General features: G+C 47.2%; 60 protein-coding genes and 1 pseudogene (2 of these 61 running past the window's edge). 12 read left to right on the top strand and 49 right to left on the bottom strand.

Annotated elements, in window-relative coordinates; genetic code table 11:
- From NSQ58_RS18100 to NSQ58_RS18050, 11 genes and pseudogenes are all read right to left on the bottom strand, one after another.
- Positions 1-588, bottom strand: partial view of a metal-dependent hydrolase family protein gene (locus NSQ58_RS18100; RefSeq protein ID WP_341057965.1) — the 5' end (the start) only. It extends 666 nt beyond the left edge of the window; only the first 588 of its 1,254 coding nucleotides appear in the window; its start codon is at positions 586-588; its stop codon lies off the left edge, out of view.
- Between the two features lie 205 nt (positions 589-793).
- Positions 794-1,381: a TetR/AcrR family transcriptional regulator gene (locus tag NSQ58_RS18095; RefSeq protein WP_235322368.1), complete on the bottom strand. Its 588-nt coding sequence runs from the start codon at positions 1,379-1,381 to the stop codon at positions 794-796.
- Between the two features lie 291 nt (positions 1,382-1,672).
- Positions 1,673-2,242 (bottom strand): SF0329 family protein, encoded by a 570-nt coding sequence (locus tag NSQ58_RS18090; RefSeq protein ID WP_023987097.1) that lies wholly within the window; start codon positions 2,240-2,242, stop codon positions 1,673-1,675.
- A 53-nt stretch (positions 2,243-2,295) separates the two neighbouring features.
- Positions 2,296-3,285, bottom strand: coding sequence for a tRNA dihydrouridine synthase (locus NSQ58_RS18085; RefSeq protein ID WP_023987096.1), 990 nt, complete (start codon positions 3,283-3,285; stop codon positions 2,296-2,298).
- A gap of 292 nt (positions 3,286-3,577) precedes the next feature.
- Positions 3,578-3,775 (bottom strand): annotated as a pseudogene (locus NSQ58_RS26805) (N-6 DNA methylase); the annotation flags it as partial.
- 385 nt (positions 3,776-4,160) lie between these two features.
- The gene (locus NSQ58_RS18075; protein ID WP_023987094.1) at positions 4,161-4,424 is read right to left on the bottom strand and encodes a hypothetical protein; all 264 of its coding nucleotides are present in this window, start codon (positions 4,422-4,424) and stop codon (positions 4,161-4,163) included.
- Positions 4,421-4,582, bottom strand: a complete 162-nt coding sequence (locus tag NSQ58_RS18070; protein ID WP_023987093.1) for a hypothetical protein — start codon at positions 4,580-4,582, stop codon at positions 4,421-4,423. The genes NSQ58_RS18075 and NSQ58_RS18070 overlap by 4 nt, the downstream gene beginning before the upstream one ends.
- Positions 4,583-4,732: 150 nt before the next feature.
- Positions 4,733-6,505, bottom strand: a complete 1,773-nt coding sequence (gene rlmD, locus NSQ58_RS18065; RefSeq protein WP_023987092.1) for a 23S rRNA (uracil(1939)-C(5))-methyltransferase RlmD — start codon at positions 6,503-6,505, stop codon at positions 4,733-4,735.
- 227 nt (positions 6,506-6,732) lie between these two features.
- Positions 6,733-7,614, bottom strand: coding sequence for a diacylglycerol kinase (locus tag NSQ58_RS18060; RefSeq protein WP_013308843.1), 882 nt, complete (start codon positions 7,612-7,614; stop codon positions 6,733-6,735).
- A 173-nt stretch (positions 7,615-7,787) separates the two neighbouring features.
- Positions 7,788-8,576, bottom strand: a complete 789-nt coding sequence (locus tag NSQ58_RS18055; protein ID WP_076317402.1) for a sirohydrochlorin chelatase — start codon at positions 8,574-8,576, stop codon at positions 7,788-7,790.
- Positions 8,576-8,866 carry a YerC/YecD family TrpR-related protein gene (locus NSQ58_RS18050; protein ID WP_007428885.1) on the bottom strand — a complete coding sequence of 97 codons (291 nt, stop codon included), beginning with the start codon at positions 8,864-8,866 and terminating at the stop codon, positions 8,576-8,578. The genes NSQ58_RS18055 and NSQ58_RS18050 overlap by 1 nt, the downstream gene beginning before the upstream one ends.
- A gap of 226 nt (positions 8,867-9,092) precedes the next feature.
- Here NSQ58_RS18050 and NSQ58_RS18045 point away from each other — a divergent pair, with 226 nt between their 5' ends.
- Complete coding sequence (locus NSQ58_RS18045; protein WP_023987090.1) at positions 9,093-9,608, top strand: hypothetical protein; 516 nt, start codon at positions 9,093-9,095, stop codon at positions 9,606-9,608.
- A 6-nt stretch (positions 9,609-9,614) separates the two neighbouring features.
- On the opposite strand, the gene corA is transcribed toward NSQ58_RS18045, so the two are convergent.
- The 7 genes from corA to NSQ58_RS18010 all read right to left on the bottom strand — a co-directional run bounded on the left by corA (position 9,615) and on the right by NSQ58_RS18010 (position 16,479).
- The gene (corA, locus tag NSQ58_RS18040) at positions 9,615-10,574 is read right to left on the bottom strand and encodes a magnesium/cobalt transporter CorA (RefSeq protein WP_023987089.1); all 960 of its coding nucleotides are present in this window, start codon (positions 10,572-10,574) and stop codon (positions 9,615-9,617) included.
- Positions 10,575-10,769: 195 nt separating this feature from the next.
- On the bottom strand, positions 10,770-10,925 hold the full coding sequence (locus NSQ58_RS18035) for a GNAT family N-acetyltransferase (protein WP_023987088.1): 156 nt from the start codon (positions 10,923-10,925) through the stop codon (positions 10,770-10,772).
- A gap of 242 nt (positions 10,926-11,167) precedes the next feature.
- Complete coding sequence (locus tag NSQ58_RS18030; protein WP_023987087.1) at positions 11,168-11,896, bottom strand: amino acid ABC transporter ATP-binding protein; 729 nt, start codon at positions 11,894-11,896, stop codon at positions 11,168-11,170.
- A complete protein-coding gene (locus NSQ58_RS18025) occupies positions 11,889-13,337 on the bottom strand; it encodes an amino acid ABC transporter substrate-binding protein/permease (protein WP_023987086.1) in 1,449 nt (482 codons plus the stop codon). Before NSQ58_RS18025 ends, NSQ58_RS18030 begins: the two co-directional genes overlap by 8 nt.
- A gap of 240 nt (positions 13,338-13,577) precedes the next feature.
- The gene (locus NSQ58_RS18020) at positions 13,578-14,567 is read right to left on the bottom strand and encodes an inorganic phosphate transporter (protein ID WP_023987085.1); all 990 of its coding nucleotides are present in this window, start codon (positions 14,565-14,567) and stop codon (positions 13,578-13,580) included.
- 14 nt (positions 14,568-14,581) lie between these two features.
- A complete protein-coding gene (locus tag NSQ58_RS18015) occupies positions 14,582-15,196 on the bottom strand; it encodes a DUF47 domain-containing protein (RefSeq protein WP_007428879.1) in 615 nt (204 codons plus the stop codon).
- A gap of 188 nt (positions 15,197-15,384) precedes the next feature.
- Positions 15,385-16,479 (bottom strand): DUF3048 domain-containing protein, encoded by a 1,095-nt coding sequence (locus tag NSQ58_RS18010; protein ID WP_023987084.1) that lies wholly within the window; start codon positions 16,477-16,479, stop codon positions 15,385-15,387.
- A 249-nt stretch (positions 16,480-16,728) separates the two neighbouring features.
- Between NSQ58_RS18010 and NSQ58_RS18005 the strand changes: the two genes are divergently transcribed.
- The gene (locus NSQ58_RS18005; RefSeq protein WP_023987083.1) at positions 16,729-17,247 is read left to right on the top strand and encodes a DoxX family membrane protein; all 519 of its coding nucleotides are present in this window, start codon (positions 16,729-16,731) and stop codon (positions 17,245-17,247) included.
- 215 nt (positions 17,248-17,462) lie between these two features.
- A complete protein-coding gene (locus NSQ58_RS18000; RefSeq protein WP_341057963.1) occupies positions 17,463-18,386 on the top strand; it encodes a hypothetical protein in 924 nt (307 codons plus the stop codon).
- A gap of 73 nt (positions 18,387-18,459) precedes the next feature.
- On the opposite strand, the gene NSQ58_RS17995 is transcribed toward NSQ58_RS18000, so the two are convergent.
- The 3 genes from NSQ58_RS17995 to NSQ58_RS17985 form a co-directional block, all read right to left on the bottom strand.
- The gene (locus NSQ58_RS17995) at positions 18,460-19,251 is read right to left on the bottom strand and encodes a dioxygenase family protein (RefSeq protein ID WP_023987081.1); all 792 of its coding nucleotides are present in this window, start codon (positions 19,249-19,251) and stop codon (positions 18,460-18,462) included.
- A gap of 92 nt (positions 19,252-19,343) precedes the next feature.
- On the bottom strand, positions 19,344-20,168 hold the full coding sequence (locus tag NSQ58_RS17990) for an alpha/beta hydrolase (protein WP_023987080.1): 825 nt from the start codon (positions 20,166-20,168) through the stop codon (positions 19,344-19,346).
- A 271-nt stretch (positions 20,169-20,439) separates the two neighbouring features.
- Positions 20,440-20,739, bottom strand: a complete 300-nt coding sequence (locus NSQ58_RS17985) for a hypothetical protein (RefSeq protein WP_023987079.1) — start codon at positions 20,737-20,739, stop codon at positions 20,440-20,442.
- Between the two features lie 197 nt (positions 20,740-20,936).
- Between NSQ58_RS17985 and NSQ58_RS17980 the strand changes: the two genes are divergently transcribed.
- The gene (locus tag NSQ58_RS17980; protein WP_013308831.1) at positions 20,937-21,368 is read left to right on the top strand and encodes a hypothetical protein; all 432 of its coding nucleotides are present in this window, start codon (positions 20,937-20,939) and stop codon (positions 21,366-21,368) included.
- A gap of 161 nt (positions 21,369-21,529) precedes the next feature.
- Here the strand turns inward: NSQ58_RS17980 and NSQ58_RS17975 are convergent, their stop codons facing one another.
- The 10 genes from NSQ58_RS17975 to NSQ58_RS17930 all read right to left on the bottom strand — a co-directional run bounded on the left by NSQ58_RS17975 (position 21,530) and on the right by NSQ58_RS17930 (position 32,003).
- Complete coding sequence (locus NSQ58_RS17975) at positions 21,530-22,477, bottom strand: ABC transporter substrate-binding protein (RefSeq protein WP_340981557.1); 948 nt, start codon at positions 22,475-22,477, stop codon at positions 21,530-21,532.
- Positions 22,478-22,606: 129 nt separating this feature from the next.
- A complete protein-coding gene (locus NSQ58_RS17970) occupies positions 22,607-23,632 on the bottom strand; it encodes a FecCD family ABC transporter permease (RefSeq protein ID WP_049828453.1) in 1,026 nt (341 codons plus the stop codon).
- Entirely contained in the window at positions 23,632-24,717 is a 1,086-nt protein-coding gene (locus tag NSQ58_RS17965) for a FecCD family ABC transporter permease (RefSeq protein ID WP_340981558.1), read from the bottom strand. Before NSQ58_RS17965 ends, NSQ58_RS17970 begins: the two co-directional genes overlap by 1 nt.
- A gap of 194 nt (positions 24,718-24,911) precedes the next feature.
- On the bottom strand, positions 24,912-25,886 hold the full coding sequence (locus NSQ58_RS17960) for a glycoside hydrolase family 43 protein (RefSeq protein WP_023987074.1): 975 nt from the start codon (positions 25,884-25,886) through the stop codon (positions 24,912-24,914).
- 220 nt (positions 25,887-26,106) lie between these two features.
- Positions 26,107-27,393: a threonine ammonia-lyase IlvA gene (ilvA, locus tag NSQ58_RS17955; protein WP_053326531.1), complete on the bottom strand. Its 1,287-nt coding sequence runs from the start codon at positions 27,391-27,393 to the stop codon at positions 26,107-26,109.
- 334 nt (positions 27,394-27,727) lie between these two features.
- Complete coding sequence (locus NSQ58_RS17950) at positions 27,728-28,567, bottom strand: carbohydrate ABC transporter permease (RefSeq protein WP_023987072.1); 840 nt, start codon at positions 28,565-28,567, stop codon at positions 27,728-27,730.
- Between the two features lie 3 nt (positions 28,568-28,570).
- Complete coding sequence (locus NSQ58_RS17945; RefSeq protein ID WP_023987071.1) at positions 28,571-29,533, bottom strand: carbohydrate ABC transporter permease; 963 nt, start codon at positions 29,531-29,533, stop codon at positions 28,571-28,573.
- A gap of 27 nt (positions 29,534-29,560) precedes the next feature.
- Positions 29,561-30,853 carry an ABC transporter substrate-binding protein gene (locus NSQ58_RS17940; protein WP_023987070.1) on the bottom strand — a complete coding sequence of 431 codons (1,293 nt, stop codon included), beginning with the start codon at positions 30,851-30,853 and terminating at the stop codon, positions 29,561-29,563.
- A 240-nt stretch (positions 30,854-31,093) separates the two neighbouring features.
- Positions 31,094-31,318: a small acid-soluble spore protein Tlp gene (gene tlp / locus NSQ58_RS17935; protein ID WP_013308822.1), complete on the bottom strand. Its 225-nt coding sequence runs from the start codon at positions 31,316-31,318 to the stop codon at positions 31,094-31,096.
- Between the two features lie 73 nt (positions 31,319-31,391).
- Complete coding sequence (locus NSQ58_RS17930) at positions 31,392-32,003, bottom strand: alpha/beta hydrolase (RefSeq protein WP_341057961.1); 612 nt, start codon at positions 32,001-32,003, stop codon at positions 31,392-31,394.
- A 216-nt stretch (positions 32,004-32,219) separates the two neighbouring features.
- On the opposite strand from NSQ58_RS17930, the gene NSQ58_RS17925 reads away from it, so the two are divergent.
- Both NSQ58_RS17925 and NSQ58_RS17920 read left to right on the top strand, forming a co-directional pair.
- The gene (locus tag NSQ58_RS17925) at positions 32,220-32,531 is read left to right on the top strand and encodes an autorepressor SdpR family transcription factor (protein ID WP_013308820.1); all 312 of its coding nucleotides are present in this window, start codon (positions 32,220-32,222) and stop codon (positions 32,529-32,531) included.
- The gene (locus NSQ58_RS17920; protein ID WP_341057960.1) at positions 32,528-33,181 is read left to right on the top strand and encodes an SdpI family protein; all 654 of its coding nucleotides are present in this window, start codon (positions 32,528-32,530) and stop codon (positions 33,179-33,181) included. Before NSQ58_RS17925 ends, NSQ58_RS17920 begins: the two co-directional genes overlap by 4 nt.
- 91 nt (positions 33,182-33,272) lie before the next feature.
- Here NSQ58_RS17920 and NSQ58_RS17915 read toward each other — a convergent pair whose 3' ends face one another.
- A complete protein-coding gene (locus NSQ58_RS17915; RefSeq protein WP_023987067.1) occupies positions 33,273-34,097 on the bottom strand; it encodes an aldo/keto reductase in 825 nt (274 codons plus the stop codon).
- Positions 34,098-34,141: 44 nt separating this feature from the next.
- Entirely contained in the window at positions 34,142-34,435 is a 294-nt protein-coding gene (locus NSQ58_RS17910) for a putative quinol monooxygenase (RefSeq protein ID WP_013308817.1), read from the bottom strand.
- Positions 34,436-34,596: 161 nt separating this feature from the next.
- Between NSQ58_RS17910 and NSQ58_RS17905 the strand changes: the two genes are divergently transcribed.
- The 5 genes from NSQ58_RS17905 (at position 34,597) to NSQ58_RS17885 (ending at position 40,148) form a co-directional block, all read left to right on the top strand.
- On the top strand, positions 34,597-36,270 hold the full coding sequence (locus NSQ58_RS17905) for a sensor histidine kinase (protein WP_341057958.1): 1,674 nt from the start codon (positions 34,597-34,599) through the stop codon (positions 36,268-36,270).
- Positions 36,263-36,991 carry a response regulator gene (locus NSQ58_RS17900; protein WP_023987065.1) on the top strand — a complete coding sequence of 243 codons (729 nt, stop codon included), beginning with the start codon at positions 36,263-36,265 and terminating at the stop codon, positions 36,989-36,991. The genes NSQ58_RS17905 and NSQ58_RS17900 overlap by 8 nt, the downstream gene beginning before the upstream one ends.
- A 201-nt stretch (positions 36,992-37,192) precedes the next feature.
- Entirely contained in the window at positions 37,193-38,173 is a 981-nt protein-coding gene (locus NSQ58_RS17895; protein ID WP_341057957.1) for an ABC transporter substrate-binding protein, read from the top strand.
- Positions 38,170-39,174, top strand: coding sequence for a FecCD family ABC transporter permease (locus tag NSQ58_RS17890; RefSeq protein WP_341057956.1), 1,005 nt, complete (start codon positions 38,170-38,172; stop codon positions 39,172-39,174). The genes NSQ58_RS17895 and NSQ58_RS17890 overlap by 4 nt, the downstream gene beginning before the upstream one ends.
- Entirely contained in the window at positions 39,171-40,148 is a 978-nt protein-coding gene (locus NSQ58_RS17885; RefSeq protein ID WP_053324655.1) for a FecCD family ABC transporter permease, read from the top strand. Before NSQ58_RS17890 ends, NSQ58_RS17885 begins: the two co-directional genes overlap by 4 nt.
- 40 nt (positions 40,149-40,188) lie before the next feature.
- Here the strand turns inward: NSQ58_RS17885 and NSQ58_RS17880 are convergent, their stop codons facing one another.
- The 10 genes from NSQ58_RS17880 to purM all read right to left on the bottom strand — a co-directional run bounded on the left by NSQ58_RS17880 (position 40,189) and on the right by purM (position 50,031).
- Positions 40,189-41,442: a serine hydrolase gene (locus tag NSQ58_RS17880; RefSeq protein ID WP_053324654.1), complete on the bottom strand. Its 1,254-nt coding sequence runs from the start codon at positions 41,440-41,442 to the stop codon at positions 40,189-40,191.
- Between the two features lie 183 nt (positions 41,443-41,625).
- Complete coding sequence (locus NSQ58_RS17875) at positions 41,626-42,051, bottom strand: OsmC family protein (protein WP_023987060.1); 426 nt, start codon at positions 42,049-42,051, stop codon at positions 41,626-41,628.
- 54 nt (positions 42,052-42,105) lie between these two features.
- Positions 42,106-42,855 carry an amino acid ABC transporter ATP-binding protein gene (locus NSQ58_RS17870; protein ID WP_316243319.1) on the bottom strand — a complete coding sequence of 250 codons (750 nt, stop codon included), beginning with the start codon at positions 42,853-42,855 and terminating at the stop codon, positions 42,106-42,108.
- A 14-nt stretch (positions 42,856-42,869) separates the two neighbouring features.
- On the bottom strand, positions 42,870-43,517 hold the full coding sequence (locus NSQ58_RS17865; RefSeq protein WP_013308808.1) for an amino acid ABC transporter permease: 648 nt from the start codon (positions 43,515-43,517) through the stop codon (positions 42,870-42,872).
- An 85-nt stretch (positions 43,518-43,602) separates the two neighbouring features.
- Complete coding sequence (locus NSQ58_RS17860; protein ID WP_341057954.1) at positions 43,603-44,460, bottom strand: substrate-binding periplasmic protein; 858 nt, start codon at positions 44,458-44,460, stop codon at positions 43,603-43,605.
- A gap of 99 nt (positions 44,461-44,559) precedes the next feature.
- Positions 44,560-45,237: a TetR/AcrR family transcriptional regulator gene (locus tag NSQ58_RS17855; protein ID WP_341057953.1), complete on the bottom strand. Its 678-nt coding sequence runs from the start codon at positions 45,235-45,237 to the stop codon at positions 44,560-44,562.
- Positions 45,238-45,362: 125 nt separating this feature from the next.
- Positions 45,363-46,628 carry a phosphoribosylamine--glycine ligase gene (gene purD, locus NSQ58_RS17850; protein WP_023987055.1) on the bottom strand — a complete coding sequence of 422 codons (1,266 nt, stop codon included), beginning with the start codon at positions 46,626-46,628 and terminating at the stop codon, positions 45,363-45,365.
- 70 nt (positions 46,629-46,698) lie between these two features.
- On the bottom strand, positions 46,699-48,246 hold the full coding sequence (gene purH / locus NSQ58_RS17845) for a bifunctional phosphoribosylaminoimidazolecarboxamide formyltransferase/IMP cyclohydrolase (RefSeq protein ID WP_013308804.1): 1,548 nt from the start codon (positions 48,244-48,246) through the stop codon (positions 46,699-46,701).
- 130 nt (positions 48,247-48,376) lie between these two features.
- Entirely contained in the window at positions 48,377-48,991 is a 615-nt protein-coding gene (gene purN, locus NSQ58_RS17840) for a phosphoribosylglycinamide formyltransferase (RefSeq protein ID WP_341057952.1), read from the bottom strand.
- A complete protein-coding gene (purM, locus tag NSQ58_RS17835) occupies positions 48,991-50,031 on the bottom strand; it encodes a phosphoribosylformylglycinamidine cyclo-ligase (RefSeq protein WP_076265185.1) in 1,041 nt (346 codons plus the stop codon). Before purM ends, purN begins: the two co-directional genes overlap by 1 nt.
- A 138-nt stretch (positions 50,032-50,169) precedes the next feature.
- Between purM and NSQ58_RS17830 the strand changes: the two genes are divergently transcribed.
- The gene (locus NSQ58_RS17830) at positions 50,170-50,313 is read left to right on the top strand and encodes a hypothetical protein (protein ID WP_341057951.1); all 144 of its coding nucleotides are present in this window, start codon (positions 50,170-50,172) and stop codon (positions 50,311-50,313) included.
- A gap of 446 nt (positions 50,314-50,759) precedes the next feature.
- Here the strand turns inward: NSQ58_RS17830 and purF are convergent, their stop codons facing one another.
- From purF to purB, 6 genes are all read right to left on the bottom strand, one after another.
- Complete coding sequence (gene purF, locus NSQ58_RS17825; RefSeq protein WP_316243315.1) at positions 50,760-52,241, bottom strand: amidophosphoribosyltransferase; 1,482 nt, start codon at positions 52,239-52,241, stop codon at positions 50,760-50,762.
- Positions 52,226-54,469 (bottom strand): phosphoribosylformylglycinamidine synthase subunit PurL, encoded by a 2,244-nt coding sequence (gene purL, locus NSQ58_RS17820; RefSeq protein ID WP_023987051.1) that lies wholly within the window; start codon positions 54,467-54,469, stop codon positions 52,226-52,228. The genes purF and purL overlap by 16 nt, the downstream gene beginning before the upstream one ends.
- Positions 54,447-55,136, bottom strand: a complete 690-nt coding sequence (gene purQ / locus NSQ58_RS17815; RefSeq protein ID WP_341057950.1) for a phosphoribosylformylglycinamidine synthase subunit PurQ — start codon at positions 55,134-55,136, stop codon at positions 54,447-54,449. Before purQ ends, purL begins: the two co-directional genes overlap by 23 nt.
- Before the next feature lie 4 nt (positions 55,137-55,140).
- Positions 55,141-55,386 carry a phosphoribosylformylglycinamidine synthase subunit PurS gene (purS, locus tag NSQ58_RS17810; RefSeq protein WP_013308797.1) on the bottom strand — a complete coding sequence of 82 codons (246 nt, stop codon included), beginning with the start codon at positions 55,384-55,386 and terminating at the stop codon, positions 55,141-55,143.
- Between the two features lie 58 nt (positions 55,387-55,444).
- Positions 55,445-56,326: a phosphoribosylaminoimidazolesuccinocarboxamide synthase gene (locus tag NSQ58_RS17805; RefSeq protein WP_053324650.1), complete on the bottom strand. Its 882-nt coding sequence runs from the start codon at positions 56,324-56,326 to the stop codon at positions 55,445-55,447.
- Between the two features lie 800 nt (positions 56,327-57,126).
- A protein-coding gene (purB, locus tag NSQ58_RS17800; protein WP_013308794.1) for an adenylosuccinate lyase crosses the window boundary here: on the bottom strand, positions 57,127-57,671 show its final stretch. 754 nt of this gene lie beyond the right edge of the window; 545 of the gene's 1,299 nt are visible here — the last part of the coding sequence; its start codon lies off the right edge, out of view — the gene reads right to left on this strand; its stop codon occupies positions 57,127-57,129.

Raw genomic sequence — 57,671 nt, 5'->3', positions numbered from 1 at the left:
CTCTTCCTCCGTCATTTGCAAGCGGCCTGCTTCACCGACCATGTTGGCATCGGTAACCCCGCCAGTCACGCATATTTTGATTATATCTACTCCGTTTTTCACATTGAGCCTTACATTTTTTCTCGCTTCCCATGGCGAATCGCCGATCAAAGCCAAATAGGGTGCCCCATGACCACCCGTTACGCTCAGGAAATACCCGGACACCAAAAGATTGGGGCCAACAAACCGGTTTGTATTAATTTCATCTCGAAGCTGTACATCAGTATAAAAAAACTCGCCGACGCTGCGCATCGTGGTTACACCGGAATGCAGTGCCGTCAGTGCATTTTTCTTCACCCGTTTTTTTAACACACTTCGGCCCAGCCTCGTATCCAAAATATGATGGAATGCAAAATTCAGCAGCCCTTCGCTTGCAGACAGCGTAAATGGCTTTCCATCTGCAAAAAGATGGACGTGCGCATTAATGAGGCCAGGCATCACATATTTCCCCGCTACATCAATCGTTTGATAATGGCTGGGGATAGACAAATCGCTTGTCTTCCCGATCTCCTGAATCAGCCCGTCTTCGTGAATTAAAATCGTCATCATTTTTTCAACGTCTTTTTTCGCGTCTCCATAAATCACATTGCAGTTCTTAAGTGCTTAACCTGTTCCCATCGTTTCTCCCTCCTGCTGCGCTCATGGTGTTTAATAATGAATTATCTATTCATTTTTGGGATAAAAAAATATAGGGACTGTCTTGATGCCAGAAAAATGATGGACCGTCCCGCAAATATCCGCCTACTTGTCGACATTATTCATTCAAGCTTTTTAGTCCATGCAGCCTGTATAGGCTAAGTGCCTCAAAAACCCGTTTCCGGCTATCGGCGCTCATATCCCTCTTCAATAAATCCAAAGTCATATGGATGACATTATTGGCAATGATGTTCAGCAAAATCATATTTTCATCAGTTCCGATTTCATATCTTTTATAATTTTTTTTCAAATAAGGCTTCTTGGTTTCGATCATCAGATCGATCAGTTCTTTTTTTGCATCGCTGTAAATCGTCCCTTTATTTTTTTCGAAAATAATGACGATCTGCATGCTATATTGAGTTAATAGGTTGATTTGTTCCTGAACAATGGCAGATTTTTTTTCGTTATTGGTTTCTTCAAAAAAAGTTTGGTTATCGATATGAATGCTTTCCACTAACACATTCTTCAAATATTCCACTAAAGACGGCGGAACAACCGAATAAAATAACTCCTTTTTATTTTTAAAATAAGTATAAATATTTCCGACTGAAATTTGGATTTCATCCGCAATATCGCTCATTTTGGCATCTACAAAGCCTTTTCGAAAAAACACCTTTAAAGCGGCTGATTCAATTTCTTTTTTCACTTCATCTTTTTTCGCCTGTATAATAAACACCCTCGATCAATAATGAATAAACCATTCATTTTTAGTGTAGTTCGGTGGTTTTAGTTTGTCAAACCCGAGCAAAACAACGACATTATTATTTTCAAAATATAGACGATATAAAAACAGGGAAAAGACATGATGAAAGCGGGCTTGTCCCGTTTTCCATTCAACCTATTCCCCGGTTTCTTTCAAATCTTCATTCATGTTTTCAGCACAAGTTTGTCACAAACCCTGACACGATGTGCCAACATCAATGAAAGTTATTTATTTTCATAGAGTGCTACGCCGTAGTTCATAAAAATACTGCACAATGGGATGCTTTAACTTCATCTTCCCGGTCATGTTTAAAATTCGCTTTTTTCCTACTCGTCTGTCCACTAAAGCTAGAATATTCAATAAGATATCATTACTCTCTAAGCTTTCCTCTATAGAAGTAGTTAAAAACTTATTAGCTACAACATTAAAATTAGACTTGCTTAATGAGGCCTGTGCTGACAAAAGCTCCTTTGCATGCTCTGATATTTTTCTACCTCTTGCAATTACTTGTAGACGAGCCTCCGGAACATTCCCATTAGTATCTTTTCTGACCGCTTCAATTTCTTCATTGCTGATAGGAACTTGGATATCTGGATCATTCTTAATTTCCTGCTCCGACTGATACCATTTGATTGGACTAATGATATCATTCATATTGAGTATGTTCTTCTTATCTACAGTTATATAACAAATTCCAGGTTTATCAAGCAAATAACGGTAACTGGTCGCTCGGTATTCGACCCTTCCGTCTAACGCAGGACAGCGGAAGCTCTCCAGTTGTTGCTTCAATTTACTCCAGGACATATATCCTCCTATGTTTTCAATGTCTACTAACAGCCCATCCCCAACTTGGTAATTTAATTTCCGCGTTCCTCTACCTCATCATGATCCTTGCTTCCAAACTCATCAAGCAATGTACGCACTTCACTTGTTGATTTGGCGTTCATTAAGCTGTTTCTGAGTTCACTTGCCCCTCGGAATCCACGGACATATATTTTGAAGAAGCGGGCGAGAGGGCTGAACGAACGTGGCTCCTGCGCTGAATAATGATCATGGAGATCTAGATGAAGCCGCAGCAGTTCAAGCAATTCCTCACTGCTGTGTTCCTTCGGCTCCTTCTCAAACGCAAATGGATTCTGGAAAATACCACGCCCAATCATAATGCCATCCACTCCATATTGCTCAGCGAGCTTCAAGCCGGTCTGACGGTCCGGAATATCTCCGTTAATGGTCAGCAGTGTGTCTGGTGCCACCTCATCACGAAGCTTCTTAATCTCCGGAATCAGTTCCCAGTGAGCGTCTACTTTGCTCATTTCCTCTCTTGTCCGCAGATGAATGGACAAATTCACAATGTCTTGTTTCAAAATATGGGTCAACCAGTCGCGCCATTCGTCTACGGCAGTGAAACCGAGCCTTGTTTTTACACTGACGGGCAGTCCCCCGGCTTTGGCGGCCTGAATGATATCCGCTGCGATTTCGGGACGGCAGATCAGGCCGCTTCCCTTCCCATTCTCGGCTACATTCGCTACGGGACAACCCATATTAATATCGATGCCTTTGAAGCCTTCTTTCGCCATACCGATGCTCATTTCACGAAAATATTCCGGCTTATCTCCCCAGATATGGGCCACCATGGGCTGTTCATCCGCTGTAAAAGTCAAACGCCCGCGTACACTTTTGTTCCCCTCCGGGTGACAATAACTCTCTGTATTCGCAAACTCCGTAAAAAACACATCCGGTCTGGCTGCTTCACTTACGACATGGCGAAACACAACATCCGTCACATCTTCCATCGGTGCCAGTATAAAAAAAGGTCGTGGCAACTCACGCCAAAAATTATTCGTCATATCAAAAACTCCTCTATAAATACCAGGACAAATCTTTGGTCCCAAAATGGTAAAGCTATCCTGTTCATGTCCTTGCTTCTTCTTCACATATAACATGTTTAAGCAACGTAGTTCAAACGGCAGTATATGTTAAGCATAGACATCTAAATGAGTATATCATACCCAATAGAGGAGCATACTCCCCAAAAGACTCGCAAAAAAGGAAGAGCGCCGCCCCTCCTTGCCATCTTCTATAACGTACTGCGCCGCAGTTCATAGAAATACTGCACGGCATAACTTCCCCCAGCTTACTCACTTCGGCAAGGTCAATGACTTGCTCTTCTTCTAACGTATCCACGTAGCGAGGAATATTTAAGTTAAACTCATTTGCTTTGATTTCTTCAAGTGATGCCACATGAGCATATTTATCAACGGGTACACGATTTCGGTGAGTTTCGATAATCTTATTAATGTTTTCATTAGTAGGTTTGTTTTGTTTGTGCTTTCCTTCCATTGCTCCGTGTTGAGTGGTATGCGCAATTTCTGCACTAACCACTTTTTCATCGAGCTCACCAGTCTCAAAAATATTTTTTAAATGACGAGAAATTGATGTTCTATCGACATCGAACAATTCTTCGATTGTTTTTTTTGGTTGCCCAGATCGTTTCATCTGGAAAAAGAACCTCCAATTTTCATCGGCATCATACATTAAAAATTGTATTTCTTTCATAATGCTCTCCCATCTACACACCTTGTTGAACGGTTTCGACCCTATTAACTTTTCACAATTTCATCCGCTGGTTCGTGAATCGTGTCGCGCAACCCGTTTCGATATTTCATTTTAGGTAAGGAGTGTATTATTTTTTCATCATGAGCCAGTGTCGTATAGTCAGAACTTACTTGAGAGATAAGTCACGGATTTGACCCGTATCATCCGAATCTTGCAAGCCGTAGCGATGGCGACTAAACAACTCCCGCATGAGCATTGTGATAATATCCATAATTCCCCACTTCACTCGGAGGTCAAGAAACATTCTATCGAAGCTAACATTGTTCGCTTGCTGCATGATATGTTCACTGTCACTCAGCTTCACAAGATACTTAAAGTCAAAGCCTGCAGGTGGGAAGTGACCTTTAATAATTGCAACAGCCGCATTCATAATCTTAGTCGCATAATTACAATCATCCAACCCATTGGCGAATTGATTAAATTTTTCTTGCGTTCCTTGGCTTCTTCATCTTTGTCTTCGTGAACTTGGTTTAATAATTGCTCCACGAGTTCAGTAAGATAATCATAGTCAACTTTAACATCCTTCACATGTGTCATCCGCAGTTTGTGTTTCAATTGTTGTCTGAAGCGCGTTCTTCTAGACGTATGTTGCCTCTACTCAACCATCGCGAAAGTCAAGCTTTTATATTTCTTTTCGTTTTAAAATTCGAAAGACGCGAGCAAGCTCGCGTCCCCAATTCAAATACTCGCTTGCTCTAAACCCCGCTGTACCAACAAAACCACGCTCTCCACATGCACCGTATGTGGGAACATATCTACAGGCTGTACTTCCACTGTACTATACCCGCCATCCTCCAGTATCCTTAAATCCCGCGCCAGTGTGCTTGGGTTACAGGATACATACACCACGCGTTCTGGCTTCATCTCCAGAATGGTGTCGAGCAGGCGTGGATCACAGCCCTTGCGGGGTGGATCGACAACGATAACGTCGGCGGTGATGCCTTGCTCTTTCCATGCAGGAATGACATCTTCGGATGCTCCTACCTCAAACTTCACATTACGCATTTCGTTCAACAGCGCATTACTTCGTGCATCGTCGATGGCTTCTTTGACGATCTCCACCCCGTACACCTGGTCCGCATGCTGAGCGAGGAACAAGGAGATCGTGCCGATGCCACAATACGCATCAATTACCGTTTCTTTGCCTGTGAGTCCAGCATATTCGACCGTTTTACTATACAGCACTTCCGTTTGCACAGGATTCACCTGATAAAAGGATCGTGCGGAAATCGCAAACTGAACGTTTCCAATATAGTCGTAGATCACGTCACGTCCCCACAGTACACGAGTCTCGTCGCCAAAAATAACGTTCGTTCGCTTCGTGTTCACGTTCTGGCATATGCTTGCCACGTGTGGGATGTGCTCACGAATACTGCCGATCCACGCGTCTGCGTGCGGAATATCTCGCCCATTCGTGACGAGCACTAGCATCATTTCACCTGTGCGAAAAGCGGTCTTCACCACGACATGGCGCAACAGCCCGCGTCCAGTTTCTTCATTATATGCACTGATGCCCAGCATTCGGCCAATCTCTTTGACACGTGCGACAACTTCGTCGTTGCGCTCGTCCTGAATGAGACATGTGTTCATATCCACGATGCGATGGCTGCCACGTGCGTAGAAGCCGCCGACAAGCCCGCCCTCGGTGACACCAATCGGCACTTGGGCTTTGTTTCGGTACCGCCAAGGCTCACTCATACCGAGTGTAGGATGCACGACTACGCCTTGTACACGCGACATGTGGTCTGCATTTCCATCCGCAGAGTCAGCCAAAACCTCTGCAGTATGCTCACTGGGCTCTGTAGCCACACTCAGCTTCCCGATACGCTCCAGCACGTCCACGACATACTGGCGTTTCCAGCCCAGCTGCGCTTCGTAGCTCATATGCTGAATCTGGCAGCCACCGCATTGTTCGTAGATAGCGCACGGAGCTGCAATCCGGTCGGGGCTAGCCTGCGCGATATCTAGCAGCTTTGCATAGCCATACTGCTTTTTCGTTTTCAACACCTTTACTCGAACCTTTTCACCCGGTAATGCACCTGGAACGAACAGCGTAAAACCCTCGACACGTCCTACACCCTCGCCATCGTGGTTCATGCCGATGATGTCTATCACGGCCTCATCGTTCTTTTGCACAGGCAGATCGCTACGCTCTACACTAGACCGGTTACGATTGGAAGCATCATGACTTCGTCCACCGTTGGAAGAACGACGAGTATCTCGTCCGTTCCTTCTCTTCTTCCGATCCGAATCATTCATATTTTCTTTCACATTTCCATTTTTATATTTGATTTCGGCTTGAAGTAACCCATTTCCAGCTCTAACTTGAGACTGTTCCGGTTCGCTCTCTCTTGTCGCCTTCATAGTCTTTTTGTGCTGATTTCCTTGAACAGGAGTTGCTGTTGCTGCATTCCGGCGGCTTTTTCCACGTCCGCTACGGTTATTCGTCATGATTGTCACTTCTTTCTGATCTTCTTTTTATGCGTTATTTTCTTTCGGACGTCTAATTTGAACGGTGATCTAAACATACAAACATCAACTCGAAAATGCCGTTACTCCCTACGGAGAACGGCAAGAACCAATATGCTCACACAAAAAAACAAAACAACTACCTACTCTGCATTCCATATACTATATTGCGTTGCCGTCTGGAAGCAGAAATATTTCCTCATCATTCCTCACCGGAAAACATTCAAATGATGAGGTAAATTCCGGAAAGTCGCTGGCAAGGTACCGCCCAGTTCGCCATCCAGATTAAGCTGGACGTAGCCGGGTGAGGTCACTTCCATGTAATCTGTTTTAAAATAAACAATCTTCTTATCCTGCAAATGCTCACCACGCAGCGCAAGTGTTACCAACCGGATCATTTCCGCCAGATTGCATTTCCGCACAGCGATGACATCGAGGAGCCCATCATCTATTGTCGCCCCGGGAGCAAGCTTTTCAAACCCGCCCACCGAATTCGTATTCGCAATCAGGAAGAGCATAAACTCGTCGTGAATCACTTCCTGACCCGATGCCTTGATGATCAGCTCCTGTGGAGCAAGGCTGACCATCTTCTCCATACCTTTAAAATAGTACGCCAACTGGCCAATCATCGTTTTTAGCTTGCTCGGAACTTCATACGTAAGCTCGGTTAAAGTTCCCCCGCCTGCAATGTTGATAAAGTAGCGGTCGTTCGCTTTTCCGATATCCAGTGGCTTCGGATTTTGACGAATAACTAGGTCGCAATAATCCTCCCAGTGCTTGGGGATGCCTAGTGCCCTGGCGAAATCATTCGTCGTCCCCAAAGGAAACACACCCAGGGGCGGGCGGTTTTCTCTTTCAGCCATCCCGTTAATGACCTCATACAATGTACCGTCGCCACCAGCGGCGATAATCATGTCATACCCACGCTCAATGGCCTCTATTGCGGCACGCGTTGCGTCCCCTTCACCCGTAGTTGCATGGCAAGAGGCTTCAATACCACCTTCATCCAGGCGCTGCAAAACATCCGCAAGACGACGCTTCATTTCCTCACGCCCAGAGGTCGGATTATAGATTAATCTAGCTCTTTTCATTCCGTTACGCCACCCGTATATTTAATGATATTTATATTCACATAGCAGTTCATCACATTCAGTCTGTACAAAATATCATCATACTGGAAAAAGACCTCTTTTACAATAAAAGAAGCCAGACTTTGCCCAAATAAGGAAATTTAAGGCTAAGATGACGCTATAGCCGAACTAGACTACCTATGACTTGACCTTGCTTGCTTCTGCACACTTTGCAATAATTCACGAACTTGTCTATCCATCCAGCTTGTGAGCAAAGGATGCGGCAATAAAGGATCTCCTGAATAACGGTATTCGAGCCCCTGCAAGCGTTTAGGAATTATGTGGCTTGTAAAATATCCAGAACTCAAAAATAGCGGTGCCACAATAACATCATGACCCCGCTCCTGATTCCAATACGCTGCCTTGTCGTACACACTCTCGGGATTTAACAAAGCGTGGTCCGTGATGATACCACTCACGCTTTGCACCGTACGGGCCAACGAAGAAATCCCCTGCTCCCAGCGCTGAAAAAAGCCGTTGTGCACACTGCCGTGACCTACGAGTAAAATAACCTCTCTCGCAGGGTCGGCCGACAGCGGGCGAACCTTGTCCCACACCATGCGGGCAACATCTTCTCCGTCATCCAGCGGGCTGCCAAAATGTACTCGCGCCTTCATTCGAAACGGCTTCAAATCTGTTTCTTTGTCCGGCGCATCTTTGACACCCAGCGCATAGCTAATCTCATCTACATGCGTACTGCCTGATGACACAAACAAAGGTATAACCAATATATCTGTTACACCCAAGGCTTCCAGATGGTCAATACCATTTTGAATCAATCTTTCTTTAACCGTTTCCAAAAATGAAACCTCTACCGGTATTTCTTCCGGCAAATGGAGCTTTGCAACTGCCTGATCCACCTGTTCCACCCAATAAGGCTCCCTAGAGCCGTGGCTGATTACCAGTATCCCAGGGCTCCGCATTAGCGTCCCAGACGTTCCAAAGTCATTTTATACCCATCATTACCATAGTTCAGGCAACGTTTAACACGTGAAATGGTGGCTGTACTGGCCCCTGTCTCTGCTTCAATCTGATTATATGTGCTGCCTTTGCCTAGCATACGGGCAACCTCCAGACGTTGGGAGAGGGATTGAATTTCATTAATCGTGCACAGATCATCAAAAAATACATAGCACTCTTCCAAATTTTTAAGAGTTAAAATAGCTTCGAACAATTGATCAATACTTTTATCATTAAGCTTCTTAAGCTGCATGGATTATCATCTCCCAAGGTTACGATCTCTCCTCATTGTACCCGAGGAATAGTCGGTTTTTCAAGCATTAACGGTTTCACGCATTACAGAACAACATTATGACCATAGAAACGTACCGTACGAATGCCCAAATCCGCTTTTATACCTGATTTCGGGACACGCGCCTAAACCCACTGTGCGTTTGTAACATACAGTAGAGTATCAACCTGCAAAGGAATGTGATCTCATGCCTGGACACTACTATCATCGGAGGCCGCTACAGCGTTCCCTTTCCGATCCGTATAGTTCATCTCCTTATCCCGGACTCGATCCATACAACGAGGTTCCGCAAGCCGGTTCTTCCGGGCTGGTTCCTTACGAGGCGCCAGCGAGTATTACGGATTCTGCCGTGGTCACACCAGACCCGGTTCCAGCCAAAGGAGGACTGCTTGGAGGTCTTGGCAACCTCAGTAATCTCAACGAAATCAAAGGCTTCATTGACCGTATGGGTGGTATTGATGGAATTGTTGCTACGGTCGGCAAGGTGCAAAAGGTCATGTCCAGTGTGCAGCAATTTGCTCCAATGGCGAAGCTGATTATGGGCTCTCTCCCAGCATTCGGAAAATCCGCGAGCAAAAATTCTGCAACAGATATCGCCGAGGAATTGGATGAATACACACCACCACGCCCACGTCGGAAAAAGTCACAGCGCAAAAGCACCACTACCCCACGCAGACGTCCGCGCAAGCGCAAAAGAAAGTAGATTATACTATTTGAACCAGCCTCGGCGCATAAACCAGATCACCATTGCAACACTCAACAAAAACATGAAGAACAGTACACCAAAATATCCATATTTCCAGCCCAACTCGGGCATATTCGAAAAATTCATACCATAGATTCCTGCAATCAGCGTCAAGGGCATAAAAACGGTCGTAATTACGGTCAGCGTCTTCATAATTGAATTCATGCGATTGGAATTGAGCGATATATAACTGTCCCTCAGGTCGGCTGTCATCTCGCGGTCGGCCTCCAGCATGTCTGTCAGCTTCAATAAATGATCATATATATCGGTAAAATAAGCCATATGGTCTCCTTGGCCCTGCACATGCTGCGAATTCAAAACTCGGTACATCAGATCACGCATGGGTACGATGGTACGGCGCAGCTTGAGCAGCCTGCCACGCAGGTCAAACACCTGCTTCATTAATTCCTCTACGGATTCGCGACCGCCCAAGCCCTCCAGCTCGGCTAATTCATCCTCAATCATAAAAAGGCTCGGAAAATAATTATCTACCAGCTTGTCCATCACCGTGTAGGCTGCAGCCAGCGGTCCTCGCGACCATATTTTGCGTTCATTCGCATGCTGGACAATCCGCTCCCAGGCTTGATCCAGCTCTTCTAACTCATGATGGTGATATGTAACCAAAAAACGACTGCTAATAAACATATCCACTTCTTCCGCAGCTAACGTATCTACATCAAGCGCATGCACGACCAGAAACTGCACATCCTCGTAATAATCCAATTTGGGACGTTGCAGAACATGCATACAATCCTCCACAGCCAATGGGTGAAAATGAAAATAACTCGTCAGCAGCTCCGTCTCGCGATCTGTAGGCTCGCTAAAATCTACCCACATCCATATATAATCCTCCATGACGATCTGATCCAATGGTTTTCCCACTGTTACCTGATGATCATGACCTATAGTCAATGTACGTATCACCGTACGTCCCCCTCGCTTACACTTCCGTCTGTTATGTTATTTATATTTTATATAAGCCAATTAACATTATACAAATCTCAAGTCCTGTATTCCTTTTAATAAAGAAAAGGATATCTCCGGGCCAACATGCCTCCCAAGATATCCTTATAAAATAATCAATTCATTATAATTAAATCTTTTTCACAAGCCCTGTGCTTATCGCTTCATATCCAAACCGTTCTCTTTAGCCCAAGCTTCCGCTTCCTGATTTAACGCCTTGCCGATGCCTTTATTACGATGTTTTAAATCCATCACAAAAACGACGATACGCGCGTAATCTTCATCTCGCTCTCTTCCCCTATACCCACTCATTTAAAAGTGGGGCAGGCTCTTTGCACGAAAAGGAGCAATCAGCGAGTCGTAGCGTAGCGGTCCATTTGAATCTGTAGAAGCGGCAGCGTTCGCCTTTGCCTCTGAATTTTCACCTTATAAGGTCTTATACAATCCAAAAATTCAGGGGCAACAGCGATCGAAAGATCAAATGGATCGCGGAGCGTCTCCTCACAACGAGATCCCCGCCTACATCCACAAACCCTGCCTCATTTTTAACCCTCTTACAATACCTTCTCCAAGAAACTAATGGTCCGCTCATTTTTCGGATTACCAAATACCTCTTGTGGCGTTCCTTCTTCTACGATGTAACCACCGTCCATAAACACGACACGGTCGCTTACTTCGCGTGCAAATCCCATCTCATGCGTTACGATCATCATCGTCATGCCTTCACGCGCCAGATCTTTCATTACGCCGAGCACTTCGCCCACCATTTCAGGATCGAGCGCCGAGGTAGGCTCGTCAAACAGCATAATGTCTGGGTTCATTGCCAGCGCACGTGCAATCGCCACACGCTGCTTCTGACCGCCGGAAAGCTGTCCTGGCAATGCATCTGCCTTATCGACCAAACCTACACGATCCAGCAGCTTCATAGCCGTTTCCCGGGCCTCTGCCTTGGACTGTTTGCCCAGTTCAGTCGGCGCGAACATAATGTTCTTGAGCACGGTCATATGCGGAAACAGATTGAAATGTTGAAATACCATACCTATATTTTCACGGACTTTGTTAATGTCCACGTTTTTGTCACTCAAGTTGTAGTCATCGACAATGACCTCACCTGCGGTAATTTCTTCAAGCATGTTCATACAACGCAAAAACGTACTTTTCCCCGAACCAGACGGGCCAATGACACACACAACTTCGCCTTCACGTACTTGCATGTCGATGCCCTTTAGCACTTGATTACTACCATAGCTTTTTTTCAGGTTTTTAACGATAATTTTACCCACGGCGAACTCTCCCTTCAAGACGGTTGGAAATTTTGGTCAGGACTGTAATGACGATAAGATACATCACCGCTACTACCAGCCAAATATCAAAGGATTGGAATGTCCGCGCAATAATGATCTTACCCGATTGGGTCAATTCGACCAAACCGATAACAGACAAAATGGACGTATCCTTCAACGTAATAACCAACTGATTGATAAACGACGGGATCATGATTTTCACAGCTTGTGGCAAAATGATTTTAAGCATAGCCGTCCGATAGGGTAGACCAAGCGAACGAGCTGCTTCCATTTGTCCCGGATCAATGGATTGAATACCACCACGGATGATCTCAGTTACATACGCACCCGCATTCAGGGATAACGTCAATACAGCCGCAACAAAAAGCGGCATTTTGAAATCCAGTGCCTGTGGAATACCAAAGTAAATAAAGAAAGCAAGCACGATCAGCGGAATACCGCGGAATATATCAACGAAAACAGTTGCAATACCACGGAACACCTTGTTATGGCTTACCTTCATAAAGCCAAACACCAATCCTAGGATAAAGGCTACGAGTAAAGATACAAGTGTGTACAGCAACGTATTTCCCATGCCCTTAATCAGCGAAGGCAGCGAAGCGGAAATCAGGCCCCAGCGGCTGGTTTCTACAGGCGCCACACCTTTGCCCGATTCGCCAAGGTATTTAGCCAAAATTTTATCGTATTCCCCGCTATTGCGCAGATTAACAAGCCCTGCATTAAATTTCTCCAGCAACTCTTGGTTCTTGCCTTGGTTAACAGCAAACCCGTAAGAAGCACCTTTTTCCTTATCTGTTACCAGCTTAAGGCCGTTATTCTGGTTTACACCGTATGCCAGTACCGGATAGTCATCAAAGCAGGCAACCGAATTACCTGTTTTAACTTCATCATACATTTGAGAAGAATCGTCGAACGGTACTGTAGTAAAGCCGTATTTGGCCTTAATGGATTCTGCGAATGTGTAACCTTCCGTTCCTGTTTTGACAGCGACACGCTGTCCTTTCAAGTCCTCATAGCGTTTAACCGTATCATTATCCTTGCGGACCGCCATGACGACGCCTGAATCAAAATAAGGCTCGGAAAAATCAAATTTCCGCTTGCGTTCATCGGTAATACTCATCCCGGCAATGACACCATCCACTTGATTCGTTTCAAGGGCCTGCACTGCCGCGTTAAAGCCAAGGGGCTTAATGGTATATTCAAAATTCTGATCCTTGGCAATAGCTGCCAGCAAATCCATGTCGATACCGACAAATTTACCATCTACATCTTCAAACTCAAAAGGCGCGAACGTTGTATCCGTGCCGATATCATACTTTGTTTTATTTTCTGCATGTGCCACTACACCGAAATTACCGGCCAGGGCAACCACAAAAAACAAACAAATCATGAGTGCTATTAGTTTTCTAGATTTTTGCATAATTTCCTCCAGTCAGTTGAACGGTTCAAAGTTTTCTGTTTATTCTACAGGAGTTATTAAAAATTGACTACTTTGATGTCAGGTATTTTTTGAAAAACGTTTCATGGAACTATCTGGATGTGTGAACTTTGAAGAAGCAGTTTTATCCCAGAATGCCAATAAGCCCCTGCCGCAAAAAGCGGACGGAAGCTTATTGTGTATTCTATAGTGTGTACCTTTTTTTCAAGAAATAATAATGAACTAAAAAAGAATTTTGAAAATCAATCCAGATAACAGTGCAGCAATCGGTATGGTTATCACCCAAGTAATAATAATTCGACCGGCCAGCGACCAGCGCACAGCGGAAAAGCGCTTCGCAGAACCCACACCCAAAATAGCCGAAGTAATGGCATGAGTAGTACTTACGGGCAAATGAAGCAATGTAGCTGTGAAAATAACAGAGGCTCCCGAAATGTCAGCTGCGAATCCGTTAATTGGCTCGATTTTAAAAATCTTGGTTCCCATCGTCTTGATGATTTTCCAGCCCCCGATAGACGTACCCAGCGCCATCGCTGTTGCGGCTGAAATTTTTACCCACATGGGTACTTCCAAATGGTCCTGATACCCCGCCGAAACGAGTGCGAATGTAATAATCCCCATCGCCTTTTGAGCATCATTCGTACCATGCGTGAACGACTGAAGCGCTGCTGTAATGACCTGCATTGTACGAAACCCTTTGTTCACCGTATGCGGACTACGATGAGCGAAGATATATTTTAAAATCATCATCACGATGTAACCGACAACAAAAGCAATCAACGGGGAGAAAATAAGTCCTTCGACAATCCCGATGAAGCCGCTCCAGTTTAATTTATCCGATCCCGCACCTACATACACCGCTCCAGCCAATGCACCAATCAATGCATGAGAAGAGGATGAAGGAATACCGAACCACCAGGTTAAGAGGTTCCAGATAATCGCAGCGATCAGCGTCGCAATGACGATATCAATTCCATTCGTAAGCTTGGTTGGATCAGCGACACTTCCACCAATGGTCTTCGCAACCCCTGTAAACAATATTGCCCCGAGAAAGTTCATGACCGCAGCCATAATAATCGCACGTCGCGGGGTCAATGCACGGGTCGATACCGAAGTTGCAATCGCGTTCGCCGTATCATGAAAACCATTAATAAAATCAAATGCCAGAGCAAGAAAAATAACAATACCTAATACCAATAAACTTGTATCCATGTAAAAGGACTCCCTTACGAGTTACGCATAATGATGGATTCCAGCATATTTGCAACATCCTCGCATGAATCCGTTGTCGTTTCAAGGCGTTCGTACAATTCTTTGCGTTTAATCAGTTCAATAGGGTCAGTTACAGTTGCAAACAGGTTTTTAATGCAAATACGCAACAATTCATCCCCCTGATTTTCCAAATCATTCAGGCGAATAGTGTATTCACGAATGGCCAGCAATTTTTTCTGTGAAAGCAAATGCACAGCTTTCTGAATTTCGTAAGCAGATTGACGCAAAATATCAGCGAACTGCACAATATACTCGTCCGGCTCCGTAATATTGTACATATAAAAACGAGAAGCCGTCGCTTCAAGACCGTCCAACACATCATCCATGGTTGTTGTCAGTTCCATGATGTCGTCGCGTTCCAACGGCGTAATGAAGGTCTTGTTCAGCTCAGTAATAATCGTGTGTGTGTAATCATCACACTTATTTTCATACTTCTTCATTTCATTTGTAAACAAAGTTACATCCTGAAGATTTGAAGTATGTTGGGCAAAATAATCGGCTGCTTGCACGATCGTATCTGCCATATTTTCCAACGTCTCGAAGAATATATCCTTTTTCTTCAATCTCATAACGATTACCCCTTTACGAAAATATCCGCAACCTGTTTCGACTGCAATAGACAACCTTTGCTATCTTATCACACTCATCAATGTTTTTGTAATGTTTGTAAAAGCAAATTTAATGATATACGTATACATTGCCCGACATGGAAGGTCATTATCCGACATTTTTTCCCTAAAAAGGTGTATTTCGTTTTCTAATTTGCTTCTATGGTTACATGTTCCTTTAGTGAAGTATCTGCAGGTACCACATGTATATAGGATGTACCTGGTGTTAACGGGATTTCAACCCCATTTTTCATAAAACGAATCGCATCACCTGGTGTATGTTGCCACTCAGCCTGTATTAACCGTCCTTGTTGAAACACCATGGCCTCTCCGCTACCGTCCAACTCAACACTTAATCTGCCTACATCATCCAACGTTCGATGTCTAGCGCTCATCACAATGACATTGGCTGCTGAGAGCTGTTGGTTATTATTTTGATCCACATGTGACTTTTCGTTCACAAAACGCTTATATTGTTGATCCGCTGGATCATAGGTATAAGATACCCGATAGCTTTTAAGCAAAAACCGAATTTGTAAAGATGATGCAGTCTCGTCCACCATAACTGGGGTTTCACCGGATTTGAGGTAAGAATATACTGGAACGTCCGTCTGCTTGGCATACCCTTTACTATCGCTTCCTTTGCGCAGTCTGTTCACGTCTGTGTATAAATTATGTGGAGGACGACGATCTTTGCTTCGCCAGAAGTAAGCCCCTCCATTTGAAATCTCATCCAGATGTTCCTTCCGCTGCTGCTGTAAAATCGCATAGGCATCTGTGCTTCCCCCTGCGTGTATCGGCAACGCACCATAGGTTTCGCCCAGCTCAATCAAATACGGTCGAATGCTACGGACCGGTCCGATCTTTACATCTCCGCCATGACTTTGGAAAAAAGCGACCAGACGGGTAATCCCACCTTCTGCAAGAACTTCATATACCATGTCTGCCTGGCTAAGTCCTGCCTGTGGACGTGCAGCCGGAGCATTGTTGATCATGACAGCGAGCGGTCGCTCCAAAACTGGCTGCTCCACCGGAAGACCGGTGAGCGGAGCTGTAAATGCCGGAATAGACTGCTCCTTCGGCGGTTCAAGTGCCTCCTTCTCTGTTTCTTGCTTGGTCAGTTGGGGAACGGATTCAGATTCACCCGTATTGGACATAGCAGAACAAGACATCAGCGTCATGCATAACAGAGCTGAGGCCATCACACGCAACCAATGATTTCGTTGGGAAATGGGCCCGGACAAGTTCATCCCTCCACTTAGTTATTTTTCTCATTATAAGCTTTATTTCCTGTTTTTGTCTTGATTGAAGCATGACCAATCTATAGAATACTTATCTGAAGACATTAAAATTTAAAAAATATTTAGACTTTGTGATTTTTATCACAAATAACTGTAACTGAACCTACTACAATAAAGGTGTAGCAAAGATGATCATCCCCAACAAAATGAAATACAACCAACATTATAGATTAAGAAAGAGGAGTGGTTTGAATGTTTAACAGCTGGTTACGTGAGAACAAAGTCGCAATGTGGTTGCTGACTGTAGTACGGGTTTATCTAGGGTATGAATGGATGACCCACGGACTTGAAAAGCTGACAGGTGGATTCGATGCAGGCGGATTTATCTCGGGGGCCATTGCTAAAACAGGTGGAGACCATCCCGCTGTACAAGGCTGGTGGGGATCGTTCCTCGAAGCCTTTGCCCTGCCGAATGTAGGTTTGTTCAACGTCCTGATCCCATTGGGTGAGTTCTTGGTAGGGGTTGGCCTGCTTCTCGGTACATTGACTACACTGGCTGCTTTGATGGCTATGGTTATGAACTTCTCGTTCCTGTTCTCGGGTACAGTAAGCACCAATGCAATCTACCTGCTGTTTGAAATCTTCCTTGTAGTTGCTGGTGCAAATGCCGGAAGAATTGGCTTTGACCGTTGGGTACTGCCCTTCCTGCGTGGACTGTTTCGTAAAAATAAAGATACCTTTCCAGCGGACCCTAGCCGAAAAATAGCTTAAACATCCCAAAATAACCGTTATCCTCCGGGGTAATGGTTATTTTTTTTGTGCTGTTATGCTCACAAGAGGTCTTTCAGCTCCTTCTAACTCGGACTCTTTTATCGGATTCATCATCCCCTCCAAACGTTTACAAGTTGGATACAACATGGAATGCTCACGATACATTTACCCTATACACTACAGTTACATCAAAGAACGTAATGGAGGGTTATATCATGAAAAAAATTACCAAAGCCTATCTCATGCTCGCAGCCGTAACTTTCACAGTGCAAACTATGGGATTGGGATATACGACATCAGCCAAAGCGGCGACGTCTACTATGACATCTCAGGCAGAAAGTGTACAACATATCTCCAAGACCTTCGAGCAGCTACTACGCCAACCCGGCAAGCTACCTCAGGCATTCACTTATTTGCAAAAGCATATTCAAACCATTCCAGCCTCTCAAGCTACCATCATGGTGCTTCATCTGGAAAATGCACAGAACCAGCAATTGGATTCCTATGCAAAGACCTTATACCCGGCCTCTGTTCAAACCAAAATAAATCAAATCTATAAACCCGGTGATTCGTTCACAAATGTAATCATCCGTTCAAGCGATGTGAACCTGAAAAAGTTGCTAACTCAAACAAGAGATGCCGGCTACAAACTTGAAACTGCAGAAGGCATGTACTACCCAGTCATCAACTATGAAAAATATAAAGTCTTCGGGAAGCACACCACGACAGATATCCGCAGCTATATTGACATCATGGCGATGGAATCCGGACAGGCGGCTACCAAGGATGCCGCGCTCCGTATCGGCTATCAACAGTTAGCCGGACGAGTGCTGGCACAGGAGGCATTTTTAAACCAATATCCTCATTCCAACCGTACACAAGCTATAAAAAAATTGCACGATCTGTACTTCTTCTATACTTTCTATGGCACGAACAATACGCCATTATTCGATTATGATACCGGGAAGATTCATCCGAATGCCAAAAAAGGGTATCAATTCGTCGTTCAACGTAATATGGATTCGAAGAGTACCTACATTCAAAAGCTGAAAGCATTTATGACACTGTTGGATCAAAATGGAGATCAGCGTACTACGCAGGTATCCACTTGGCTAAAAAAGAACGTGCCTTCTAATTAATCAAAGACGCAAAATACACAAAAGAACTTCCATTCCCACAGACCATGTGGATTCGGAAGTTCTTTTTTTACATTTACGTATCACTTTCTTGACCAAAAGCCCAACAATTGAGACTCAACGAGCCAAGGACATACGACTGAAAAAGCTTATGCGCAGAGCGCTCATGATCCGCAGCCCCCATCGCATAAAACAAAGGTGAAAAATGCTCTATTCCATAAGAAGGTACCGCCTGTTTGGCATATGGAGCCTTTTTGTCATATTGGAATAGGTGACGCAAATTCCAGTCTTGGAGCTGCTGTGCAATCCAGTCATCATATTGAACGGCCCAATCGGCTGGCTCACTCGTCTGCTTGAGTGTCCGCAAGTTGTGGACCAATCCGCCGCTACCGATAATCAAAATCCCTTGTTCTCGCAAAGGCGCCAGCATCCGTCCAATCTCGTATTGCTCCTGGGGAGCGCGCCGAGAATCAATGGATAAGGGGACGACCGGTATGTCCGCATCAGGATATATATGCCGCAAAACCACCCATGCTCCATGATCCAGTCCTCGGTTCCGAACCGGCTGGTGGAACAGGTTATGCTGACTGAACAGATGCTCTATCTCCTCATACAGCTTCGGATCGCCTGGTGCAGGGTAATCGATTGAGTACATTTCTTCGGGAAAGCCATAGAAATCGTGCAACGCTGCATGCTGATCATCCGCGCCGATACATTGATCGGGGCTATCCCAATGCGCGGAAAAAATGACAATTCCTTTGGGTCGGGGCAGGCTCGCGCCCAGCTTTGCAAGAAAGCTGGTATATGCGTTATTTTCTACAGCCAGTGTCGGTGAACCATGCGCAACAAAAATTGAGGGTAATGTCATCGCTGCCAACCTCCACACGCCAGTATAGTGTTACTCTTCCATTTTACTCCGGCGGAGGCGCAATTTCCAATACAATCCGTTACACACTGAAGTCAGATCATCCAGTGCTGCCAATCCCGTTGAATATTTTCCTGTTCATCCAGCCATTCAAGTGTCCGATCAATGAGCCGTTGCCGCTCTTTACCTGACGAGAAAGTGTGATCCCCCTGGAAAATAATCTCTTTATCACAGCGTCCCTCTGGACGCATCCAGAATATCTTTTGAAACAGAAATGCATAATCCACAGGAATAATATCATCCGAGGTGCCATGAACAACGAGCACATCTCCGTTAAATTTAACGGCCTCCTGGAACGGCTGAAATTGAGCTAACGACTCAAAATAAGCAGGCGTAAACTTATAGCCCAAATAGTCGGCATGACCGGTTTTAACAGACTCATCGTACACGCTTCGCTCCGTAATTTTGACGATGTCGTTGAATGGATAGCCCACTGCTGACCAAAGAACCAGATTTTGTACTCTCTTATCCCGTACGGCTGTGAGAAGGGCAACCGCGCCCCCCAGACTGTGACCGATCAGCGTCACCTTGGTTGGGTCAATGTCCGCACAATTGACGGCGTAATCCAACACGGTACGTGTCTGATTAATCATGGATTCGAGCCCCTGCTTGCCGTATTCACCTGTGCTTTCCCCACAACCGGCAAAATCAAAGCGCAGGACAAAGTATCCCCCTTCGGCCAGTTCACGCGCAGTCTTGACGAATAATCGATCTACTCCGATACGATTGCCCACAAAACCGTGACATATAACAACGAGGGGAACTCGTCTCTGACGCTCTCCCTCATTTGTACGGTTTGGATAATGAATTGTTGCGGCCAGCTCTTCATGTTCAAAGCGAATTCCAATTTGCCGTTCCATCCTGATTCCCCCTGTTTCAAGCTTCACTACACATTTATGAATTCAAGCTCATATAGTAACGTGGAATATCCATCCAGGATATTCATTCACTTTAATTCCGATAAGTTTAATAAGTTTTATAGTAAAGTCAGTCTATCATCGCCCTGCTTCCTTGTCAACCTGTCAGTTCACATCGTTAAAAAAGTAAACAAATAGCGCTCCCCGGTGCGATTCCGGAGAACGCTATACTACACTTATTAGAGTGAATCCACTACATTAAAGTAGACATTCGTTATTCGTAGCTGTTCCTAAACATTTGGTGGGTCTCCGTTCGTCCCTCCCACTCCAGCTTACAAGAGGCGCCGTTATGTTCATCCTCATGCCACAGGCTGCGGTAGTTCTGTGCACCTAGTTCACCTGCAAATTCTGTATCCTCAGCCACTTCAATATCGTCCAGTATACGGTAGGTTGGAGAAGTTCCTTGAACACTCCGGTGACTCACATTTGTAGACGAGGCCACCCCGCTATTCCTGTTCGAAGCGTTTGCTAATCGTTTTTGGACTGAATAATCTGCCTGGTTCTCCAGTTTCATGATGCCACACCCTCTTAACGTTTATATTCAGGTTGCTCTATGTGCTCACCCTGTATCCAGTTTGAGGAGAATGCAGCGGTAATATACATTTTATAGATAAAGTCTTTTGCCATCCGACGCTTCCTCACGTATACTGTCTTTGTTACGAAATGGCGGTTCCATCAGCTCGGGATACGCTCATAAAGCAGGAGGAAGAAATGAATAAAGCAAAAAATTATACGCTTATTGCATGGATTGCCTTGTCTATGTTTTTTTTGACACAGGCAATTATCGGATGGTTTGTCACCTTTACAGGTGGGGATATCAAACCCTTTGAAAAAATCAGCCTATCCACCCTTATCATCATCGCCGCAGGAGCCATTCTACTCGTTGAAGCCCTGATGAATTTTATGGACCGTCCCGAAGAAGGCGAGGAGACACAACAGCCAGACCATGCCCCTGTAAAGCCCCAGATGAATCTCAAATCCATCTTGATGTATGTTGTGTTAGTTGTCGTGATTCTTGTCGCCGGACTGGCGCTGCGCAGTGTACTGCCGGTATTCAGGATCTCACCTTGGGTAAATTTAATTCTCGCCGCCATCGGCTTTATTGGACTCAAACCGATTTTTCTGCGTAAAAAGCGTTCATAGCCCGCAATTCTCATTATATGGAGCTGCCTCATTTTGGATCATAGCAGCTCCTTTTCATTTCGATCAGGCAACCGACTTACAGCTTGAGCGTGCGCCAAAAAGCCGTATTCCTGGCCTGCAAGAAGCTGCATGGGGGAATACGGCTTGATATACTTTAAAACTTATTTGGAAAATAGTTGTTCTGCATTATCCAGAGCAATTTTATGTCCCATCGCGGAATAGTCCAGCCAAGGCTGTCCGTCCAACATGTAGACATGCCCTTGCTTCACCGCTTTGAGACCTTGCCATACTGTATTTCCTTCCAGCTGTTTGTATACCTTTTGGGCATCAACGCCTTTACTGATGATAACAAGGATCGCATCGGCATCATAATCCGGTAAAACCTCTTGGGAAACAACTTGATAAGCCTTGTTGATCTTTTCTACACCCTTGGCTGGCTTTAAACCCAAGTCCTGATACAACAGCGGTCCTACGGGACGCTTCATCCCCATAACACGAACCTCTTTCGCCGTCACACGTACAGCCATAACCGTTCCGTCCCCAATTTTTGAATGAATCAGCTTTTTGACTCGTTCCTTCTGTGTATCATAATCTTTTAGAAATGCGTCTGCCTGTGCTTCATGTTTGACCATAGCAGCTATTTTTTTCAATTGATCCTTCCATGTGCCTTCATCCAGATCAAAAACTTCGGTCGGCGCAATTTTTTCAAACTTGGCCACATCGGTTCCCGAATATTTTTTGTCCAAAAAAATATGATCAGGTTGAAGTTCCAATACCGCTTCCATATCCGGGTCTGTGACAACACCTAGCTTACGTGTAGTTTGAAGACGATCTTTTACATGGGGCAGAAAATCCTTCACATCTCCACCAATGACCGAACCAGCCGGAGTAATGCCCAATGCCAGCAGGTTGTTCGTCAAATGAATAGACATCGAAGCAATACGCGAATCCGCACTAATGGTTGTCTGCGCACTGCCAGCCGCTTTCGTATCTGTAGCCTGTTTGTCGGCTGCTTGTCCGCAAGCGGACAGCATGATCATGCATACAACAAGAGTTGTGACTACCCATGAACGTTTAAAATCTGAACCCTCAAATTTGTGCTTTCTCATGATTACTCTCTCCTATACTACAGAAACTCTACATTATAATGATCAATATAGAAGGCTTCTGCTTAGTTATTAATTTCAGCGGGTTGCATCATTTGCATCATATGATTTCATATGTACCTATTCCTTCTGTCATTTTGTTCGGGACAACAGGAATAAAAAATACGGAGCTCCTACCACAGCAACCACCACACCTGCGGGAATCGCATTCGGCTGAAACACCGAGCGCCCAATCGTGTCTGCGGTGACCAGAATAACGACCCCGACCAAACAGGCTACTGGCAGCAAATGCTGGTACATCGGCCCAACCAGACGGCGAGCCAGATGAGGCGCAATCAGCCCAATAAAACCGATGCCTCCAGCCATGGATACGCTGGCACTGGATAGAGCCACGGCTGCGCCCAGCAGTAATAGACGCTGGCGCTTCACATTTGTGCCGATTCCAGCTGCGGTCTCGTCGCCCAACGACAGATTGTTCAGACTGCGCGTCTGCGACAGAACGTAGGGTAATACAATGACTATCCAAGGCAACAAAGCCGCTGCGTGTATCCAATCCCGGCCCCAAACGCTGCCAGCCAACCAACGTGCAGTAAATGCGTACGTATCCTCATCCAGCCGCAACGACCAATACAGCGTTATGGCGCTAAGACCCGAGGCTACACCGATGCCGGACAAAATCAGACGCACCGGCACGATTCCTCTGCTGCGGTTATAGGACAACAAAACAATTAGCACCGCCGCAATGACACCTCCTGCAAAGGTAAACAAGGGGATCAGAACGGCGGCCGATCCGTCCAGGTCGCGAAAAAAGCTAACGAACATCACCAGTCCCAACGCAGCCCCCGCATGAAGACCGAGCACTCCCGGATCAGCAAGTGCGTTCCGTGACAAGCCTTGCATGACCGCCCCGGCTGCGCCTAGTCCCGCTCCAGCTAGCACCGTTACAACAATACGAGGCAGACGATATTCGAACAGAACGATATGATCACGTCCGTTGCCACCGCCAAACAACGTATCCAGCACGCGTAGCGGTGGAATACGAATCGTTCCGGTATTCAAACCCAAAACAAGGACAGCAAAGCTGATCCCCGCCAATACCAAACAAACGAGCCAAGCCTTTTTCGTTCTTGTGTCCCCAATCCCTAAAGAGCGACTCACTATAAATCCCTCCTTTCCTTACGGGCGAGAAAGAGGAAAAAGGGTACTCCGATAAAAGACACCATAATCCCAATAGCTAGCTCCTCTGGCGGATTTGCCATTCTCGCTCCCAAATCTGCCAGCACCAGTAATACGGCTCCCAATAACGCAGACAGCGGCACGATCTGGCGATAATCCACACCGATTAGCTTGCGAGCGATATGTGGGATAACCAAACCTACAAAGCCGATGGCTCCGGCAGCCGATACAGATAGGCCGGCCAGTACCACTACAGTCAGCAGACCCAAAAGTTGGATACGCCTGAGATTCAACCCAAGGTTTAACGCCACCTCATCGCCCATCGAAATCAGCGAAATGGAACGTGCCAGCCCCATAGACCAGACGATCACAATAAGCAAAATCGGTGCAAGAATCTCAAGCTGCGACCATTTAATCCCGGCTACACCACCCGCATACCAGAAGGCTAAATCCTGACTTAGATCAAAATAAATCGCAATCCCCGAAGTCATGGAACCTAACAAGGCAGCCGTGACAGCTCCAGACACCGTCAATCTCATAGGTGTCAATCCTCCCGGTGCAGATGCTCCCAGACCAAATACTAGTAAGGTACTCATCAGCGCCCCTAGGAACGACAATACTATTAACGCCCCATAAGGTAGATTGGGGAAAAAGGCAAAACTCACTGCAACTACAAACATCGCTCCTGCGTTAATGCCCAGCACACCTGTATCTCCCAGCGGGTTGTGTGTAATACCCTGAATCAGAGAGCCTGCCACCGCCAGCGCAGCTCCAATAACAGCTGCACCGAGTACACGCGGTAATCTCAGCTCGTGAATGATCTGATGTGTCATTAGCGAACGATCATAGTGAAATACTGCCGACCACACGGTGCTTACGGTCAAGTGCTTGGCTCCAAAAGAAATGGCGGCGAATATGGCCAAAGCCAACAATACAGCCGAAGCTGTGAACAACAACGCCTGCCGAATCCTACCCGCTCGAAGCACTGGAGGTGCTGTTATGACTACTTTAGGAACTTCCCTCTCTGTCAGAGCTGTATGTTTGTCCATGCTGTCTTTGGACTGCATTTGGTGAGGTCACTCCCTCCATACTTGAAAATCATCACGTCTCTTATAACGATAATGATAATTATTATCAACTTGATACATAATAGCATGTTTCTATGACATTGCAAGCCAAAAACTGTTCCCCCTTAGGAGGAACAGTTTTTGAATATATCTATATGATTTTACTGCACAAATGACTCCAAACGGTCCTCTCTTTAGTACGTAGGCCAGCCTGCCGAATCCCATTTCAAATCACTAATCAGAAGCTTTGGATTTCCACCATCAGTGGCATCATAGGCATGACGTGCAATCACACTGTTGTTATAGACAGATTGTCCACCCGGTCCCTTCCAACGGTCATTCCCTGCATCCAGTATCGTTCCACCGCCATCCATCAGGCTTTTGCCGCTCTTGTCCACATACGGTCCGGTAATACTAGTAGAGCGACCGTAAATAATCTTATAATTACTGTCTACGCCTTTGCAGCAGTTATCAATGGAAGCAAACAGATAATAATAGCCGTCGCGGTATGTAACATGTGGCGCTTCCAAACCACCAGCCGTACGCTTGGCGATAGAATAGATCTGGCCCGTAGGCTTCATCGTATTCTTGTCCAATCGAGTCACTTTCAAGCCTGAATTCCATGAACCAAAGGAAAGCCAAGGGTTACCGGAAGCGTCAATGACGAGATTTGGGTCAATAGCATTATAATCGTTAGCATCCGTCGTACGCAGCACTAGTCCATCATCTCTCCAGCTCCCCGCGCCAATGCTCGTTGCGGAAGCTAGTCCGATAGCCGAGGTCCGGGCACCAAAAGTAGAAATGGAATAGTACAGCCATACCCGTCCATTATACTTTTGAGCATCCGGTGCCCATACATCGTTAGTCTTTTGCTTAGGTACATACGATTTCCACCATGATGGCGGTGACAGGAATATTTGCGGCAATCTGTAAAAATTGCGTCCGTCATCCGATCTTTGAACCTGTATCCCCTGCCCTGTGGAGAAAATATACCATGCGTTGCCTTCCTTCGTAATGGACGGATCATGCACTGCCACATCGCCAGTTAACGCCCAATGCTCTGCGGATGCAGATGGCATCACTGACAGCATTAAAGCAGCCGAGGTTACGGCAGCAAACGCCGTTCGGGTCAATTTACTCTGTACTGATTTTTTCCATGCTTTCAACATTCTTTCGCACCTCCGAATGAGTATCTTATAATGAAATTCAGGTGACACACCTATTACATTAGTGTTTATACTTATGAAGTTACCCATATATTAACCTATCAACTTCAGTTTTGTAAACGCTTTATTTCAAATAAAAAGAAATTCATAAACTACGCATAACACTATACATACGAGGATTTTGCAAAATCCTGATACAAAAAAGGAGCCCGTAGGCTCCTTTTCAAATTAACATATTAAATAGATTTTCGTTTTTGTTCAGTTCCGTATATTTAAGCCCCTTGCGGTTCATTCGTTCAATTAAAGGAAGATAGTCATCCTTGTGGAACAGCTCAATGCCGACCAGAGCTGGTCCATTTTCCTTATCATTCTTTTTCGTATATTCAAACCTAGTAATATCGTCGTCTGGTCCAAGCACATCCTGTAGAAACTCACGCAGTGCCCCAGCTCTTTGCGGGAAATTCACCATAAAATAATGCTTCAGTCCTTCGTAAATGAGGGACCGTTCCTTAATCTCCTGCATACGATCTATATCGTTGTTACCACCGCTGACGATACAGACAACCGTTTTGCCTTGAATCTGCTCGCGATACAGATCAAGTGCTGCAACAGGCAGTGAACCCGCAGGCTCCACAACAATCGCATTTTCATTATACAGCTCCAGAATCGCGGTACATGCTTTACCTTCCGGTACCTTCACAATATCGTCCAAGGTATGCTTACAAATATCGTATGTCAGCTGACCCACACGCTTCACTGCAGCTCCGTCAACAAACTTGTCTATTTGATCCAGTGTAACCACCTTGTGCACACGCATCGCTTCCGTCATCGACGCCGCGCCGAGGGGTTCCACGCCAATTACCTTGGTGGATGGACTCACGGTTTTAACATACGTACCTACGCCTGCCGCCAAACCGCCGCCGCCAATCGTTACGAACACATAGTCCATAGGTGTATCTAGGCTCTCCATCACTTCCATCGCAATCGTACCATTGCCCGCAATAATTTTCGGCTGATCGAACGGATGGATGAAGGTCATTGCCTGCTCGCTGCACACCTTCATGGCCTCGTCATAGGCATCGTCAAACGTGTCTCCGGTCAGAATGACCTCTACACTGTTACCGCCAAAGCGACGAACCTGCTTGACCTTCTGGTTGGGCGTTGTACTCGGCATAAATATTTTACCGTGGATACCAAGAGCATTACATGAAAAAGCCACACCTTGCGCATGATTCCCTGCACTCGCACACACGATTCCTTTTTCCATTTGCTCAGGGGTCAAGCTACGGATCATGTTGTAAGCTCCACGGATTTTAAAGGACCGCACGACTTGGAGATCCTCTCTTTTCAGATACACATTACAGTTATATTTGGCCGATAGGACGGCATCCCTCTGTAAAGGTGTACGTACAATCACCTCACGCAGCATATGATGCGCTCGTACAATATCCTCCATGCCAACGGTTGACGCCATGGTCGGGTCAGTTTTCTGGGTTTCTGTTGGTTCCATAGGTTCTCCACGCTCCGCCTGAATATTTCTGTATTTGAGCATTTTGCATAAATCCCAAGAGCGATTTCAAATCAGCAATATACAGATCGAAACGGTTTAGTTCGTCTATATATTGTACTTTTGAGCGTCAGGAATCGAATTATGCAAAGTGCTGTATTTGAAATCTTTCAAATATCATACCACGTTTACCCATAGCTTGTGCAGATGATAGTCATGAAAATGAGAATGAAAATCAATCGAATCTAAAAAAAGGCAGACCGGGACAATGCCCGATCAGCCTTTTCTGACGTTGCACATTTCTTGTATTCCATTGCTCTATTTAATACCTTTCCGATTATCCTTTTACTCCGCCTGCCGTCATCCCTTCAATAAAGTAACGCTGGAAGAACAGGAACACGACGAGAATCGGTAAAATAGCCAAAACGGATCCCGCGATCAGCACATCATAATTGTTGCCATACGGCGTCAGCAGACTGGACAGTCCAATTGGCAGTGTCAGCATGTCGTTGGTACGTAATACAATCATCGGCCACAGGAAGTTATTCCAACTGTTCATCGCCTGCAAAATAGCCATTGCTGCAAATGCAGGCGCCATCAGAGGCATCATAATCCGCACGAAAATGCCATATTCTGAACAGCCGTCAACCCGCGCAGCATCCATGAAGTCCTTGGGAACACCACTCAAATATTGACGGAAGAAAAAGATCGGGATCGGCGCGACGACGAAGGGTAGAATTACGCCCCATACTGTATTAATCAGCTTCATGCCAATCATTAGCTTGTAGAGCGGCAGCATGATAATTTCTACCGGGATCATCATCACGACCAGCACCAGTGTGAAAATCACATTTTTCAATCTAAAACGGTACATCTCCAGACCGTAGCCTACCATCGCGGACAATATCAAACATAACACCGTAAACAAGACGGTAATGACAATACTGTTCCAGTACCATTGAAAATAATCCGTCGTCCCCTGAAAGATGAACGCATAGTTTTTCAAGGACATGATGCCCCACTCCAGCTTAAGATTCAAGCCGTAGCGCAGCAGCTCCGTCGATGGCTTGAACGAGGCAAGCGTCACAGCAAATAGCGGAAACAAGGCAAACCCGGCAAACAGAATGAACAGGACAACGAGCAATGCGGATAACGAGCCTTTTTGTTTCTGAGCCATCGCTTAATCCTCCTTCCGGAACATGCCGAAAAATTTGAGCTGGATCAGGTTCAGCACGAGTGTAAATACGAGCAATACAATGCCCACCGCAGCTCCAAAGCCCATACTGTTCTGCTCCAGACCTTGGCGATAGAGATAGCCAACAATCGTTAAACCAATATCGTTCGGGGAGTTATTTCCGTTCCACAGCATGTAGCTCTCCGTGAACATGGATAACCCCGCATAAATGCTAATCGTAAATACGTAGATCGTCACTGGTTTCAGCATAGGAATCGTAATCCGCCAAAATGAATCGAAACGACTGGCTCCATCAATCTGCGCAGCTTCATACAACTCGGGAGGAATGTTCTGGAGTCCCGACATGTAATACAGCATGTTCACGCCTAACCATCTCCACAAGGCCAGCACGATCAACGCTAAAAAGCCGGTGTTCGCGTTCATTAGCCATTTGTAAGGCTCCAGACCGAATACCCCCAACAGGGAGTTCATCAGCGAACCATCCAATTCCCCGAACATGAGGCGGAAGATCGTTCCTGCTACCACCACTGAGGTTAGTGCAGGGATAAACATCACGGAGCGAAACAACCCTCTGCCCGGCATTTTAGGCGAATTCAGCAATACCGCCAATACCAGCGGCAGAGGAATCAGCACGACCAGGGTAAGGAGCGTGTACAGGACGCTATTCAATATCGCCTTTCCAAACGTAGGATTGATTAAGTCCTTATAATTTTCCAGTCCAACATAAGTTGTTATCCCTGGCAGGACTTCCTGAAAGCTCATAATGACCGTCGATATGACCGGATAGGCAAAAAATAACGCAAAGGACAGTAAAAATGGAAGGACAAACACATACGGTGCCGTACGGCTGGAATGAATAAAGCGACTCCATCGGCTTCTGGTCGGACGCTGAGGCTGTGGCGGCTGACCTGTCGGTACATTAGCGTTCGTATGAACGGGCGTTGCCATGAATCTCACTCCCTTTCCTGTTGGGGTCTATCTCAGTTCATCTGCCAGCTCATGTAGCACCGTGGCTGGATCTTCGCCATTCTGTAGTGTCCGATAAAGTATTTTATTGCGCACAGCACTGGCGATATCAGGCGTTTTCGGACCGATATGCACCGCATTGATTTCATCTTTGACTTCGATGAGCGTGTCAAAAATATTCGTTCCGAAATACTCCGTAAATTTATTCTTGGCTTTGGCTTCCGGCATGGTCCACACTTCACTACGGATGGGATCAAAACCAAGCTGCTTCCAGATCTCCACATTCCCTTGCTTGGATAGCTTGGCAAAGGCCAGAAAGCGCATCGCCAGATCCTGGTGCTCTGATTGGTTCGTGACTACTGTTCCGGTTCCACCCATACCCGCTGAGCGAAAACCACCTTTTTCCCACGCTGGCATGGGTCTGATGATAATTTTACCTTTTAGGTCAGGCATGTAATCCGTAAAACGTCCCATATACCACATCGGCATCCATACCGAAGCGGCCCCACCTTTGTTCATAAATCCGTAGTATTCCTCCATGTGATGCCCGCCGCCCGGTGCGGGAATAGCGATTTTGTCTTTTATCATCTGTTGAAGAAACTCGAGTGTTTTAATATTGGTTTCGTTATCCAACGTCAACTCGCCCTTGTCATCCAGAAAATCTGAATTTTGCTGGGAGATCATCGGCCAATAGCTCCATAGGTCATTCGTTTCTAAGGTCGCCATGGGCTTGCCTGTTTTCGCCAGTACTTGCTTGCCTGCAGCAGCATAGTCTGCCCAGGTGACGATGGAATCCGGGTTTACCCCCGCCTGATCCATAATCTCTTTATTGTAATACATCACTTCGGCCCCAACGTGGAAGTCAATGCCGTAATATTTACCGTCTTTGCCGTAAATCTGTACTCTGGAAGGCACAATGTTATTGATCTCGGGGTCAATCACCGGATTGAGCGGGACCAGCTGCGGTATGCCTTTGAGGAAATTACCAATCTTGTTCACCTCGATATCCGCGATATCCGGCGCTCCCACCCCCGATTGCAGCGCAATCGACAGCTTACTGTGATGGTTATCATAAGGAAATGTATTCGCTTTCAAATTAATCAATTCATCAGGGTGCTGTTGGTTCCATTGGTCAGCCATTTGCAGAAAAAACTTCTCATGCAGTTCATTGAACGTCCATAATACAAGTTCTGTTCCCGGCCCATCCTTTTCATCGGTCTTGAAAGAACAGCCTTGCAGCAGTCCAGCCATCAAAACCACCGCCATAAGCATCAAAGCCATGCGTTTTCTTCGCAGCAGCATATCCTTCCCCCTTCGCATGATGAAATCCTAATTCGTAAATGATTGCGCTTTCTTTTATTATTTAACATCAACACAAATTAGTTTACAACAACATTATTTATAAAATATTTATTTTCAACGCAGATTAGCGTCTCCTTTGCATTATAGGGGGAAAATGAATTGAATGAGGCTATGATGATTTTTGCATAAAAAAGAGGCCCCACTCGAATTGAAACTCGAAGTTGGGCCTCGCTTTTTTAACTACTCTTGGGAATGGGCTGCTTCGTCCTTCACTTCTTCCCGAAATGATCTAATACTTTCTTTACGACGATTATTTTTTTCTTCGATCTGCTTACGCTCCTCGTTGCTGATTTCAGAGGAAAATTCGTTTAGATATCCTTCAGCTTCATGCAGGTTCTGCTGTGTGTTCTGAATACTTTGTTGCAAATGTTCAACATTATCGGCTCGATTATCTGGTTTTGCCATTCGTTTGTCGCCTCCTAATAATGGGGTCGCTCAGTAGAGCGCTAATCCGTAGCTTGATCGCTATCGGAGCATTTTATGCATTAAAATGCTCCCCAAACCACTTTCCTGCGGCTACGGCTTCAGTCCGAGTCAATTGATGACCATTTCGTTCCCAATATGCTTCCACCTGCGCTCCGGCCCCTTCCAATAATGCTTGCAGCTCCTGAGATTCCGAAATTGGAACAATGGGGTCATTCTCACCGGAAGACAAGAATACAGGGATACCATTCAAAGCGGGCAAATCCAGCCCACGCAACGGCACCATTGCATGGTGTAAAATAGCTCCACGTAACGCTTTTGCATCGTGAAAGAGCATGCTGGCGGCTATGTTTGCACCATTGGAGTAGCCAAGAGCCACCACGTTATTACGATCAAAATCGTATTGCTCTGCAGCTGTGTCCACAAATTCGCTCAGTTCTTTGGTGCGAAATACGAGATCCTCAATGTCGAACACTCCTTCTGCCAAACGGCGAAAGAAACGTGGCATCCCATTTTCCAGCACATTTCCTTTCACGCCTAACACAGAAGCTCCCGGTGCTACCATCTCAGCCAAAGGTATCAGGTCTTGTTCGTTCCCGCCTGTACCATGCAACAGCAAAATAACCGGGGCTTGCGGATGATTTCCTTTACGAAATACGTGTTTCATTTATATTTCCTCCTCATTTTTTCTTTAAATTAAGATTCTTATTTTTAGTATAAATTGATTATAGCCAACTTCGCTGCCTTTTACAAACCTAATTAGTCTGATCTAAATCTTTTTCTAAAATGATGCCTTGTTCCATTGACATGTAGTATAGCTCTATTTTACTATCGTGTTAGATATTTAGAATATTATCTAAATATCTAAAGGAGGAAATGTATTTTGAACGATGCCTTCAAAGCTTTGGCTGATCCGACCCGGCGTACAATCTTACAGCTTTTAAAGGAGAAAAGTATGAGCGCAGGTGAAGTGGCTGAACATTTTCAAATTAGTAAGCCCAGCATCTCCCACCATCTCAATATCCTGAAGCAGGCTGGGCTGGTGCTGGATGAACGACAGGGGCAAAACATTATCTACACCCTGCATACAACGGTTGTGGCGGATGTCATCGGTTGGATGTTCAGCATCGCCCACTCCGATACCCCTGCCCAGAAAAATGTGAATCATATCAAGGATACGGAGGGATCTGAATGAAATTTCGAATACAATGGGGCTTTACGGATGTTTTGACGACTTTGATTGCCTTATCACCCGCTATAGGCGCTATACTGCTGTACGACCGACTTCCCAATGTTCTAGCCTCTCATTTTAGCTTTGACAATACTGCAGACGGGTATATGAGCAAAAGTGGTTCTATTATCATGCTCGTGCTGTTGGGTCTAGTACCGCTGGTCATTCGATTAGCACGCTACATGGACCCCAACAGAGCTAATTATGAGAAATTTTCAAAAGCCTATGAAGTTACGCGTGCAGGTATTTCTTTGGTTCTCGCTGTAGCTGGATGGGGGATGCTGCTGTATAACCTGAACATACGACTGCAAATGAATACTATAATTTTGGGAGTAATAGGCCTGCTGCTGCTGGTGATGGGTAATTATATGACTCAGGTGCAGCCGAACTATACCTTCGGTATCCGCACTCCGTGGACTCTGTCTAACCCCGAGGTATGGCGTAAAACGCACCGTTTCGGAGGACCTATGATGATGCTCGGTGGTGCTTCGGGTTTGGTGGCGGCATGGGTCGATGGAGTGGCGGGAACGGTCATTTTTCTATCCATGCTGATCATATCCGTCATCTCTCCCATACTCTATTCTCTCTTGTTGTATCGTAAGCTAAACCAGTAAGCAGACAAAGCCAAACCTGAACCTAAAAAAGGAACCTCCCAATCCACGTAAACGTAGAATTAGGAGGTTCTTTGTACATTTAATCTTAATATTAGAACAGCAGCTTATCGGGATGCGTGCCTACACGCTCATCAAGATGAAGACCATTGATTCGTTCAATATCCTCAGCCGTCAATTCAAAGTCGAATAAATCAGCATTTTCGCGAATACGATGCGCGGTTACAGATTTGGGAATCGTCACAATCCCCCGATCCAGATGCCAACGCAAAATAACCTGCGAAGAGGTTTTACCGTATTTGGCAGCAATCTCAACGATGTCCGCTTGCTCGGTTAATTTCCCCTTCATCAGCGGACTCCACGATTCAAGCTGAATCTGGTGCTCCCGGCAGTATTGATGCAGCTCTTGTTGAGTCAGACGAGGGTGAAGCTCCACTTGGTTGATGACAGGAACCATGTTGCTGTCTTTGAGGAGGTCTTCGAGATGGTGAACTTGGAAGTTACTAACTCCGATAGCGCGTACGCTTCCTTCTTCATACAGTCGTTCGAATGCCTTCCAGGTTTCCTTGTACTTATCCTTGCCAGGCCAATGAATGAGATACAGATCAATGATATCCAGACCCAGCCGCTTACGGCTTTCCTCAAAGGCACGCAGTGTTGAATCGTAGCCTTGATCCTGATTCCATAGCTTGGTAGTTACAAACAGGTTTTCTCTAGCCGCTCCACTATCACGAATGGCTTGTCCAACCAGTTCCTCGTTGCCGTAGATCGCCGCTGTATCAATGTGACGGTAACCGACCTCAATAGCTGTTTTGACCGCTTCGTAGACCTCATTGCCTTCCGCCTTGTAAGTACCGAAACCGAGCCAAGGCATCTGAACTCCGTTATTCAGTACAGTTGTATCCGCAATGTTCCCCATGTCTATTCCTCCTGTTCCTGATTATGAATTATTCAACGGGATGATTACAGTTTAGTTGCATCCTGAAAAGCATTCACTTGAAGTGGAGCAGCCAACAATTCTTTAGCCGCGGCAACAAATGCCTGGAAATGGGCAGAATTATTATGGAAATCTACAGCAGCAGCATCTTTCCACTCTTCAACCATCGTAAATGCGTTGGGATCATTCAGATCCTGCATTAACGTGTAACGTACATTGCCTTCTTCAGCTTGGGATGCGCTGATCAGCCCTTGGGTTTGTTGCAGAAAAGTCTCTCTTTTTTCAGGTAAAACTTTCATATCGGCATGAATAATAATCATATTATGTTCCTCCTCGTATTATGTAACTATTTCTATTATAGACCATTCTTTCGACAGAATAAAAGTGCGGGCGTTTCTGTAATACAGTAAAATAGATCGTATGGGGGAGAAGATCAGCTGATCCGTTCCTCCTATATTTTGTTTAACGGCGGTGAAGGCATGTGCGTTTTCAGACAAAACTAATGGTATTTATATCTCTTTTAGTACTGGTAGTTACCGGACTGTTGGGATTATCCTTTCGATATATGATCACCTCCGCTCTATATGATGAAATCGGAGAAAGGGCGCTCACCGTCGCCAATACCCTCGCCGTAGATGCGCAGGTCAGAGACGCTCTGGAGCAGACTGAGACGACGCAATTGCGTTCGCGTATCAACGAGGTCATAAAGCCTGTCCAAGCCAGCAGCGGCGCTGATTTTATTACTATTGCTGATCGTCATCTCATTCGACAGTGGCATGTAAACCCGGAGCGTATCGGCACGCCTATGATAGACCCCATGAATGATAAGGTACTGCAAGGGCAGTCCTTTATCACTGAATCGACGGGTTCTCTCGGACCGTCAATACGCGCCAAAACAGCCGTTTATGATACGCAAGGTAAGGCCATCGGGCTCGTCTCTGTAGGTTTTTTAATGACAGATGTGCAGCAAAATATTCGTACATACACATATGCATGGCTCTGGTTTATGGTGGGCGCGCTGATGATCGGCATATTGGGAAGCCTGGTTATAGCGCAACGGGTTCGACGCGCACTGCATGGACTGGAGCCAGTGGAGATCGGACGGTTGTACCAGGAAAAGCAAGCCATTATTGAGTCCATCGGCGAAGGAATTATCGCGGTTAATAGTAACGGACAAATCACACTTGCCAATCCACAGGCAGCTCGCTTGATCGGACTCCCCGCGGAAACCTCTATCTACGGATGCGACCTTCGTCACTTGACAGGTGTTCCAGATGTACTGGTTGATATGCTTGTTGCCGATTACACAGTAGAGCATTCAACGATGGGGCCAGATCAGGGACAGGACATATGGAATAAGGAAATTGAGGTCCAGCAGCGAATTGTAGTCGTCAGCCGTGTGCCGATCCAGGATCGTTCCGGTCGCATCATGGGCACGGTTGCCAGTCTGCGTGACAAGACCGAACTGCTCCACATGACACAACAGTTGACAGAGGTCAAAGATTACGCGGAAGTACTTCGATCACAAACACACGAATACGCCAATCGGCTGTATCTCATATCCGGCCTGATTCAGTTGGAGTGTTATGACGAAGCGGTGGACTTTATCACCCAGGAATCAGAGGAATATCGTGTACACAGGCCGATTGGCACAGCTCTCCTAACCGATTCAATCATCGCCAGCCTACTGATCGGTAAGAAGAAACAGGCGCTGGAAAAAGGGGTTTTACTCCATTTTGATATTAAAGGAGCATTCTCAACCCAGTCTCCTACGTTGGAGTGGTCCTTTCTCGCTTCTATAGCCGGAAACCTGCTGGACAATGCCATGGAAGCTGTTGCGATGTCCTCCATCTCTGACGGACAGGTCTGGTTCCGGCTTGAAGAAACGACTGAAGCCATCATCGTCGAAGTTGCGGATAACGGATCGGGAATTTCGGACGATATCCAAGAAAAGCTGTTTGTCAGGGGAGCTTCGACCAAAGCAGATGCAGGACATGGATATGGCCTTGCTCTCGTGCTGGAGTACACTGAACGAATGAGCGGCTCTATTGAAGTGCATGAACGGCCTGGTGGTGGAAGTATTTTTGAGGTATACATTCCTTTACATAGGACAGATATGAGTAATGATGCAAAAGGAGGTTATGCCCATGAATGAGCGAGTTTTATCGGACATTGAGGTTCTTATTATTGAAGACGATCCGCGAATTGCGGAGATTAACCGCCGATTTATTGAAAAGGTAGACGGGTTCACCGTATGTGCAATCGCGACGAACGAATTTGAGGCAAAACTTCAACTGGACGTGCTCCGTCCTCCTCTAGTCGTGCTGGATGTTTATTTTCCTGATACAGATGGTCTAACCCTGCTATCGTTCATTAAGCAACACTATCCGGGTACAGATGTTATTATGCTGACTGCCGCCAAAGAAGCTGAAACAGTGGTACAAGCCGTTCGAGCAGGCGTGTTTGATTTTATCGTAAAGCCGCTTATATTCGAGAGATTGCGTGCGACCTTGGAGGAATATGCCCGATTTCGGCGACAAATCACAACATGGCAAGAGGAACAATCCACAGTCGAACAATCTGAAATTGACAGTTTGCTTCAAAGCGCGGGCACCGGTCGGATGGCGGGGAACGGAGTCGGAGAATTATGGGCCAAAGGCATCGATAAAGTAACTTGCGACAAAGTGCTAGATCTCCTGAATCGACGGGGTGAGGTGACTACAGGTACAGTGGGAATTGAGCTGGGTATGAGCCGTTCTACAGCCAGAAGGTATCTGGAGTATTTAGTGGAAAGTGGCGACGCGCACCACGATCAGGTGTACGGAACCGTCGGCAGACCGGAGCGTATCTATCGGCGACAGCGGAGGGATGCATAAACCACCCAACTCTGATGTCCTGTTACTTCCCCCTCTTCCTATTCATAATTTTATTGAATTTAATTCACTTAATCGATCAAAACGGTTTAAATGACCACATTATTTACGTCCTCCTTCCCGATTGCTAGAATGATCAACAGTTAGTTGATTGATAATGATTATCAGTTTCTCTGATAATCATACTGGAACGGGGGATAACGTATGGCAACACCGAAACAACCACTGCGCACAGGCATGCTGCTTGCAGCGATCCTGGCACTACTGACGGTCATTATGGCGGGATGTGGACGCCAGTCACAAGATAACAGCGCAGTAGCACCTCAAGCAACAGGCGACACTCGAATGATTAAACATGAGATGGGAGAAACCAAGGTTACAGGTACACCCAAAAGAATCGTAACCCTGGAATTCTCTTTTGTCGATGCCACAACCCAACTGGGCGTTACTCCTGTCGGCATAGCTCAGGAAAATGACGATGATATTGATGGGCTGCTCGCTAAGAAAATCAACTTCACACCAGTAGGCACGCGCAAACAGCCAAACCTGGAAACGATCAGCTCCCTGAAGCCGGATTTGATTATTGCCGATCTGAATCGTCATAAAAGCATATACAAAGAACTAAGCGAGATTGCTCCGACCATTGTTCTAAAGAGCCGCAATTCCTCCTATGAACAAAACCTGGCTTCCTTCGGTGTCATCGCCGATGCGTTGGGTGAGAAGGAAAAAGGCGAGCAAATTCTCGCTGCGCATAAAGCTACCATGGAAAAGTTAAAAGAAGGCATCAAAGCTGGCGAGTCACGTAGCGTATTGCTAGGGGTATTCCGCTCTGATTCACTATCGGCTCACGGTGCTTCATCCTTTGATGGACAATTGCTGGAGCAAGCGGGTATTCACAATGCCCTTCAAAATACAAGCGAGCCTACCGTCAAGCTGACGCTGGAACAGATCGCACAAGCGGATCCTGATGTGATCTTTTTGGTGGAAGCCGATGAGAAGCTGATTGCGGAATGGAAGCAAAATCCGCTTTGGCAAAACATTACGGCCGTCAAAAAAGGGGAAGTTTACGAAGTGAACCGGGCACTATGGACCCGGTACCGTGGACTCGGCTCAGCCGAGAAAATACTGGAGCAAGCCATTTCGCTTCTGTATCCCGCGCAAAGTAAAGGAGACGGCTCCCGTTGATCGGACAAGTCTCACGCGACCGGCTGAATAAGCCGGTCTTCTTTGCACTTATCGCTGCGTTGCTGGCTGGATTGCTGCTCAGCGTGGCGATTGGCCCAGTCAGGATGGACATCCCCACCATGCTGACTGCGCTGTTCACCGAGCATCCGTCCAAGGATCAGCTCATTGTCTTGACGGTACGCCTACCGCGTGCCGTTATTGGCCTAATCGTCGGGGCGGGGCTCGCCGTGGCTGGAGCCCTGATGCAGGCCATCACACGCAACCCGCTGGCCTCGCCGCAGGTATTCGGGGTCAGCTCAGGCGCTTCGCTGGCTGTCGTGCTGTCCGTCGTGCTGCTGCCGAATATCGGATCGTCCGGCAGCATTTATTTTGCTTTTGCCGGGGCCATCGCAGGCGGCTCCTTCGTATATGCGCTGGCCGGAACGGCGGACATGACGCCGGTTAAGCTGGCCCTTGCCGGGATGGCCGTGCATCTGTTGCTGGCCTCCATCACCCAGGGACTGCTCGTGTTCAACGAGCAAATATCCGATGTGCTGTATTGGCTCACCGGAGCCATCGATGGTTCCACTTGGGCCGACACGCGTCTGGTGCTGCCATGGTTCGCCGTGGGTATGATCCTTGCGCTGGCGCTGGCCCCCTCGCTATCTGTGCTGAGCCTCGGGACGGAAGTCGCACAAGGATTGGGACAAAACGTACGTCTTGTCCGTCTACTGGCCTCGGCCTCAGTGATTATGCTGGCAGGCTCTGCCATAGCGGTAGCTGGGTCCATCGGCTTTGTGGGCCTGATGGTGCCGAATATCATCAAGATGTTTACAGGCGACAATTACAAGCGGGTCATTCCCCTGTCTGCAATCTGCGGAGCTCTGCTGCTGACATATGCAGACGTGCTTGGACGATTTATTGCATTTCCTTATGAGTCGCCCGTTGGTATTGTAACGGCGCTGGTGGGTGCGCCCTTCTTTTTATATCTGGCGCATAAGAACGGGAGGACTTCACGATGAAAAAACTGTGGATTTTACTCGCACTAATGCTGGGTGTTGCTTTTATAGCTATAGGCGTGGGCAGCACCTACATTACGCCCTCTGAGCTGATCACAGCTCTGACTGACCAGAATGCCTCTTCCTGGTTCATCGTTCACCACTATCGGCTGCCACGTGGTCTGCTGGCCATCATGGCCGGAGCTGGGCTGGCAGTAGCCGGTGTTCTGCTACAAGGCATGATCCGCAACCCGCTAGCCTCGCCAGATGTGGTAGGTGTATCCAAGGGGGCCGGCTTTGCGGCGGTTCTCGTCATCGTACTGCTGCCCTCATCCCCAGTGGCGCTGTTGCCTGTAGCGGCCTTTGTCGGTGCCGGACTAGCTGCACTGTTGCTCGTACAGCTTTCGATGAAGGGAGGCATGCGTCCCAATATGCTAGCCTTGACCGGACTGGCGGTGGGCGCTATTTTTCAGGCTGCGACCGATTATATACTGGTCAAGTATCCACTCGAAGCCAGCGACACGCTCACTTGGCTAGCTGGAAGTCTGTGGGGAAAAGGCTGGGACGAAGTGTATGGGCTACTGCCGTGGTTAATCGTGTTGCTGCCTCTCGCCTATACCCTACAGCGCAAGCTCGACATTATGAGCCTAGATGAAGAAAGCTCTGCTGGGCTGGGACTTAGCGTGAAACGCGTGCGTACAGGACTGCTAGCCGTGTCAGTCGCCTTGGCTGCCTCCTGTGTTGCTGCCATCGGCTCCATCGGCTTTATCGGACTGCTGGCACCGCATCTGGCACGGCGGTTATTTGGCAATCGCCACCGCTATCTATTGCCCGGCTCGGCGATGATCGGCGCCCTGATTCTCGTCCTTGCTGACGCGCTGGGACGAGGTCTGAGGCCGCCGCTCGAAATTCCCGCTGGCATCGTGACAGCCGTCATTGGCGCGCCATATTTTCTGTATCTATTGCTGCGGGAACGCAAACAAAAAGGCAGCGGATAGGATTAGGATAAGAAGTTGCGCAGCGCTGCTAAACGCAGTACTATACTCTAGCGTTTAGCAGCGCTACCTGTACACCGATACGCCGATTAACTTCTTCTCTAAACGATTCATCATGCAGTAACCTCTTTTTAAAAACATTTATCATTTCAGGAAAGCTGGCATTTGTGCTAGGGTCCAAATCGTTAAAAAAGACAGCTAGCTCTGTCGAATGCCCTTCTTTATCTGTCGCATACATTGCCAGTGTCAAAACGTAAGCCGTGGAGCCTCCTTTTTGCCCAGTATGTTTCAGGAATTGCTGGTTTTCAGGAAGAACCATAAATGGTTCCTCCATGACCTCGGACAATAACTTTTGCTCAGCTTTTGTGAACCCTTGACGGCGGTTCAGCTTACTCATTAAAGAGGCATAATCGGCTGTCGTTGAAGCTATAAAACGATCCGTATTAATACGGTCATAATCCTGATCATACCAGGTCTCAATATCTGCGTTTTTCTTGTAAGAACCACTCACATCACGGCGCAGCTTGTTATGAATCACGCGGGCATATCGGCGAAACTCCGTGTCCGACATCGCCTGAATGGCTTCTTTGGCAGAAATATTATTCTTTGTATTATTCCAATTCTCACCTTGTCTCTCCTTCATCCATTCGTAGGGAATCAAAATGGAGGATACAAACGGATAAATGGGATCATGATTTTGCAGCCCCATTTTGGCTCTCGTCCGATTGATCGCATCCACCCCCAGTTTGTCCATTAAATACTCCGCATTGGCGTTGGAACTAAATTGAATCATCCCCTTGGCGACGTCTCGTACAGATACAGTTTCATTCTGTATCCGCCCTTTAGCCTCCATATTCTGTAGCCACGCCGTATGAGCACCACCATCCAAACCCGGCAAATAAAACCTTTCCAGCGAAATCAGCTTCACTCTGTCATCCGGGTTGATCTGATCCACCGCCGCTTGCTTGGCATATTCGATCGCAATGATTGTTTTGACGGTGCTCGCCAAAGGCATCATCCGGTTTTCCTCTTGGCCTGCCAGCTTTTTTTCATCTCTCAGAATCGTAATCGAAACTTTTTCTGCATTCTCCTCCACAAAATGAAGTAAACGCGTGGCAGCATCCTGTTCCTTTGTTTCACCCTCAACCTCGGCTGCAATCGCAGTTGTGGGCCGGACGGTATTCGGGGGATTAGCCACTTGATTCTGCATGAAAGATAGTAATCCTGTTGCCACTCCCATAACGATGAGCACTGTAGCCAAAATAGTTGCTACTATGATAAGGCGCTTTCGTTTCACTATAACCTCCCCCTGTATACACTTCATACACAGGTTTATTTTCCCATTTTTATATTTCAATTTCTATTTTAAACGAAAACACAGTACAAAAAGTTTCATTACGTGTCATATTTTCAAATAACATAAAAAAGAGAGCCTCCTGTACATAACACAGGCTGACTCTCTTTCATTACCCTTCGACACTTATGCTGGATAGGGTACTTCGGTTCCATTCAATATGAGGTGCATCCGAATTTCCGCTTTTAAGGAGTCGGATACTGCACAATATTTTTCCTTACCCATCTGAATCGCTTTCCATACGCGGTAATCTGGAATATCTCCATCTACATGGAATGTCAGATCAATCGCTGTAAAGCCTGTCGGCATTTCTTCCTTGCGCGTACCTTCTGCGTCAATATCAATACGAGTAATGTCCGACAAGAAACGATCCAAAATCATTGTGATATCGATCCCCATACATCCTGCCAGACCTGCCAACAGCAGTTCCATGGGAGTCATCCCTTTACCATCACCGCCATAAGCCGCCGTAGCATCCATCCCTACAGAATAACCGGATGGTCCCTCCGAAGTAAACGCGCGTTTGCCGTGCCAAGTTGTAGATACTTTCATGTTCAAAGGCCTTCTTTCCATCTTAATAATCTATGATTTATCCTCGATCTTACTTTAAAATTCGCTGATTTGTCGTAAAAATTTCTGTGTTCTCTCATGCTGGGGAGTGTCAAAAAACACCTGTGGCGCTGCCTCCTCCAAAATGATACCATCTGCCATAAATATAACCTTGTCTGCCACCTCGCGAGCAAATTTCATCTCATGAGTAACGACGACCATCGTCATTCCGTCTTGAGCCAACTCTCGCATAACACCCAGCACTTCCCCTACCAGCTCGGGATCAAGCGCCGATGTCGGCTCGTCGAACAGCATAATCGCCGGGTCCATCGCCAGCGCACGTGCAATGGCTACCCGCTGCTGCTGTCCACCGGACAGACGTGAAGGATGTACATCCTGCTTATCCGATAACCCCACCCGCTCCAACAACCGTTGTCCGATGGACATAGCCTTGTCGCGCGGCATTTTTTTTACTGTCAGCAGTCCTTCAATGACATTGCCGATTGCGGTTTTGTGCGGATACAGATTGAATTGCTGAAACACCATCCCCGTCTGTTTGCGAATATCACGAATGGCTGCTTGGCGGACACGAACGTGAGCCGTAGCATCTACCTCAATCCCATTCACCTCAAACTTGCCGGAAGACAGCTCTTCAAGACCGTTCAGGCAGCGCAGCAAGGTACTTTTACCTGAGCCGCTCGGGCCGAGTAATACGACGATTTCACGAGCGGCAACCTGAAAATCAATGCTTTTCAGAACCTCTACCTGTCCGAATCGTTTACCTAATCCGTTTGTTGTTATCATCATCTATCATCTCCACCTTAATAAGCTCGAGCCAGACGCTTTTCCACCCGCTCCAGTATAGCGGAGAATCCAATGCTCATAATCCAGTACATCAGGCCAATTTCGAGCAGAAACGGCATGTAGAGCAAATACTGTGCCTGTAAAAGCTGTGCCTGTCGCATCAATTCACTGACCCCGATAACCGACACCAGCGACGTTTCTTTAAGCATACCTACAAATGTATTCCCCATCGGTGCAATTGCAATGCGTACCGCCTGAGGAAGAATAATGCGCCACATCGTTTGACCGGGCGACATTCCCGTCGCATAAGCTGCCTCGGTCTGTCCCTGGGGTACGGCTAAAATAGCTCCACGGAACGTCTCCGATAAGTACGCCCCTGTATTAATACTGAGTGCCAGACAAGCAGCCGTCAGCGATCCGAATGATATTCCATAATCATCCAGTCCATAATAAATGACCGCAATCTGCACCAAAACCGGCGTCCCCCGAATGATCGATACATACATGCGCGCCAGCCATCGAACGGGTCGATTCCCCTTCAACCGGGCCACAGCAACAACCAAACCAATGATTAGGCCAAAAAACATAGAGACAATCGTGATATAAAGCGTATAATAAGCACCCTTTAATAAAAAAGGGACGTTCTCCCACATTAATTCAAGCATCGGTTATATTCCCTTCTTTCAGACGAGTGGCCCCATGTCAGCATAAAAGCCAAGACTGGAGCCAGACGCCTCTAACAGGCTTACGTTATTCTTTTGGCTCCTCGCCAAACCATTTTTTGAAAATTGTTTTGTAAGTGCCGTCTTCCTTCATTTCCTTCAAAGCCTTGTTCAAGGCTTCTTTGAGCTCAGGAGTTTTCTGGTTAATAGCTACACCCGCTTGGTCCGATTTAATCGGCTCGCCTACGGCTTTAATTTGGAACCCGTTTTTATCAATAATGGGCTTGAGAGCATACAGATTGTTAATGGTTGCGTCAATACGGCCAGAGTTTAAATCCTTTAAGGAAGTAATGACATCATCATACGTTTTAATCTCAAAATCGCCTACCTTCGGTAGTACTTCATTCCGCAGATAAGATTCATCATTCGTTCCCAAGCCGACACCAATGGTTTTGCCTTTAAAGTCCTCCAGCTTGGTAATATCATTTGTTTTGCTGTTTACGATAATGTTTACATTGTTTGTGATATAAGGCTCAGTGAAGTCAATGGCCTTCTTACGATCCTCTGTGATCGTCACCTGGCTAATCACTGCATCGAATTTTTTCTTTTGCAAACTTGGAACCAGTCCCGAGAATTCTTGTGCCGTGAACTCCGGTTTCACTCCAATCCGCTTCGCCAATTCTTTGGCGATATCCACATCAAATCCATCCAATTCCTTGTTGTCGTTCAAAAAATTGTACGGCGGATAGGTGCCCATCATGCCTACCTTAATTACACCAGCCTTCTTGATTGCTTCGAGCTGGTTACTCGCTGCCACATTACTGCTACCCGCTCCATTACTAATATTAGAAGCTTCTGGCTTAGTACCGCAAGCGCTCAGCACAAGGCTGAACAATGCCAGAGCCATGAGTGTAGTTACCAAGAACCCTTTTTTACGTGTTTTCATGTATCGTTCTCTCCTGTCTGGATGTAAATGATTGAGTTCTTCTATGTGATTTGGCTATATTATTTGTTGCCAACGCCCCATTCATGCGATGTTGCACATCTAGCTTTGACCTAATAGTCCATAAAACTCAAAATTAGCCGCCTCTGCTGCCAATCTTTTAGCAGTTATCTGCGTGATGTGGTCATGTGTTCCCTTTGAACCGAATAGCCAGCGTGTAATGACACCTTCGATCATACTCATGAGTAGTGCCGCCCTTAATTCGACATCCAATTCAGCAGGCAACATGTTCAGCTCGATCGCTCTTTCCATATTGCGCCGGAATGCCAGCTCCATCGCGGCCCTTGTCTCTCGGATACTCTGGCGCACCGGTTCATCGACACCGCTGCCGATCAGCAGCAAACCCATCAGATAGCGGTTCTCCAATGCAAAATCAAATAACCGAACAAACAGCGCCTCTGATGCCTTAACCATATCAGCCAGCGTTCCCGCGTCACGGCGATATCCCTGTCCGATCGCTGACAGTAGTTGTTCACGACCAGTAGCGATAATCTCCAGCGCCAGTGCCTCTTTACTTTTAAAATGCCAATAAAACGTGCCTTGGGCTACTCCCGCCTCTACCACGATATCTGAAATCTTCGTTTGATGGTAACCCTGCTCGGCGAACCGCTTCAATGCAATGTGAAGAAGCTGTGTTCTGCGGTCTGTTTCTTCTCCCGCGTGCTCAGCAGGTTGGTCATTTGAGACGGTCTCGGACTGCTTCGCCTTCCGTGGCTGCATGGGTTTCCTCCTCCCGATTGATCAGTCAGTCAGTTTTGTATTTTTAATCCTATAGGATAAGTATACTTTTGTCAAACGAAAAAAGAGAACCTCCACAGAGGTCCTCTTTATCCTATATATTACTGCTACAGCAATGCTTTTGCCGCAATATCCGTACGGTTTTGTTTACCTTCAAAGGTAATACGATCCGCCTGTTCGTAAGCTTTGTTCCGTGCCCCGGCAATATCACGTCCCAAGCCGACCACACCTAATACACGTCCGCCGTTCGTTACCCACTCACCCTGTTCGTTGATGCCTGTTCCAGCATGGAACACAATGGCTTCGTCTACCTGTTCCAATCCGTGGATAGGTACGCCTTTGGCGTAAGCTGCAGGATAACCTCCGGATGCCAGCACCACGCACACCGCCGCTTCATCCTTCCACTCAATCTCCACCTGATCCAGCGTGCCATTTACAGCAGCAAGAAATATATCGAGCAGATCGGATTTTAAACGAGGCAGAACCACTTGAGTTTCCGGATCACCGAAACGTGCATTAAACTCAATGGTCTTTGGCTTGCCGTCCGGCGAAATCATCAATCCAGCAAATAATACACCTCGGAACGGACGCCCTTCAGCAACCATGGCCTTGGCCGTCGGCTTAATAATCGTCTCAATAGCTTCCTCAATAATGGAATTGGCTATGTGAGGCAACGGAGAATACGTACCCATGCCACCTGTATTCGGCCCTTTGTCACCATCAAAAATTGGCTTGTGGTCTTGCGCCGCAGCCATCGGACGAACCGTTTCACCGTCGACAAAGGAGAGAATCGACATTTCCTGACCAGCCAGAAACTCCTCGATCACGACTTGTGCCCCGGCTTCACCAAACACCTTGGCCACCATAATGTCAGAGAGAGCCTTTTCCGCTTCCTCCATCGAGTACGCGACCGTTACCCCTTTGCCTGCCGCCAGTCCGTCTGCCTTGATGACGACTGGGATCGGTTGCTCCTTCAAGTATGCATGTGCTTCCTCGTAAGTATAAAACTTGCGATAGGTTGCTGTCGGAATATGATATTTATGGAGCAAATCCTTCATGAAGATTTTGCTGCCTTCAATTTCCGCTGCATTTTTACGCGGTCCGAATACTGGAATGCCTTTCGCTTCAAAAGCATCCACAATGCCATCTGCCAGCGGATCATCGGGACCAACCACGACAAGTCCTACCTTTTTGGATTCCGCCAGCTCTGTCAGCGCGTCAAAGTCACTCACCGGAATCGGCACGCATTCCGCTAACTGTCCGATACCAGCATTGCCTGGTGCGCAATAGATTTGCCCGGCCTTGGGGCTTTTCTTCAGCGCCCACACAATTGCATGTTCGCGGCCGCCCCCTCCGATAACCAAAATATCCATTCAGGTGTTTCCTCCCGCTCCCATTAGATTGTTCAGGTGAAAATGCTGCTGCATCCTCAACTCATACAAGTTAGTGCTTGAAATGACGTACGCCTGTAAAGACCATGGCAATGCCGTATTCGTTAGCAACCTTGATGGACTCTTCGTCTTTGATGGAGCCGCCCGGCTGAATAACTGCTGTGATGCCTGCTTTAGCTGCCAACTCCAACGTATCGCCCATCGGGAAAAATGCATCGGACGCCAGTACGGCACCTTTTGCTTTGTCACCGGCCTGCTCGATAGCAATCTTGGCCGCACCGACACGGTTCATTTGTCCTGCGCCTACGCCAATGGTCATATTATCTGCCGCCAGTACGATGGCGTTGGATTTCACATGCTTAACCACTTTCCAGCTAAACAAAAGCTGTTTCAGTTCTTCCTCGGATGGTGCCCGCTCCGTTACAACTGTAAGTGCATCCGAGTCTACAGCGTGAATATCATTTTGCTGAACTACCATGCCGCCTTCAATGGAAGTCACGACGAAACGGCTCTCTGCCTGTTCAGACCGGGAAAGCTCACCCAGATCAAGCAAACGAATATTTTTCTTTTTCGTTAAAATTTCCAATGCTTCTTTCGTAAAGCCCGGTGCCAGTACAATTTCCAAAAAGATTTCGCTCAGCTTATTTGCTGTATCACCGTCAATAATCCGGTTAGCTGCTACGATGCCGCCAAAAATCGAGGTTGGATCAGCTGCATACGCCTTGCTGTACGCTTCATAAATACTGCCGCCGATTCCCACACCGCAAGGATTCATATGCTTAACTGCTACTACTGTAGGTTCGCTGAATTCTTTAACGATTTGCAAAGCAGCATTAGCATCATTGATGTTATTGTAAGACAGCTCTTTGCCGTGAAGTTGTTTCGCTGTTGTCAGTGTACCCTTTGCCGCCAATGGCTCACGGTAAAATGCCGCCTGCTGATGCGGATTTTCGCCATAACGCAAATCCTGAATTTTTTCATAGGTTACGGTGTATCGCTCAGGCAACGGCTCGCCTGTCACATTCGACAAATAATCGGATATCAAAGCGTCGTATGACGCCGTATGACGGAAAACTTTTGCGGCCAAACGCTTACGGGTATTCAGTTCCGTATCGCCATCCTTACGGATTTCCTCCAACACTGTGCTATAGTCATCAGCATCGACTACTACACTGACAAAAGCATGATTTTTTGCCGCAGAACGCAGCATCGTTGGACCGCCGATGTCGATATTTTCAATCGCGTCCTCATAAGTTACACCGGGTTTGGCTATCGTTTCCGCAAAAGGATACAGATTCACAACGACCAGATCTATATAACCCAATCCAAGTTCTTTCATCTGACGCTGATGTTCTTCATTATCCCGAACAGCCAGCAAGCCGCTGTGTACCGCAGGGTGGAGTGTTTTAACACGTCCATCCATAATTTCAGGAAAACCCGTTACCTCGGAAATGCCGATGACGGGAATGCCCTCCTTCGACAACAAGCTGCTCGTTCCCCCTGTCGAAACGATCTCCACACCCAATTTGGACAACTCGCGGCAAAATTCCACGATCCCCCGCTTATCCGATACGCTGACGAGCGCTCTTTTAATACTCACCCTGTCTCCTCCTTTAGCTCTTTCAGAATTTTGCAAAATTCTCTTTTATCATTTTATTTCCCGAGAAATATCGGAAAATGCCTGTACAGCATCCTTGATATGACAATGATATGACAAATTACAATCATTCTTAGAAAAGTGAAATCACTTTGCGACCATTTAATTGGATTTTGCCTTGGGCCAATTTGCCAACTACCTCTGGATATAGCTGACGTTCAACGGATTGAATGGCTGCGGATAAGGATTCCGCTGTATCATGGTCGTCAACTTCCACGACACGCTGGGCAATAATGGCACCCGTATCCATGCCCCCGTCCACAAAATGAACGGTGACGCCACTTACCTTGACCCCATAGGCCAATGCCTGTCCAACAGCATCTTTCCCTGGAAATGCCGGAAGTAGTGACGGATGAATATTAATGATTTTTCCTGCGTAGGCATCGACCATGACGCTGGATAGCAAACGCATGTAGCCAGCTAACACGATGAGATCAATCGATTTCTGCTCCAGTAAAGTCACCAGTTCACGCTCATAGTCTTCTCGAGAAGGATATTCCTTGGGTCGAAAAGTATGGCACGCAATTCCAGCTTTCTGTGCTCTAGCTACGGCAGAAGCCGCAGGCTTGTCACAGATGAGCAGTTCTACCGAGGCGCCGCCCAGTTCTCCTCGTGCAGCCGCATCCACCAATGACTGAAAATTCGTCCCCTCGCCTGATGCAAAAACAGCAATCCGGTACTCGTTCATTACACCTCGGCTCCCGTAAAGGTCACGATAGAACTGCCTTCCGTTACTTTTCCGATCACATATGCGGCTTCGCCCTGTTCCTTCAGAACTTCCAGTGCAGTCTGTGCATGCTCTTCGCCTACAACGATTACCATTCCAATTCCCATATTAAAGGTTGTGAACATGTCTCTGTTGGAGATTGCGCCTTTTTCCTGCATGAGCTGGAAGATTGGCAAAATCGGCCAAGTGCCGTATTCTATATCCACATTGACGTGATCCGGTAACACTCTAGGGATATTTTCAATAAAACCGCCACCTGTGATATGCGCCATGCCTTTTACTTTTACCTTGTCCAGCAATGCCAAAACGGATTTCACGTAAATTTTCGTCGGCTCCAGCAGTACATCGCCCAGTTTGCCGTTCAAGCCTTCGATTTCATCATGCAAATCATAGCCCTGCTGTTCCAATAACAGCTTGCGAACCAGTGAGAAGCCATTACTGTGTACTCCGCTGGAGGCCAGTCCGATCACTGTATCTCCGGAAGCAATGGAGCTACCGTTGATGATTTTGCTTTTATCTACAATCCCTACCGTGAATCCGGCAATATCATATTCACCCTCGCTGTACATCCCTGGCATTTCTGCGGTTTCACCGCCGACCAGCGCACAGCCCGATTGATGGCAACCCTCTGCGATTCCAGCGACTATAGCTTCAATTTTCTCGGGCACAACCTTGTCACAAGCGAGGTAATCCAGAAAAAAGAGTGGCTCCGCGCCCCCGACGATAATGTCGTTTACACACATCGCAACCGCGTCAATACCAATGGTGTCATGACGATCCATTGCGAAAGCAAGCTTCAGCTTCGTGCCGACACCATCGGTACCGGAAACGAGTACAGGCTCATCGTACTTATCCTTATTCAGGCCGAACAACGCACCGAATCCGCCCAAGTCCGTCAGCACTTCGGGACGGAAGGTACGTTTAACGTGCTTTTTCATCCGTTCTACTGCTTCATTACCGGCAGCGATATCTACCCCTGCGTTTTTGTATGCTTCGGACATTCATGAACACTCCTTCAAATGATTGACCCTCCTAAGTCCTCCCTAGCAGGGAGGATTCCATGGGGCTGCTCCCCCTGGACCCCTCAAGAGTCGGTCAGATGTGTAAGGTTGGGTGCTGCTTGGTGGTTGGTTCGTGCTGTGAGTCGCGTGTTGTCCTTTGTATTCGTGGGCTATACCCGCGAATACAAAGGACACGCTTTAGTGCGAGGCCGCCTATGCAGTGGCGGCGGGCACGTCCCTGGCTGTTTGCTTCGCAAAGGCGGGGACGTGCCGGGCAAATAAGTGAGCGGCACCAACAAGCGGCTTACTTATTTGACCATTGAGGCAGGCAGCTTCGCCTTGCCTGCTGTTGAGCTTCGCTTCGCTGGCTCAACCTTATAAGAGCAGGGTGACTTTTTGTGAGTCACCGCTCCGTTAAAAACTCATGGCATGAAATAGTTATGCCATGAGTTTTTAACTGCCTTACCTATCCTCTTCCCCGTGGGAACAGAAGAGGTACAGTCACTGCTGCAAAATGCTGCACACCTGAGGAACGGAGCGGGTGGAAGGATTCTGGAGAAGCGAAGCGTTCGCCTTTGCCGCTGGATTCTAACCCTCTAAGGGTTATTCCAATCCAGGAATCCAGCGGCAACAGCGATCGGAAGAACCTTCCACACGCGGAGTGGCCCCCTCAAAACCGACATCCCCATTCCTGCCATGCACCACTGTGCTCCTTTTGTTCCCTTTTCTCAACAACTACATCCGAACTTTTCTTCACCTTTGAAATCTACCTGAGTCGGGTAATCATTATCGAAACAGGCTAGGCACAAGCCGCCTTTGTAATCCTGTTCGTTATATCCGCCTACAGCGGCAATCAAACCCTCGGCGCTCATAAAGTAAAGTGAATCGGCGTTAATTTCCTCACGAATTTCCTCGACGGTTTTGGACGAAGCGATCAGTTCCCGGCGATCCGGCGTGTCGATGCCATAGAAGCACGGGTTTTTGAAAGGCGGTGAGGTAATACGTACATGTACCTCCAGTGCCCCTGCATCCCGCAGCATATTCACGATTCGACGGGATGTAGTGCCCCGTACGATAGAATCGTCGATCATAATGACTCGTTTACCTTCAACAACACGTCGTACAGCGCTCAGCTTCATTTTCACACCCTGCTCGCGTAGCTCCTGACTCGGCTGAATGAAGGTACGTCCAGTGTATTTATTTTTAATCATACCCAACTCATAAGGAATACCTGTCTGCTCTGCATAACCAATCGCAGCCGAAATACTGGAATCCGGCACTCCTGTCACCAGATCCGCATCGACAAAAGCTTCCAGCGCCATCTGGCTCCCCATTCTTTTGCGTGCAGCATGAAGATTGGAACCATTCAAATCACTGTCAGGACGGGCAAAATAAATATATTCCATCGCGCACAGTGCTTTACGATGCTTGCCTTCACTGTAACGGTCTTCGTGCAGACCATTTTTGTCCAACACCAACAGTTCACCCGGCTCGATATCGCGCAACAGCTCTGCTCCAATCGTTTCCAAAGCACAGGTTTCGGAAGCAAACAAATATGCATCACCTAATCTGCCCATCGTCAACGGACGCAAGCCATTGGGATCAGAAGCGACCAGCAGTTTATCATTGGTCATAATGAGAAAAGCAAATCCTCCGACGATACGCTTCAATGCATCTTTGGCGGCCTCCACCAAATCCTTGGACGATCGTGCGATCAAATGCGCCACTACTTCTGTATCGCTGGTTGTTTGAAAAATAGACCCGCTCTGCTCCAGCTCATGCCGGATTTGCAAAGCATTCACGATATTCCCGTTCGTAGCTACCGCTAGATCCCCATCACGATACTTAAACACCAAAGGCTGTGCATTCGTTAGCTTACTGTCTCCACTTGTCGAGTAGCGCACATGTCCTATGGCAATATCGCCTGTCAGCGAAGCCATCAAATCTTTATTGAATACTTCTTTTACAAGCCCCATTCCACGATGATAATGGAACTCGTCGCCACTGCTCACACAGATGCCCGCACTTTCCTCCCCGCGATGCTGGAGTGCATGCAATCCGTAATATGCTAGGGAAGCGGCATCGGAGTGTCTATATACTCCAAACACGCCGCATTCCTCTTTTAATTTATCAAACAGCCCCTCTTTACCAGAGCCTTCATTATAATAATCTCCAGTCCACAACGTCCGTGCTGTTATTTCATCAGACATGGAATGACATCCTCCCAGATTTGCTTCAAACTGGCGACTGCCTCGTTCAAAGCGGGTTGTCCGTTCACCTCAACTGTCAATTGTGATCCTTCAACTTTTCCTAATACGGTAACTGGCACTTCCAAACCACGCAGATGTGCTTCCAGAGCAGACGCTTTATCCGGCGATGCAGATAACAAAATACGGGATTGAGTTTCGCTAAACAACGCATGGTCAGGACGCAAGCTCGTTTCTACGTTGACCTGTGCTCCCAATCCGCCACTAATCCCGGATTCTGCAAGCGCTACAGCCAATCCGCCCTCTGCCAAATCATGCGCAGATTGTACCAATCCGGTCTGAATCGCTCCCAGTACCGCAGTCAGCAGTTTTTTCTCTACGTTCAAATCCAGCTCAGGCGGGCGTCCCTCGGATACACCGTGTACGACAGCTTGGAACTCACTGCCTCCCAGCTCGGCCTTCGTTTCCCCCACGAGGAAAATCACATCGCCTTCGGCTTTGAAGCCTTGTGTCGTAATGTGATCTGTATCATGTACCAGACCTACCATACCGACAACAGGCGTCGGATAGATGGAGCCTTTAGCATTTTCATTGTACAAGCTGACATTGCCCCCGATAACAGGTGTATCCAGTACACGGCAAGCCTCTGCCATACCGTCCACGGCTTTTTCCATTTGCCAGAAAATATCCGGCTTTTCAGGGTTACCGAAGTTCAGGTTATCCGTAATCGCCAACGGCTCGCCGCCGGAGCATACAATGTTACGCGCTGCTTCGCTGACTGCAATCCGTCCACCTACCTCTGGATCAAGGTATACATAACGTCCGTTACAATCTGTCGTCATGGCGAGTCCCTTACGAGTTCCGCGCACAGTCACTACAGCTGCATCCGATCCCGGACGAACGGCTGTACTCGTGCGAACCATGTAGTCATACTGCTCGTATACCCATTTCTTACTGGCTACACTTGGTGAAGACAGCACCTTTTTCAACGCACCGTTCAAATCCGTCACTTCAGCGTAACGCAGTGTGTCAATAGCAGCATTTTGCTCATAATAAGCAGGGACTTCGGAAGGCTTGTCATAAATCGGACACTCGTCAACCAGCGCCGTCACTGGCATATCTCCGACCACTTCATTGTGATGGAACAAACGCAAACGACCGTCATCCGTCACTTTACCGACCTTGGCACAAATAACACCCCAACGCTCGAAAATTTCCAGTGCCTGTGCTTCATCCTTAGGCTCTACTACGAACAGCATCCGTTCCTGTGATTCGGACAGCATCATTTCATAAGGTGTCATGCCCTCTTCACGCTGCGGTACCTGATCCAGATACAGCTCCAGGCCGTTGCCAGCCTTACTCGCCATCTCCGCGCTGGAGCAGGTAAGTCCTGCGGCACCCATATCCTGAATACCCAGCACAATACCGCTGTCGATCAGTTCCAGACATGATTCCATAACCAGCTTCTCCATAAAAGGATCGCCTACTTGAACCGCAGTCCGGTTCGCTTCAGATTCCTCTGTCAGCTCAACCGATGCGAATGTCGCTCCGTGAATCCCATCACGACCTGTCGGCGGGCCCACATAGAACACCGGGTTACCGACCCCTTTAGCAACACCACGCTGGATTTTATCATGGTCAATCAGTCCGACACACATTGCATTAACGAGCGGATTGCCTTCGTAGCTTTCATCAAATACAACCTCGCCACCTACAGTCGGAATACCGATACAGTTCCCATATCCCGCAATACCAGATACCACATGCTCGAACAAATATTTCACACGGTCGCTCTCCAGCTTCCCAAAACGCAGAGAGTTCAACACCGCGACAGGTCTTGCACCCATGGAGAAAATATCACGGATGATACCGCCTACCCCAGTCGCTGCCCCTTGAAAAGGCTCCACAGCCGACGGATGGTTATGACTTTCGATTTTAAATACAACCGCTTGATTGTCACCGATATCTACAATGCCTGCGCCCTCGCCGGGTCCCATCAGAACTCGCGGACCGCTCGTTGGAAAACGACGCAGCAACGGCTTAGAGTTTTTGTAAGCACAATGCTCTGACCACATGACACTGAATACGCCAATCTCCGTATAATTCGGCTGACGTCCCATGAATTCACAGATCAACGCATATTCACTGTCCGATACACCCATCTGCTGATACAGTTTATGTTCGGCAACCTGCTCTGCCGTCGGTTCCTTAGCGGACACTTGCTGCGCCATGTCGATCCCTCCAAGCATTCAAAATAGATGTAAACATACGTTTGCCGTCATCCGTTCCGAGCAATGCGTCCACCGCGCGTTCCGGATGAGGCATCATGCCCAGCACGTTTCCTTGTTCATTACAAATCCCTGCGATATCCGTCACGGAACCGTTTGGATTATCTTTATACGTAAATACGATCTGGTTATTCGCCTGCAAGCGAGCCAGCGTCTCATCATCACAGTAATAGTTGCCTTCGCCGTGGGCGATCGGAATGACGATCTCTTCACCAGCAGCGTAATCTTTTGTAAAAGGTGTTTGGTTATTCGCAACCTTCAACACCGTATCATGGCAACGGAACTTCATCGACAGATTACGGCGCAAAGCGCCTGGCAGCAGCCCAGCTTCAGTCAGAATTTGAAAACCGTTACAAATCCCCAATATATATTTGCCCTCGGCAGCCGCTTTGGCTACTTCCTTCATCACCGGAGCAAACCGGGAAATCGCGCCGCAACGCAGGTAATCCCCGTAGGAGAAGCCTCCTGGAACAAGAATACAATCATAAGGCGACAGATCCGTCGCAGTATGCCAAACATAATCGACAGGTTCACCGACCGTGTCCTCTACCGCCTTATAGCAGTCAATATCACAGTTGGAGCCCGGAAAAACCAGAACTGCAAATTTCATGGAATCAGCCCTCCAGTTCGTAGCGGTAGTCTTCAATGACCGTGTTGGCCAACAGCTTTTCGCACATCTCAATGATGCGCTTTTCAGCACTCTCGCGGTCTGTTGTATCCAGATTCAATTCCATATACTTACCAATTCTGACGCTGTCCACTTCTCCGAAACCCATAGAATGCAGTGCGCCTTGCACCGCAACCCCCTGCGGGTCCAAAACGCTTTGCTTAATCGTGACATAGACTGTTGCTTTCATCATGTTCCTTCAGTTCCTCCTCCGAATGAGTGAATCCTATTGGTTGAATTATGATTACTATTTACTGTGCCGTCAGACGCCGCCAAATATCCGTATATCTTGCAGTTGTTTCTTCTACGACCTCAGCAGGCAACGGATCGGGCTTGCTATTCTTGTCCCAACCGGATGATGCCAAATAGCTTCGTACCGGCTCCTTGTCCATGCTGTCAATCTCAACATCCAGCTCATACTTTTCCTGCGCCCAAAAACGGGATGAATCTGGAGTGAAAATTTCGTCAATCAAAATCACCTTACCGTTAACAAGACCAAACTCAAACTTGCAATCGGCTAAAATAATCCCCCGCTTCTCACAGAAAGCACGTGCAAATTCGTACAACGCCAGGCTTTTTTCTTCAAGCTCGCCTGTCAATTCAACCCCGACCAGCTCTTTCATCTGATGGAGAGAAATGTCCTCGTCGTGTCCAACATCATTTTTTGCAGCCGGTGTAAATAAAGGCTCGGGAAAGCGCTCATTTTTACGCAACCCCTCTGGCAATGGAATGCCGTTCACCTCACCGTTCTGCTCATACTGACGCCAGCCGCCTCCGGTAATATATCCGCGCACCACACACTCAATGTCGATGCGTTCAGCCTTCAGCGTGACCATGATACGGTCCTTCAGCAACTCTTTATTCTGTTCGTCGATCACATGCCCGAGCTTGTTCACATCGGTGTGCACGACATGGTTTTCCAACAAGTCTTTCGTCTGCTCAAACCAGAAAGCGCTGAGTTTATTCAGCACGTTCCCCTTTTCGGGCACGGGCGGCTCTAACACATAATCAAAAGCCGAAATTCGGTCCGTCACGACAATCAGAAAATGCTCTCCGAGATCATACAGTTCACGCACCTTGCCTTTGTACAAGAGCGGCGCATGGATCAGACCTTCGGCAGTAGACAATGACATTTCATTACACCTCTTTCAAAAGAGTATTCCCCCTCCTAAATCAACCTTGCCCCTCCTAAATCCTCCCCTCAGGGAGGACCCCCAGGGCTGCTGCCCTCGGGACTCCCGCAAGGGTTGGCTAGTGAGCAGGGGATGGCGGGTTACTGGAGCTACGGTGGAGTGAGCGCGTTCCGCTGGATGAAGGCTTGTTGGCACAAGCTTTCATCCAGCAACGCTTTTACGTTAGTACAGATCGACGTTTTTACGTACTAACAATGTATTAACGCTTCCGACTCTAAGCGACAAGTTTTATGCCGCTTACAGCTCGACCGTGGTTCAGCGTCTACATACCGCCAAACCATTCTGCCCGTGGCCGTAGCTCGGCATGCCGTGCAGCGAGCATTGGGCTTCGCCTGTTGTGCGCATATGCTACGCATGCGCACGGATACGGTGGCTTAAGGCTTCGCTTCTTGAGCCTGCGCGTGCTCGTGAGGGCCGCGGGCTGTTTGCTACGCAAATTCGGCAGCCCTCACGAGCACGTTGCTTTGCGATAGAAAAGCAGTGGAACACGCTTTTCTATCGTTCTTCGGGGTGGTGCGGCATCTTATGTGCCGCACCACCCCTAGTTCTGCTCCCTCATGAAGGTTGGTGCTGGAAGCAGCGGAGCGGACGGAATCGTTCTGGAGAAGCGTTAGCGCTTGCCTTTGCCTCTGGATTCCAACCAATATCTGGTCTTATACAATCACAGGAATCCAGGGGCAACAGCAATCGGAAGAATGATCCGTTCGCGCAGCGGCCTCACCACGCACCAACATTCCCTCCTACTCCCCTAATCCCAGCTTTTTGAAGATCGTATCCACGTTCTTCAGATGCCAGGCTGGGTTGAACGCGTCCTCGATTTCGTCTGCGCTGAGCACGGCAGTAATTTCCGGGGTCGCCTCGACGATTTCGCGGAATTGGCGTTGCTCTTCCCACGCCTGCATAGCACGCGGCTGCACAGTATCGTAAGCTTTTTCACGACTAAAGCCTTTGTCGATCAGCTTGGTCATAATACGACCGGAGAACGGTACGCCGTACGTACGGGCCATATTGCGCTTCATATTTTCAGGGAAGACCGTCAGATTTTTTACGATATTACCAAAACGGTTCAGCATGTAGTTCAACAGCATCGTTGCATCCGGCAGAATGATGCGTTCTACGGAAGAATGCGAAATGTCGCGTTCATGCCACAGGGTTACGTTCTCATACGCCGATACCATATGCCCACGAATCACGCGTGCCAGACCGGAGATGTTTTCACTTCCGATCGGATTGCGTTTATGCGGCATCGCGGAAGATCCTTTTTGACCCTTGGCAAAGGCTTCTT

This window comes from Paenibacillus sp. FSL M7-0134, assembly GCF_038007865.1.
Taxonomy (GTDB): Bacteria; Bacillota; Bacilli; order Paenibacillales; family Paenibacillaceae; genus Paenibacillus; species Paenibacillus polymyxa_B.
The sequence above is the reverse complement of the archived record's forward strand: the minus strand, read 5'-3'. Positions and strand labels throughout refer to the sequence as shown.

Bases quoted from the DNA above. Each gene is read 5' to 3' on its own strand.
- NSQ58_RS18090 (WP_023987097.1), bottom strand. From the start codon at position 2,242: ATGTCCTGGAGTAAATTGAAGCAACAACTGGAGAGCTTCCGCTGTCCT.
- NSQ58_RS18085 (WP_023987096.1), bottom strand. From the start codon at position 3,285: ATGACGAATAATTTTTGGCGTGAGTTGCCACGACCTTTTTTTATACTG.
- NSQ58_RS18075 (WP_023987094.1), bottom strand. From the start codon at position 4,424: ATGAATGCGGCTGTTGCAATTATTAAAGGTCACTTCCCACCTGCAGGC.
- rlmD (WP_023987092.1), bottom strand. From the start codon at position 6,505: ATGACGAATAACCGTAGCGGACGTGGAAAAAGCCGCCGGAATGCAGCA.
- NSQ58_RS18060 (WP_013308843.1), bottom strand. From the start codon at position 7,614: ATGAAAAGAGCTAGATTAATCTATAATCCGACCTCTGGGCGTGAGGAA.
- NSQ58_RS18055 (WP_076317402.1), bottom strand. From the start codon at position 8,576: ATGCGGAGCCCTGGGATACTGGTAATCAGCCACGGCTCTAGGGAGCCT.
- NSQ58_RS18050 (WP_007428885.1), bottom strand. From the start codon at position 8,866: ATGCAGCTTAAGAAGCTTAATGATAAAAGTATTGATCAATTGTTCGAA.
- NSQ58_RS18045 (WP_023987090.1), top strand. From the start codon at position 9,093: ATGCCTGGACACTACTATCATCGGAGGCCGCTACAGCGTTCCCTTTCC.
- NSQ58_RS18035 (WP_023987088.1), bottom strand. From the start codon at position 10,925: ATGAGTGGGTATAGGGGAAGAGAGCGAGATGAAGATTACGCGCGTATC.
- NSQ58_RS18025 (WP_023987086.1), bottom strand. From the start codon at position 13,337: ATGCAAAAATCTAGAAAACTAATAGCACTCATGATTTGTTTGTTTTTT.
- NSQ58_RS18020 (WP_023987085.1), bottom strand. From the start codon at position 14,567: ATGGATACAAGTTTATTGGTATTAGGTATTGTTATTTTTCTTGCTCTG.
- NSQ58_RS18015 (WP_007428879.1), bottom strand. From the start codon at position 15,196: ATGAGATTGAAGAAAAAGGATATATTCTTCGAGACGTTGGAAAATATG.
- NSQ58_RS18005 (WP_023987083.1), top strand. From the start codon at position 16,729: ATGTTTAACAGCTGGTTACGTGAGAACAAAGTCGCAATGTGGTTGCTG.
- NSQ58_RS18000 (WP_341057963.1), top strand. From the start codon at position 17,463: ATGAAAAAAATTACCAAAGCCTATCTCATGCTCGCAGCCGTAACTTTC.
- NSQ58_RS17995 (WP_023987081.1), bottom strand. From the start codon at position 19,251: ATGACATTACCCTCAATTTTTGTTGCGCATGGTTCACCGACACTGGCT.
- NSQ58_RS17990 (WP_023987080.1), bottom strand. From the start codon at position 20,168: ATGGAACGGCAAATTGGAATTCGCTTTGAACATGAAGAGCTGGCCGCA.
- NSQ58_RS17985 (WP_023987079.1), bottom strand. From the start codon at position 20,739: ATGAAACTGGAGAACCAGGCAGATTATTCAGTCCAAAAACGATTAGCA.
- NSQ58_RS17980 (WP_013308831.1), top strand. From the start codon at position 20,937: ATGAATAAAGCAAAAAATTATACGCTTATTGCATGGATTGCCTTGTCT.
- NSQ58_RS17975 (WP_340981557.1), bottom strand. From the start codon at position 22,477: ATGAGAAAGCACAAATTTGAGGGTTCAGATTTTAAACGTTCATGGGTA.
- NSQ58_RS17965 (WP_340981558.1), bottom strand. From the start codon at position 24,717: ATGCAGTCCAAAGACAGCATGGACAAACATACAGCTCTGACAGAGAGG.
- NSQ58_RS17960 (WP_023987074.1), bottom strand. From the start codon at position 25,886: ATGTTGAAAGCATGGAAAAAATCAGTACAGAGTAAATTGACCCGAACG.
- ilvA (WP_053326531.1), bottom strand. From the start codon at position 27,393: ATGGAACCAACAGAAACCCAGAAAACTGACCCGACCATGGCGTCAACC.
- NSQ58_RS17950 (WP_023987072.1), bottom strand. From the start codon at position 28,567: ATGGCTCAGAAACAAAAAGGCTCGTTATCCGCATTGCTCGTTGTCCTG.
- NSQ58_RS17945 (WP_023987071.1), bottom strand. From the start codon at position 29,533: ATGGCAACGCCCGTTCATACGAACGCTAATGTACCGACAGGTCAGCCG.
- NSQ58_RS17940 (WP_023987070.1), bottom strand. From the start codon at position 30,853: ATGCTGCTGCGAAGAAAACGCATGGCTTTGATGCTTATGGCGGTGGTT.
- tlp (WP_013308822.1), bottom strand. From the start codon at position 31,318: ATGGCAAAACCAGATAATCGAGCCGATAATGTTGAACATTTGCAACAA.
- NSQ58_RS17930 (WP_341057961.1), bottom strand. From the start codon at position 32,003: ATGAAACACGTATTTCGTAAAGGAAATCATCCGCAAGCCCCGGTTATT.
- NSQ58_RS17920 (WP_341057960.1), top strand. From the start codon at position 32,528: ATGAAATTTCGAATACAATGGGGCTTTACGGATGTTTTGACGACTTTG.
- NSQ58_RS17915 (WP_023987067.1), bottom strand. From the start codon at position 34,097: ATGGGGAACATTGCGGATACAACTGTACTGAATAACGGAGTTCAGATG.
- NSQ58_RS17910 (WP_013308817.1), bottom strand. From the start codon at position 34,435: ATGATTATTATTCATGCCGATATGAAAGTTTTACCTGAAAAAAGAGAG.
- NSQ58_RS17900 (WP_023987065.1), top strand. From the start codon at position 36,263: ATGAATGAGCGAGTTTTATCGGACATTGAGGTTCTTATTATTGAAGAC.
- NSQ58_RS17895 (WP_341057957.1), top strand. From the start codon at position 37,193: ATGGCAACACCGAAACAACCACTGCGCACAGGCATGCTGCTTGCAGCG.
- NSQ58_RS17885 (WP_053324655.1), top strand. From the start codon at position 39,171: ATGAAAAAACTGTGGATTTTACTCGCACTAATGCTGGGTGTTGCTTTT.
- NSQ58_RS17875 (WP_023987060.1), bottom strand. From the start codon at position 42,051: ATGAAAGTATCTACAACTTGGCACGGCAAACGCGCGTTTACTTCGGAG.
- NSQ58_RS17870 (WP_316243319.1), bottom strand. From the start codon at position 42,855: ATGATGATAACAACAAACGGATTAGGTAAACGATTCGGACAGGTAGAG.
- NSQ58_RS17865 (WP_013308808.1), bottom strand. From the start codon at position 43,517: ATGCTTGAATTAATGTGGGAGAACGTCCCTTTTTTATTAAAGGGTGCT.
- NSQ58_RS17860 (WP_341057954.1), bottom strand. From the start codon at position 44,460: ATGAAAACACGTAAAAAAGGGTTCTTGGTAACTACACTCATGGCTCTG.
- NSQ58_RS17855 (WP_341057953.1), bottom strand. From the start codon at position 45,237: ATGCAGCCACGGAAGGCGAAGCAGTCCGAGACCGTCTCAAATGACCAA.
- purD (WP_023987055.1), bottom strand. From the start codon at position 46,628: ATGGATATTTTGGTTATCGGAGGGGGCGGCCGCGAACATGCAATTGTG.
- purN (WP_341057952.1), bottom strand. From the start codon at position 48,991: ATGAACGAGTACCGGATTGCTGTTTTTGCATCAGGCGAGGGGACGAAT.
- purM (WP_076265185.1), bottom strand. From the start codon at position 50,031: ATGTCCGAAGCATACAAAAACGCAGGGGTAGATATCGCTGCCGGTAAT.
- purF (WP_316243315.1), bottom strand. From the start codon at position 52,241: ATGTCTGATGAAATAACAGCACGGACGTTGTGGACTGGAGATTATTAT.
- purL (WP_023987051.1), bottom strand. From the start codon at position 54,469: ATGGCGCAGCAAGTGTCCGCTAAGGAACCGACGGCAGAGCAGGTTGCC.
- purQ (WP_341057950.1), bottom strand. From the start codon at position 55,136: ATGAAATTTGCAGTTCTGGTTTTTCCGGGCTCCAACTGTGATATTGAC.
- purS (WP_013308797.1), bottom strand. From the start codon at position 55,386: ATGATGAAAGCAACAGTCTATGTCACGATTAAGCAAAGCGTTTTGGAC.
- NSQ58_RS17805 (WP_053324650.1), bottom strand. From the start codon at position 56,326: ATGTCATTGTCTACTGCCGAAGGTCTGATCCATGCGCCGCTCTTGTAC.